Here is a 55,806-nt window from a genome sequence, read left to right on the forward strand (position 1 = left end):
CATGACGCCGATTTCCCGGGCCCGCGCGCGCACGGACGAGCTCAGCGCGTGGGCGATGTTCACCGCCGCGAGCACGCAGATGAGGATGGACAAGAGCGCCAGGGCAGACGTGACGAGCGTCACCGCCGCGCCCACGTTCTCCGCGAGCCGCCGCTCCTGGTCGTCGATCTCCAGGCCCATGTCCCGCACCGCCGCCATCAGCTCCGACACCCGGCCAGGGCTCGTGGCCACCAGGGTGACGCCGGAGTACGTCTCCGTGTCCTGGCCCAGCTCGCGGTTGAGGCGCACGGCCACCTCCAGCGGCAGGGTGATGCCCGCGAGCAGCGCCCGGTCCGAGGTGCCCACCACCTGCGCCTGGGCGGAGATGACGGGCACGTTGGGCAGCGGCGCGGTGACGTAGGAGCGGTTGAAGTCCACCGGCAGTTGGAAGCCCTGGAGCATCTGCGACGAGAGCCTCGGCAGGCCGCGGGCCGGGGCGAAGGTGTTGTTGTAGATCTCCAGCAGGCGCGAGGAGATGAGCACCGGCAGCGGCTGGCCCGGCCCCGCGTCCACGAACTTCTCGCGCGGCACGTCGCCCTCGACGAGCCCGGGATCCACCCCCACCACGAGCAGATCCATGCCCATGCGCAGCCGGCGGCCGAAGAAGTCCCCGTTGTAGAGGCTCGCCGCGGGGGCGCGCACGTTCATCTTCCGGTAGACCTTCTCCACGCCGGGCAGCGCCTGGAGCCGCTCCACCATCACCGTGTCCAGCCGGCCCCCACCCAAGAGCGAGCCCAGCGACACCGTGGGCGGCACCACGTCCACCAGCCGCGCATCGGAGGGGAAGACGCGCTCGCGGATGACGCGGCCCACGCCCAGGCCCAGCCCCACGAAGAAGACGAGCGCCCCCACGCCCATGGCCACGCCGAAGGCCGAGAAGAACGCGCCCCGCCGCTCGCGCGCCAGGCTCAACCGCACCAGTCTCGACAGCGCCGCGAGCCTCATGACTGCCCTCCCGCCAGCAGGGGCCGGGCTTCCTCCACCAGCCGGCCCTCCTTGAGCCGCAGCACGCGCCGCGCCGCCGAGCTCATCCGATCCTCGTGCGTGACGGCGAGCAGCGTGAGGCCCTCGTGGTGCAACTCCTGGAAGAGCGAGATGACGCCCGCGCCCGTGGCGGCGTCGAGGTTGCCGGTGGGCTCGTCACACAGCAGCAGCTTCGGGCCCGTGAAGAGCGCCCGGGCGATGGCCACGCGCTGCCGCTCGCCTCCGGACAGCCGCACCGGCGCGCGATCCTTCTTCGCCAGCAGGCCCACCCGGTCGAGCAGTGCCTCGGCGCGCTTGCGCGCGTCGACGGGCGCGGCGCCGAAGTGCGAGGGCAGGAGCACGTTCTCCACCGCGGACAGGTTGGGGATGAGGTGGAAGGACTGGAAGACGAAGCCCACGTGCTCGTTGCGGAAGCGCGCGAGCGCCGGCTCCTTCAAGCCGGTCAGCTTCACGCCCGCCACCTCCACCTCGCCCTGGTAGTCCACGTCCAGGCCGCCGAGCAGGTGCAGCAGCGTGGACTTGCCACTGCCGGACGGGCCCACCACGGCCACGAAGTCCCCCTGCTCCATGTCCAGTGACAAGCCATCGAGCACGCGCACCTCGCTGCCCTCGCCGTCCTGGTAGCGTTTGACGATGTCGCGCGCGCGGATCACGGGCGGGCCGCCAGCCAGAGGGTGAGTTCCGCCTGCAGGGCCTTGTCCTTGCCGGACACGGCCAGCGTCACCGCGCGCAGGTCATCCGTGGCGTCCAGGAAGCGCACCGTGGTCGCCTTGATGGCGAAGCCGCCAATCCCCCACGCCTCGGAGGGCAGCGCCTTCACCGCCTCGGCGAGCTTCCGCAGGTCCAACACCGCGCCCAACGCCGGCTCCTGGAGCACCCCACGCAGTTGCTCCGCCACGGGAGGCGCGCCCGGAGCCGCCGCGAGCCGGGGCAGCATCGACTCCAGCCGGGCCCGCGGCGCCGCGACCACCACCTTGTCCCCCACCGAGGCCAGGTGCGCGCCCTCGCCCCGCGCGTACGTGGTGAGGTAGACGCGCTGGCCATTCACGTCGGTGGGTTGGATGTCGGCGCCGAAGCGCTTGGCGACGGGGGGCAGCTTCTCCAGCAGCGAGGCGACACCCGCCGCGTCCTTGCCATCCCCCACCGCCACCAGCTGCACGTAGCGGAAGGGGTTGGTGCGCCGGGGATCCAACGAGGGCAGGCCCGCGCCCAGTTGCACCGTGGGCGACAGGGACACGCCCGCCACGCTGCCGGGCTCGAGCCGATCCAGCAGCTCGCCCTTCACGTCGAAGCCGCTTTCCTGCACCGCCCGGGTGACGAAGGAGCCCGCCAGGTAGGGCCAGAAATCGTTGAGCCGCGCGGGGTCGCCCTGGTAGCGCAGCACGAGGAAGCTGTCCTCGGGCAGGTAGCCGAGCAGTTCCGCCCCCTTCTGGGGAGAGAACGCGGCGAGCGTGTCCTGGGCCCCGGGCCACGGCGTGTCCATGCGCACGGTGAGGGCACGATCGCCGAGCGAGCCCACCAGCGTCACCCCCTGGGTGGTGCCCGCCGGAACGAGGAACCCCACCCCGCCGGGAAGGAAGGCGTAGAAGTCGCGCTCGGTGGGCAGCCGCTTGAGGGAATCGGCCAGGAGCGGCTCCCCCTCGAGCGACTTTTCGAGGGGAAGCGTGGCGAAGCCGGAGAGCCGGGGCACCACCTCACCCGGTCCCACCAGGGCGTAGCCGTCGGTGAGCAGCAGGCCCAGCGAGGGCGCGCTCGCGGTGGGACGGCTGAAGGTGAGCAGCGTGCCGCCGGGGACCTTCTGCTCCGCGCGCTCGGAGGCGCCCAGCCTGTCCCGGGCCAGCCGGGCGAAGGTCTCCGTCAACAGCTTCTCGTCCTTCATCCCCAGCACGGAGAAGGCCTGCTGGCCGCCGAGCAGGGCCACGCCCACGCCGCGCGAGGGCTCGATGCCCGCGGCCTCCATGGCCTGGCGGTTGCGCAGGTCCACGCCCACCTGACGCATGATGCTGGAGACGAGCGCCTCGGCGGACTGGGCGTTCTGGAGCTGCGCGGCGAAGTTGGCCAGCTTGAGGTTCTGCAAGCGCGCGAGCTTCTCGCCGAGCACGCCGACGTCCGGCACGACGAGCGACACCTGGGCGTCGCGGGGCAGGAAGCGGGCGGGGTTGAACGTCTTCACGCCCTCCTGCTTGTCACCGCAGCGGGAGCAACCGGCGAAGACGAGCAGCACGAGCAGGAGCCAGGGTGAGGCGCGGCGGAGCATAGAAGGGAGAGTGCAGACGGCCTCGGCCCCGGAGTCAAATTCTTCGTGCGGGCTTCCGGGGCCCCCGTCCAGGAACCAACCGGTCAGCGGGTACGCCGACACCTCGCCCGGCCTAGCGGACGCGCGTGCCGTGGGGCAGCGGCGCCGAGGTCTCCTCGCTGAACTCCATGAAGCGCTCCATCTCCCGCACCGTCTCGTCCGTGGCGCTCGCCCCGGCGCTCAGCACGTCGAGCTGCCGCGACACGCTCTCCGGATCCCGGATGGCGATGGACTGCTCGTGCGTGAGCCGCATCAGGTCCTCGATGCTCGCGAGCTGGTGGCTCACCACCTCGCGGCTCTCTCCCGCCAGCTCGAAGCGCGCGAGCCGGCGCTTGAGGATCTCCAGGCGCTTCTCCTTCACGTCCTTGATGCGCGCGTTGGTCTCCTGCGCCAGCTCCGCCTCCAGCGAGCGCACGTCCTTCTCCAGCGACTGCCGCTCCGCCGGGTTGAGGTACGCGCGGTACTGGTTGAGCGCGGCGATGAGCCGCAGGAAGGAGGTGAGCAGCGCATCCAGCCGCTCCTCGCTGCTGGTGGCCAGCACGCGGCCTCCCGGCAGCCGCGCGTAGTTGGCGAGGATCTTCTCCTTGAGCCCCACCAACTGCTGGTAGTGCTCGCGCTGCGAGGGCGCCAGGTCCTTGAGCAGCGCCTCCACCTGCTGCCGCGCGGCCTCCGTGTCCTGCGCGTCGGGCCCGCGCGAGCGCACCGCCCGCTTGAAGCGCGAGGAGGAGAGAGCCCCCACGAGGTACACCCCCTCGACGCCGAGCGCCACCAGCGCGGGCAGCGGCTCGCCGGTGAGCGCCGCCGACGCCCCGGCGGTCAACAAGCCCACCAGGTTGGCGGGCATCAGGAAGGCGGCCTTCAGGAAGTTCGGAGTGCGGGCCACGTCAGTTCTCGCCAGCGAGGCGCCTCGCGGACAGGGGCCTCATGGCCCTCGCGCCTCCGACACGTATTTCAGCGCGCCGAGATCGCGAGTGTCCTCGGCTGGCGGTGCCTTCGCCGTGCGCCTGATCTTCTGGTAGAGCGCCGAGGCGCTCTGGAAGAGTTCGTCATAGGTGACGGGCGCCTCGCCGGAAAGCCCGAAGAAGGCCCGATTGTCCGCCAGTGTCGCCGGGGGAGCGCTGCGGATGGCCTCGGACGGGTCTCCCAGGTAGGGGGCCACCTCGCCGAGCAGCCGCGCCGCGGGCCCTGGATCCTTCGCCACGCTCTGCCCCGCGTCCAGCAGGCCGCGGATGATGCGCCGCATGGCGTCCGGGTAGCGCGCGGCGTAGTCGCCCCGGGCCACCAGCACCGTGGCTACCAGGTGCGGCGCGTCCGCCGTGGTGGCCAGCACCTGACCGCCCCTGTCCCTCGCGGCCAGCTCCACGTCGCCCCACAGGCCCGCCACCGCGTCCGCCCGGCCCTCGCGCAGCGCCCGGCCCGCGTCCAGCGTGGAGGGCAGGTCCACCCACCGCACGTCCGACATGCGCAGGCCCGCGCGCGAGAGCACCCACAGCGCGAAATAGGAGGAGGAGCCCGCGGGGTACACGCCCAGGCGCTTGCCGCGCAGCTGCGCGAGCTCCGTCACGCCCACCGCCGCCAGCGCCTCCTGCCCGCGGCTGCGGCCCACGAGCAACACCGTGCGCGGCGCCGCGTCCCGGAGCGCGGGCAGCCATGCCGCCAGCCGGTCCACCGAGAGCACCGCCAGGTCCACCCCGCCGTGCTCCGCGCCCACCGAGAGCGCCTGCCGCAGCTCGTCCTCGTTGGCGAAAACGACGGCGCGCGCGTCCATGGCATAGGCCGTCTTGAGCACGCCCTGCGCCGCGCCCGGGGCAGGCGCGGGGTTGTCCAGCGTCGAGGCGCCCCCCGTGGCCAGGAGCAGCGCCGCCGCCGAGCCGCGCGCGGTGAAGCCGATGAGGGTGGGCCGCAGGGGCACCGAGGCCAGGTCCGCCATGGGCGCCGTCACGCCCGCGGGGAAGTCTCCCGGCGACAGGCGCACGGCGTCCTTGGCGGCCGGGAAGAAGCGCGCCTGGAGCCGGTCCAGGTACCCCAGGGGCGAGGCCAGGAGCCACGCGGCCCCCAGGGCGCACAGAATCAGGAACGGAATGAGGCCGGGTCCGCGTCGCAACGCCATCAGAGCGGCCTCCCTCGTCCCACGGCTACTTGATCTCCACCTTCTTGCCGATGGTCTTCTCCGGACCGGCGCTCACGTCGGACACCGGCGCGGGGCTGTCCAGGCCCATCTCCATCTTCATCTGCTTCACGAGGTCCATCGCCTGCAGGTGCTCGGCGTCCTCCTCGATCTGCACGGCCTGGTGGTCCACCGAGTCGAGCGCCATCTGCATGCGCGCCTCGTTGACGGCCGCCTTCTCCTGCACCTTGCGCAGCATCTCGCCGTGCGTCTGGTCGATGCCCGCGACGGTGAAGGACTCCATGGCGTCGGCCACCTTGGACTGCCACTGGGCGCGGCGCGCGTCGCGGATGGCCGTCATGGCCTCCTGCGTCTTGCGCTCCTTCTCACGCATGAAGGACTTCTTCAGGCTGAGCGACTTCTCGTACGCCTGCTTGGCCGTGTCCAGCTGCTGCTGGTTGCGCTCCAGGGCGCCCTTCTCGATCTGCAGCTTGCTCGCGTACTGGGCCGCCAGGTCGTCACGCCCCGCCTGGATGGCCGCCTTCACCTTGGCCGTCAGGTCGCGGATGTCCTGCTGGTACTTGGCGTTCTCCTTCTCCAGGAGCGTCAGGTTCGCCCGCACCATGGCGATGGACTCGTTCATCTTCGGTACCTGATCGTTCAGGTCCCGGATGTTCTGCTCGAGGATGAGCTCCGGATCCTCGATGGAGGAGACGAAGAAGCCAGCGAAGCTGCGCATTGCCCTCTTGAACCGTTGCCACATGGCGGGTGTCGACCTCCTCCACTGCGAGTCCTTGGGGGACTACCTTACACCAGCCCACCCAGCTTACCACGCGTGCCGAATCTCCTGCGTTTCTACGCTTCGCGCACGGGGTTCATTGCCAGCGGGCCCTCGGGGCCCTGGTGGGTCCGCCCGGAGTGCGAGCGGACCCGACCTCCGGGAAGCGGGGCGCCGTCAGCGGGCGCGGGCGGCGGAGCGGGCACGGGAGGGGGGCCGGGCGCGCGCGGTGAGGCGGGCGGAGTGGTGGCGGGCATTGGCGGCCACGGCGGCGGCGTCCAGGGTGAGCAGTGCCCTGTCCTTGAGGACGAGCCGCCCATCGATGACCACGTGCACCACGTCGGAAGCGCGCGCGGCGTAGACGAGCGGAGAGAGCACGTCGGCCGGGTCGGACGGCTGGGCGTGCAGGCCGGACAGGTCCACCACGGTGACGTCGGCGCGCTTGCCCATCTCCAGCGAGCCCAGCTCGGCCTCCAGGCCCAGGGCGCGGGCGCCCCCGAGCGTGGCCATCTCCAGGACGCGCTCGGCGGGCATGCCCCGGGGGCCCACCCGTGGCTTGTGCAGCAGCGCCGCCAGCCGCATCTCCCCGAACATGTCCAGGTTGTTGTTGCACGCGGCGCCGTCCGCGCCGAGGCAGACGGTCACGCCCTCGTCGAGCAGCTCCGGCACCGGGGCGATGCCCGAGGCGAGCTTGAGGTTGGAGCCCGGGCAGTGGCACACCACCGTGCCCGTGTCCCGGAGCAGACGGCGCTCGGCGTCGGACAGCCACACACAGTGGGCGAGCGTCACGTGAGGCCCGGTGAGGCCCACCTCGTGGAACCACTCCACGTTGTCCCGGCCGGTGAGCTGGCGCACCCCGTCGCACTCGGCGCGGTTCTCGCTCGCGTGGGTGTGGATGCGCACGCCCTTCTCGCGCGCCAGCCGTCCCACCTCGCGCAAGAGCTTCTCCGTGCAGGACAGGACGAAGCGCGGGGTGAGGGCGTAGCGCAGCCGTCCGCCGTGGGTGCCGTGCCAGCGCTCCAGCAGCGTGAGGCTCTCGGCCAGCGAGTCCTCGGTGGACTCGGCGAGGCCCGGAGGCACGTCGGGCGCGTCCATCATCGCCTTGCCGCCGGTGAGCCGGAAGCCGCAGTCCCGGGCGGACTCGAAGACGGCGTCGTAGTGGCGCACCGTCCCCATGTCGAGCGCGGCCGTGGAGCCCGAGCGGATGAGCTCCGCGAAGGTGAGATCCGCCGAGGCGCGCATGGAGTCCGGGTCGTGCGCGGCCTCGAAGGGCCAGATGCGCTCACGCAGCCAGTCGAGCAGCTCCAGCCCATCCGCCCGGTTGCGGAAGAGCGTCTGACAGGCATGCAGGTGGCCGTGGACGAAGCCGGGCAGCACCACCTGGCCCCTCACGTCCAGCACCCGGAGCCCCGCGCCCCGCGGGCGCAAGCCGCGGCCCACGCGAGCGATGCGGCCCTCCTGGATGAGGATGTCGGCCTCCGCGAGCACCTCGCGCTCGCGGTTCATCGTCACGACGGTGCCGTTGGTGAGGAGGAGGTCCACGGTCCGAGGGGTATTACCACGGTTCATGGCCGCTCCAGCCAAAGACACTCGTCCTCAGCAGGATTGGCCACACACCCGGGTCGTCCCGTTGGGGCACACCGTGGCGTTGGTGCCCTGCTCCCGGCAGGTGACGTTGCAGTTGCCAGTGCCCTGGCAGTCCACCCGGCAGGAGCCCGTGCAGGTGACATTGCAATTGCCCACGCGCTCGCAACTCACCGTGCTGGCGGGCCCCACGGTGAACGCGCAGTTGGACGCATCCGAGCAGCGCTGCCGGCAGTTGGCCCCACACCGGGACTCGCAGGAGCCGACCCGGCCACATTCCAGGTCGCAATCCGTCTCACAGGTGGTGGTGCAGTTGTTGCCCCCGGTGCAGCGGTGCTGGCAGCCATCGCCGCAGCGCACGTCGCAATCCGGGCCATCCGCGCACGCCAGGGAGCAGCCCGGCTCCATGCACTCGCCCGTGCACCGGGGCTCGGGCTTGCACGTGCAGGTATCTCCCACGCATTCCACCTGGCCGCCCTCGAAGATCCGGGCACAGCCAGGAGCCAGTGACAGCAGCAGGAGGACGGGAACGAGGTGTTTGATCATGGCCGCGCATCCTAGGGAGGTGCACCCCACCCCGCGATGGGCTCCGTCCAGTACCCAACGCCCCGCGACCTCTGCTCAGCGCGGGACGGCGGGAGACGCGCGCCCCACGGCCCGCTGGCGTCCCTGCACGAGCATCGCGAGTCCGAGCAGGCCCAGCGTCACCAGGGTGATGATCGCCCCGAGCCGCTGGCCGGGAGCGCGGAACGAGAAGGTGACCTGGTGGGTGCCCGCCGTCAGCCGCACGCCCCGCACCGCCACGTTGGCCGGCAGGATGGAGGCGGGCCGCCCATCCACCGTCGCGCTCCAGCCCGAGTAATAGGCGTCGTTGAGGACCAGCGTGGCGGGCTGGGTGGCCTCCACCTCCAGCACGACCTCCTCTGGCGCGTAGCGCACGAAACGCACCTGGCCGAGCGCTCCGGCGCTCTGGGGGGCCTCGACATGCTCCGGGCCGGGAGGACACTCCAGGACCACTTGCTGGCCGGGCGTGAAGGAGCGGGAGAGGAGCAGGGCCCTGGCCGCGCCTTCATCCGGCACGCACACCGGCGTGGCCAGGTAGGCACGCGGCAGCGTCAGGGGATTGCGCAACAGCAACTCGTTGAAGCGCGGAACCTCGGTGAGGATGACGTCGGGCTCGCCGTTGAGCCGCCGGTACTCCCGCGCGACCACCGTGACGTACTTCACGCCGAAGAGATCCAGGACCCGGCTCGGAGGAAGATCGAGGGGCGCCTGCTGTATTCCCAGCAGGCTCGCGGCCCGCCAGGAGGCGACGGGAAGGTAGGGCCTGGCGCTCTCCAGGTGCCAGAGCGCGGGGGTGCCCGGCCAGAGGGAGTCGAGCATGTTGATGGACTGGATGTCGATGGCGGCGATGCCCTCGATGGCCTCGTGCTCCTGGAGTTCCGGCGCCACGCCATAGACGCGGGGCCGGACGGCGCCGCTGTCCTGCTCGGCCTCCAGAATGGTCCCCACCACATGGGAGGGACTCTCCAGCAGTTCCGGAATGGTCACCTGGTACACGTCCCCGTTGGCCAGGTAGAGGATGACGAGTTGGAGCGAGACGAGGGCCCAGCCCAGGGGGGCGGGCGCTCGCACCCGGAGCAGCACGGCCCCCATCACCCCGAGCGTCACCCCCGCGACCACGGACGCGAGCAGGACGTTGCCGTGGAGGATGTCCTGGATGTCGGGCCGCGGCGTCTTCCAGAGGGCACCGATCACCCCGTGGGAGAACACCCGCCCGCGCCACTCCGCCAGCGCGAACAGGCCACAGAGCGACGCGAGCACGAACGCGGCCCGGCCCAACCCGCGCGACAGGACGGGCTCGCGCAGCACGGCCTGCAGCCCCGCGCCCGCGCCCAGGGCACAGGCGAACATGAAGTAGGGCAGCAACTTCTCCGGATAGCGGAAGACGTTCCAGACGGGCATCCACCGGTACAGCCAGCCATACAGGGGCAGGTGCCGTCCCATCGACAGCGCCAGCACGAGCAGCGCCAGGGCCGCCACCGTCCACGCCAGGGCCCGACGGCGGTGGGCCCAGAGCGCCGCGCCCACCAGGAGCAGAGCGGGCGCGCCCACGTGCACCGAGTTGACCCAGAAGGAATGCATCCCGGTCTGGAACAGCTCATCGGCCATCGCGAACGAGGCCACCGCGTCCGTCTCGGGATTGAGGAAGATGGGGCCGAGCACGAACTCGAGCATCCGCAGGGGATGGAACGAGAAAGAGGTGGCCAGCTCCAAGGTCGACGCGGAGGGCCTCGAATCCCCGAGAATGCCGAGCACGGGAGCAATCTGCACCGCGGCCAGCAGGGCGGCGAGCACGATGAGCAGCACGGCCCGGGACGCCGCGCGCGGCAGGGAGGCACGCTCCGGACGCAGCAGCACGAGCACGAGCACCAGGGCACAGCACAACGCGAAGCTCTGCGGCTCGCCGCTCAGGAGGATCAGACCCAGCGGGAGCGCGGCGGCGGCGGCGCGGCGGGCGGACGGCTGGTGCAGGAAGCGCTCGGCACCCCACAGGGCCCAGGGGAAGGTGGCGGCGGCCATGAGGTAGAGCAGGTTGTTGCTGATGCCCACCAGGTAGCCACCCAGCGCGTAGGTGATGCCCGAGAGCAACGCGGACCCGCGCTCCAGACCCCACTGCCGGGCGAAGCGGTAGGTGCCTCCCAGCGCCGACACATAGGAGCCGAGCGCGATGACCTTGAGCGCCACCCCGAGCGGCAACAGCAGGTACAGCACGTTGGTGGGGTGGAAGACCCCGGAGATGAGCATGCCCGCCAGGGGCTGACCCAACCCGTCGTAGGGATACCAGGCCGGGAACTCCCCCTGGGACACGCGCTCGGCCCAGTACTGCTTGAGCGGGTAGTAGACGAGCAGGATGTCGCGCGCGATGAAGACGTCCGAACTGAACGTCGCCCGGTGGAAGTAGAGCAGCGGCAGGGCGAGGGTGGCCGCCACCATCGCCAGCCGGGACGGACCACGTGACATCAGAGGAAGTCGCTGGTGAACGCGTGGGGCAGCAGCTCCCCGAGCGAGTAGCGCGCCTCGTCTCCCTTGAGGTTGCGGCTGCGCACGGGCAGCTCCCTGGGAGCGAACTCCAACATCACCTGCCGGCACATGCCGCACGGCGGACACGGCGTGGGCGTGTCCACCACGATGGCCACCGCCACCGGACGGCCGCGACCCTGGGCCACCCCCGTCGCCAGCGCGCTGCGCTCGGCGCAGGCGGACAGGCCATAGGAGGAGTTCTCCACGTTGCAGCCCGTCACCACCTCACCATCCGCGTACAGCACCGCCGCGCCCACCGGGAAGCGGGAATAGGGAGCATGCGCGCGCTCGCGCACCTTCGCCGCCGCCTCGAAGAGACTGTCCCAGGGTATGTCCGTGCTCATGAGCCACCTCGTTGGTTGGACTCCGCCTGCTCCACTTCCTCCAGATACTGGGCGATGCGCCGCTCCAACTCGTCCGGCAGGTCCAGGAAGCGCACGTGCGCGGAGGTGCCGCGCGCGCCATAGCTCACGTTGAGCACCTGACCCCGGACCTGGAGCTCCTCGCTCGTGCCGGGCAACTTGAAGCGCGCCTCCACTTCGGTCCCCACCGACAGGGCCGCGCCGTGCCAGGCGAAGCCCCCCAGCGAGATGTTACCCTCTCGGGAGTCGAACGGGTCCGAACTCCCCGCCCTTCGGATCCGAAAGCGCATCGACACCCGGAGCGAGGCCCGCCGCTCATCTCCGGACGATGCACTCATCCTAATCGCTCCAGGATCAACGGCTGGGGCTCGGGTGCCCGAGGCCCACAGGTATAGGCCGCCAACAGTCGCGCCCGCACATCCTCCACCGGCGCCGGGTCATTATAGTGGATGCGTACCAACGGGTCTCCCTTCTTCACCGGCTCACCCACCTTGCGCAGCAGGGTGAAGCCCACGGCGGGATCGATGCGGCTGTCCACCCGCTGACGTCCTGCCCCCAGCGCCACCGCCGCCAGGCCCACCGCCTCCGTCTGGATGCCGGTGACGAAGCCCTCCTCGGTCGCCAGCACGTCCACCTGCGCGCGCGCCTGGGGCAGACGGGAATAGTCGTCGATGGCGCGCGGGTCTCCCCCCTGCGCCTGGACGATCTCCTGGAGCTTGCGCACCGCGCTGCCATCCGCCACCGCCCGCTCCAGCTTTTGACGCGCCTCGGCGAGCGAGGCCGCCCGGCCCCCCAGCACCAGCATCTCCGCGGTGAGCGCCAGCGTCACCTCGGTGTAGTCGGCCGGGGCGCGGCCGCGCAGCATCTCCACGGCCTCCACCACCTCCAGCGCGTTGCCCACCGCGCGCCCGAGCGGCTGGTTCATGTCCGTGAGCAGCGCCGTCACCTTGCGGCCCATCTCCGCGCCCACGCCAATCATCGTCCGGGCCAGGAGCCGCGCGTCCTCCACGGTCTTCATGAAGGCGCCACTGCCCACCTTCACGTCCAGCACCAGCGCGTCGATGCCCTCCGCGAGCTTCTTGCTCATGATGGAACTGCAGATGAGCGGGATGCAGTCCACCGTGGCCGTCACATCACGCAGTGCGTAGAGCTTCTTGTCCGCGGGCGCCACCGAGGCCGTCTGGCCGATGAGGCAGCAGCCCACCTCGCGCACCAGACGCCGGTAGTCGCTCACCGGAAGGTCCACCTTGAAGCCGGGAATGGACTCCAGCTTGTCCAGCGTCCCTCCCGTATGCCCCAGGCCTCGCCCGGAGATCATCGGCACGGGCACCCCGCAGGCGGCCGCCAGGGGCGCCAGGCTCAACGACACCTTGTCCCCGACCCCGCCCGTGGAGTGCTTGTCCACCTTCACTCCGGGCACGTCCCCGAGGTCCAGCACCTCACCGGACTCGAGCATCGCCCGCGTCCAGGCGCCCAGTTCCACCGCGTCCAGTCCCCGGAAGAAGACCGCCATGCACAGGGCGGACATCTGGTAGTCCGCGACGTCCCCCGAGGTATACGCCTCGATGAACGCCCGGATGTCGCCGGGTTCCAACCGATTCCCGTCCCGCTTGGCCTTGATGAGCTCGTAGGGTCTCACGCGCCAAGGCCATAGCAGGAAGGAGCGCGGGCATGCACCCGGAAGAAAAGCCCGCAGTCCCCCATCCACCAACCGGGACCCCTCCGCCATCTGATGATAAAGGGGGGAGGTCTTGATCTCCCTCCGGCACATCCACAAGCGCTTTGGCGCCGTGACCGCCCTGGACGACGTGTCCCTGGACATCGGCACCGGGGAAGTGCTCGCCCTGGTGGGCGAGAACGGCGCGGGCAAGTCCACCCTCATGAACGTCCTCTATGGGCTCTACCACGCGGATGCGGGGGAGGTGCTCGTGGGAGGCCAGCCCGTGCGCCTGAAGAGCCCCCGGGACGCCATCGCCCGGGGCATCGGCATGGTGCACCAGCACTTCATGCTCGTGCCCACCCTCACGGTGGCGGAGAACGTGGTGCTCGGCCGCGAGCCCACGCGCTTCGGTCGCCTGGACCAGGAGCGGGCGTGCCAGGAAGTGGCCGCCACGTGCGAGCGCTTCGGCTTCAAGTTGGACCCCCGCGCCCGCGTGGACACGCTCAGCGTCGGCTCGCAGCAGAAGGTGGAGATCGTCAAGGCGCTGCACCGCGGCGCGCAGGTGCTCATCCTCGACGAGCCCACCGCCGTGCTCACCCCCCAGGAGTCGGATGACCTGTTCCGGGTGGCGCGGGGGCTGGCGGCGGGAGGGCGCACGGTCGTCTTCATCAGCCACAAGCTGCGCGAGGTGCTCAGCGTGGCCGAGCGCGTGGTGGTGATGCGGCGCGGCCGGCGCGTGGCCGAGGTGCGCGCCGCGGAGACGAGTGCCCAGGAGCTGGCGGCGCTGATGGTGGGCGACGCGCGTGCCCTCACCTCCGAGGCCCAGGCGTACCACCCCCCGACGGGCGAGCGGCTGCTGGAGACGCGCGAGCTGACGGCCCGGGGCGAGGACGACCGGCCCGTGCTCCGGGGCGTGTCGCTGGAGGTCCACGCGGGGGAGATCGTCGGCATCGCCGGGGTGGACGGCAACGGGCAGCGCGAGTTCGCCGAGGTGCTCACCGGCCTGCGGAAGGTGAACTCGGGGAGCGGCACGATTCTGGGCGGACCGCTCGAGGGGCTGACGCCCGCGGAGGCGCGGCGCCGGGGCGTGGGCCACGTGCCGGAGGATCGGCTGTGGCGCGCGGTGGTGAAGGCCATGAGCGTGGAGGAGAACGTGGCGCTGGGGCGGCAGGACCAGGCGCCCTTCGCGCGGGGGCCCCGGGTGGACTTCGAGGGACGCCGCGAGCGCACCGAGACGTTGCTGAAGGCCTATGACGTGCGTCCGCCGGATCCGCGGCTGGCCCTGCAGGCGCTCTCCGGCGGCAACCAACAGAAGGTGGTGGTGGCGCGCGAGCTGGATGCCTCGCCCCGGCTGCTCGTGGTGGTGCAGCCCACGCGCGGCCTGGACATCGGCGCGGTGGCGCAGGTGCAGGCGAAGCTGCGCGAGGCGAGAGACAGAGGCGCCGGCGTGGTGCTCGTCTCGTTGGATCTGGAAGAGGTGCTCGCCCTGGCGGATCGTGTCTACGTCTTCTTCGAGGGCCGCGTGAGCGGCACCTTCACCCGGCCCGAGTTCGACGAGCGGGAGATCGGCCGGCGGATGCTGGGAACCGGACAGGAGGTGGCCCATGGGTGAGCGGCTGCGCGCGGTGCTGCCCTCGGTCTTCTCCGTGCTCCTCGCGCTCGCGGTGTGCTGGTGCTTCATCGCCCTCACGCGCGATGCGCGGACCGCCACCGACGCCTACTTCCAGATGCTGCGCGGGGGTCTCGGTGACTGGCCGGCCTTCCTCGACGGGGGACGCGTGGCGCTGCTCACCCGGCCCCTGGGCGAGGCGGCCATCAAGGCGTCCATCCTGTTGCTCACCGGCCTGTCGGTGGCGGTGGCCTTCAAGGTGGGCCTGTTCAACATCGGCGCCCAGGGGCAGATGCTCGTGGGCGCGCTGGTGGCGGCGCTGGTGGGCGCGTGGTGGGAGCTGCCCGGGCCGCTGCACGTGCTCGCGGCGCTGCTCATGGCGGGGCTCGCCGGGGGCACGTGGGCGCTCATCGCCGCCTGGCTCAAGCTCGCCCGGGGCGTGCACGAGGTCATCTCCACCATCATGCTCAACTGGGTGGCGGTGAGCCTGGTGGACAACTGGCTCGTGGTGGGCCCGTTGCGCGCCGGAGCCGGCACCACCCTGTCCACCACGGGCACCCCGGAGATCCTCCCCAGCGCGCACCTGCCGCGGCTGCTCGGGGAGCTTTCGCGGCTGAACCTGGGCTTCCCCCTGGCGCTGGCGGTGGCGCTGGCGCTCTGGGTGTGGCTGTCCTGGCTGCGCACGGGTTTCGAGACGCGCGTGGTGGGACTGGGCGCGGAGGCGGCGCGGGCGGCGGGCATTCCCGTCGCCCGGCGCACCGCGCAGGCCATGGGGCTGGCCGGAGGACTCGCGGGACTGGCGGGCGCGGGGCTCGTGCTGGGCACCGAGCTGCGCTACCCCGGCACGCTGGGCGCCCCCTACGGCTTCGACGGCATCGCCATCTCCCTCATCGGCAACAGCCACCCGCTCGGGGTGACGCTCTCGGCGCTCTTCTTCGGGGCGCTGCGCGCGGGCGGCACGCGCATGCAGCTGCTCGGCGTGCACAAGAGCTACCCCGAGCTCATCCAGGGCCTGGCCCTGCTCTTTGTCGCGGGCCGGCAGGTGTGGCTCGCCCTGCTGCGCCCCCGGCGGCGCGCGCCCCAGGCGTCCGCCCAGGCGACGCCCGCCCCGGGTCCGGAGGTGCCACGTGCTTGAGGTGTTGGAAGCGCTCCTGTCCTCCACGCTGGAGTACTTCCCGGCGCTGGTCTTCGCCACCCTGGGGGCCACGCTGTGCGAGCGCTCGGGCGTCATCAACGTGGGCATCGAGGGGATGATGCGCGCGGGGGCCTTCTGCGCCGCGGTGGCCTCCCTCTCCATGCCCACCCCCGTGGGGGTGATGATGGGCATGCTCGCGGGCGCGGGCATCGCGGCCGTGCATGGCGCCCTGTGCATCCACTGGCGCTCGGACCAGGTGGTGTCCGGCATGGCCCTCAACCTCGTGGCGACCGCCGGCGGCACCTACCTGCTGGAGTCGCTCTACGGGCCCAACGGCACGCCCCCCATCCAGCAGCTCACGCGCTGGCACGTGCCGGGACTGGACGCGGTGCCGCTCTTGCGCGTCTTCTCCGGGCACTCGGCGCTCACCTGGCTCGCCCTGGTGCTGCCCTTCGCCTTCCACGCCCTCTTCTACCGCACCCCCTTCGGCCTGCGGCTGCGCGCCGTGGGAGACAAGCCCCACGCCGTGGCCACGCTCGGCCTGTCCGTGCCCGGCCTGCGCTGGCTCGCCGTGCTCGGCTGCGGGCTGTTCGCGGGCCTCGGTGGGGCCACGCTGTCCACCGCCGTGCTCGACCGCTTCGAGCAGCACACCCCCGCGGGGCTCGGCTTCATGGCCCTGGCCGCCATGGTGTTCGGCCGGTGGACCCCCCTGGGCGCCCTGCTCGCCGCGCTCTTCTTCTCCGCCGGCAACGCGCTGCGCATCGGCCTGGCCTCCAGCGCCCCCGGCCTCCTGAACGTCATCCCCCAGGGCTTCCTCCTCGCCCTGCCCTACCTGCTGACGCTCGCCCTGCTCGGCTTCCAGGGCCGCCGCACCCACGCCCCCGCCGCCCTGGGCACCCCGTACGAGCAGGAATCCCGCTGAAGCCAGGGGAGGCCACGCTCCCCCCGCGGCCTGGAGTTCGTTCCGGACCGTGGGGGCGGTTTTTTACAATATGGGTCCGGGCAGCCCTGGGTCATTTCCGACCAGGAATCAGTCTGGACCCTCCCATCTGACAGAATGGCCCGTGGAAGCGGAACACGCCATCGTCTGGAGAACGCGACAAAGTCCCGTTTTTCCAGGATGCGGTGATTGGCTGTCTCTGTCCAGACAGAGTGGAAAAGACGAAAAGGCAGCGGCACGGAGATGGCATCTAATAGGCGATGCCTGCACTCGGGCATGTTCGCGGAGGAGTGGGGGGGCCGCGAAGGCCAGGGTGCGCAGGCTGGTACCGGACGTAGGGGCAGTATGGGGCGGGATGGGGAAAGGAAGGGGGCCGGCGTCCTGGGGCATTCGAGGGGGGGCCGACGTGAACGACGAACAAAAGATGATGGGTGGGGTGACGTGATGAGCGCGGTGGCGATGGCCTGTTGGCCGCAACAAATGCTCGTGACGGGTGGGGAAGGTCGAGGCCGACTGGCGAGCGTGAACGCCCGCGAGGACGGCGACGAGCAGCACCTGGACCTGTGCACGCTGGCACGCGAGGCGGTCTCGCTGCTGCGCACCGCCGGACACGTGGAGCCCACCGAGGTGCAGTTGGAGCTGCCGGACGAGCCGGTGTTCGCGCGGGTGAATCCGTGGCGCATGGCGCAGGTGCTGCTCCACCTCATCGCGGATGCCGTGGGCGCGCGCCGGAGCGCGCAGAGCGCCAGCAGCACGCGGGCCGTGCGCTTGAGCGTGGAGCCGCAGGACGACTTCGGGGACTACGGCCCCACCATCCAGATGCGCTACATGGGGCGCGGCGTCCCGGCACAGCCCTCGCGCGAGGCGAGCAGCCCGGAGGGACTCGAGGCGGCGCGCGAGCTCGTGGAGGCCCAGGGCGGACACCTCGCGGTGCAGCACCACGGGAACACGGGCACCACGGTCACCGTCACCGTGGAGTTGCCGGACCAGGGCACCGCGAGCTGGTAGCCACGAGGGGCCCCCTGGGTCCGCCGTGAGCCGGGGGCGAGCCCCCGGGCTCCGGGCGCCGGACTACAGGTGGAAGGCGACGCCGAACGTGGCGTCCAGCGTGAAGCGCGCGCCACCCCGGTAGTAGCCGTAGTAGCTGCCGATGGACGGCCCCATGCGCACGTTGAAGTTGATGGCGAGGTTGCGGGCCACGAAGTACTCCAGCCCGCCGCCCACCAGCAGCGGGAAGACGGGGCCGCCGCCCGGACCGAAGATGACGTAGAAGGGCACGTCCACGCCGATGTTGAGCATCAGCGCGCTGCCCACCGGCAGACCCAGCGTGAGGGACAACGGCAGGGACAGGCCCACGTCGGTGTAGTTGTCGTCGTAGAAGTAGAAGAGGGGCCCGGGCGCGAAGCTCAGTCCCACGTTCACCTGCGACGTCTGCAGCAGCATCAACCGCATCCAGGCCTGGAGCTTGATGCCCGGCACCACGCTGGTGACGATGCCCTCGCGGCCGTAGTTGAAGCTGAACTTGCCGCCGATGTCGAAGCGCGACGTGGCCCCGTGCAGCAGGCCCAACGAGATACCCGGCCAGCCGAGCTGGCCATTCAACACGGTGGCACCCTGCCCCACCGTCTGTCCCGAGAGCACGGACCACCCCTGACCCCGGCCGTAGCCCTCCTGCGCCATGGCGGCTCCCGACACGAGGAGCATGCCCACCACGAAACCACTCACGATGCCGCGTTTCACGCTGTGACCTCCGGCTGCCCCCGCTCGCGCGCCAGCGCGAGGAAGGCGTCGATGAACTGTTGGAGCTGGGCCTCCGCCCGGGCGCGCGCGGCGGACACCGGCTCGCCCGGACGGGGCGTCTCCTTCAGCTCGAAGTAGTATTTGATCTTCGGCTCCGTCCCCGAGGGCCGTGCCGTCACCCGTCCCCCCCCCTCCAGCTCGAAGGCGAGCACGTTGGAGGGCGGCAGCTTCTCGCCCTTCTTGTAGTCCGTCACCGCCCGCACCGTGCGCGAGCCCACGCGGGAGAGGGGCGAGGCGCGCAGGCCCTCCATGATGCGCGCGATGACCTGCGCGCCCTGGGCGCCCGGGAAGGTGAAGTTGCGCTGGGCGCTCACGTAGAGGCCGAAGCGGCGCTGGATCTCCTCCAGGTAGCCGGCCACCGTGGTGCCCCGTGCCTCGCACCAGGCGGCCAGGTCCGCGAACACGAGCGCCGCGCCCACCCCGTCCTTGTCCCGCGTCACCGTGCCCACGCAGTAGCCGAGCGCCTCCTCGTAGCCGAAGACGAAGCGGGTGCCCTCGGCGCGCTCGCGCTCGAGGGAGCGGTTGGCGATCCACTTGAAGCCGGTGAGCACCTCGTCGTACGCGGCGCCCAGCTCGCGCGCCATGTCGCCGAGCTGCGTGGAGGACACGATGGTGGTGACCACGTGCGGCGTGGCACCAGCGGCCTGCCTGGCCCCCTGCGCGAGCACGTAGTGGCCCAGCAGCACGCCCACCTCGTTGCCGGTGAGCATGCGCAGCGCGCCGTCCTCCCCGCGCACCATCACCGCGAGGCGATCCGCGTCCGGGTCATTGGCGAGAACCAGGTCCGCGTTCACGCGCCCCGCGGTGGCGAGCGACAAGTCCATGGCCCCCGGCTCCTCGGGGTTGGGAAAGCGCACGGTGGGAAAGGTGCCATCCGGCTGGTGCTGCTCGGCCACCACGTGGACGTGGCGGAAGCCCGCGCGCGCCAGGGCCCGCTCCATCCACACGCCGCCCACCCCGTGCATCGCGGTGTAGACGATGCGCAGCGAGTCCGAACCGCGCCCATGCACGCGCAGCCGGAGGATGGCCGCCAGGTACTCCTCGCCGAGCGAGTCCGGCAGCTCGTGCCACAGGCCGCGGGCACGCGCCTCGTCCACCGCGAGCAGCCGCACCTGGTTGGCGGGCTCCACGCGGGAAATCTCCGCGGCGATCCCCTTGTCGTGGGGAGGGATGATCTGCGCGCCGTTGCCCCAGTAGACCTTGAAGCCGTTGTACTCGGGCGGGTTGTGGCTCGCGGTGACCATGACGCCCGCGGCGGCATTCAGGTGCAGGGTGGCGAAGGCGACGAGCGGCGTGGGCACCAGGGAGGGGAAGACGTGGGCGGGGATGCCCTCGGCGGCGAGCACGCGCGCGGTGTCTTCGGCGAGCTCCGCGCTCAAGCGCCGGCCATCGCGCCCCACCACCACGCCGCGGCGGACGACGTCCGGCACGGTGGCCTTGAGGTAGCGCGCCAGGCCCGCGGTGGTCCGGCGCACCACCGCGCGGTTCATCCGGTTGGGCCCCGCGCCCATGACGCCCCGCAGGCCCGCGGTGCCGAACTCCAGGTCGCCCGCGAACCGGTCCGCCAGGTCCGCCGCGTCCCCGCGCACGAGCACCTCGCGCAGCTCCGCCACGGTGGCCGGGTCCGGATCCGCCCGCAGCCATGCCTCCGCCTTGTCCTTCAGCTCTATCGCGTCCATCTCCACCCCTCCTTAAGCGGTTGCCGCGTCGCCCACGTGGCCGGCCTTCTGCGTCTGTTCAGCGATGGTCACCCGGCGCCCTCGTGCTGTCAGGTGTAGTCGGTGAGCTTCTTGCGGGTCGGCCCACCCTTGGGCGCGTCCCTCTGCCCCTGGCAGTTCACGCAGAACTCCACGTAGGGCACGGCCTCCAGGCGGGCGGGGGAAATCTCATCCCCACACTCCTCGCACTCGCCGAAGGAGTCCGGATCCTGGCGCAGCTTGCCCAGCGCCTTGAGCACGCGCTTCAACACGGCCTCCGAGTTGCGGTTGCGGTTGGAGGCGATGGCCTGGAGCATCTCGTTGAGCGGCTGCTCGTCCTCGTCGCCCCCCACACGCCCCTCGTCGGTGCGGTTGGGCTCGATGCGCGCGGGCGTCTTGCCCGTCAGCTCCGCGTGCAACTCCAGCAGCTTCTGCTTGAACTTCTCGCGCTGTGCGTCGGTCACGGCCTCTCTCCCTCGGTGGGCCAGGTGGTGGGCCAGGTGGGGGCTAGTACTTCGCGGCGGAGGACTGGCCGGAGACGATGGCCACGGAAGCCGAGGCCCCCAGCCGGTTGGCCCCTGCCTGAAGCATGCGCAGGGCGTCGTCGGCGGAGCGGATGCCGCCGGAGGCCTTCACGCCCACCTGGTCGCCCACCACGCGGCGCATGAGGGCCACGTCCTCCACGGTGGCGCCCCCGGGACCGAAGCCCGTGGACGTCTTCACGAACGCGGCGCCCGCGGCCCGGGCCAGCACACAGGCGGCGATCTTCTCGTCGCTGGTGAGCAGCCCCGTCTCCAGGATGACCTTCACCGGGAAGGGCCGGCTCGCCTCCACCACCTGGGCGATGTCCTGGAGCACGAGCGCGTAGTCACGCGACTTGAGCGCGCCCACGTTGAGCACCATGTCGATTTCCCGGGCCCCCTCACGCACGGCCTCGCGCGCCTCGTGGGCCTTGGCGCTCGTGAGCGCCGCGCCCAGGGGAAAGCCCACCACGGCGATGGGCACCGAGGAGGAGCCCGCCAGGATGCCGGCCACCGTGGCCACGTGGCTCGAGTTCACGCACACCGTGGCGAAGCCATGACGCACCGCCTCGTGGGCCACGCGGGTGATGTCGTCGCGCGTGGCCTCCGGCTTGAGCAGCGTATGGTCGATGAACGGGGCCAGATCCGCGGGGCCCTGCACCGTCCCGGGAGGCACGGGCGCGGTGCCCACGACACGGGGCGTGCTGGCGGACGCGGGGGACGCCGACGGACCGTTGCCCGCCGGGACTCCAGGCGAGCTCTTGCGGATGAAGTCGGCGAGCTCCTCGACGACGCGCTGGATGTGCTGGGCCTCGGTCATGGCGCGCGGTCTAGCCCAAGTCCGGGCCACTCGGGAAGCGTCGGCACATGGGATAGAGTCCTGCGGGACATGGCATTCGCGCGGCACCTCTTCGCACTGCTCCTCCTGCTCGCCGCCTCCTCGGGCCGGGCCGCCCCCCTCAAACCCCTCTCCGTCTACTTCTTCGACGTGGGCCAGGGGGACGCGGCGCTCATCGTCTCGCCCACCGGGAAGACGGTCCTCATCGACGCGGGCCCCCCCGAGGCCGATGAGCGGCTGGTGCCCCGAGTGCGCGAGCTCGTCCAGGGGCCGTTGGATCTCGTCATCCTCACCCACCCCCACCTGGACCACCTGGGCGGCATGGTGCGGGTCCTCCAGACGGTGAGGGCCCGGCGCTTCATGGATCCGGGCTTCGACCACCCGAGCGAGGCCTACCGCGAGCTGCTGAAGGTGATGGAGCCGAGGAAGGAGCAGCAGAGGCAGGAAGTGGTGGACCAGGTGATGAATCCCGAACCCAATCCGAGCAACCCCGAGGCGCCGCTGACCATCGGGCTGGGCGAGGGCGCGTCGCTCAGCATCTACTGGCCGCGCGCACCCCAGCAGCCCTTCCTGAAGGGCACCCGCTCGGACGCCAACTCCAACTCCATCGTCGCCCGGTTGACCTATGGCGGCACGTCGTTCCTGTTCATGGGGGACGCCGAGGCGGAGACCGAGGCGGCCCTGCTGGCCAGGCCGGTGGACCTGCGCGCCACGGTGCTGAAGGTGGCGCACCACGGGGGCCGCTACTCCTCCACCGCGCCCTTCCTCGCGGCGGTGCGGCCCCAGGCGGCCGTCATCTCCTGTGGCGTGGGCAATGAGTATGGGCACCCCACCGCGGAGGTCCTCCAACGACTCGGGGCCCAGGGAGCGCGCGTGCTGCGCACGGACCGCGACGGAGAGGTGCTCGCGGTGAGCGACGGCGACCGGGTGACCTTCACGACCCGCGAGGGCAATGCCCCGCCCCTCGTCGTCTCCGGTGGACCGGCGGGCCCCTCCGCTCCCCTCGCCCCGCCCGTGGACGTCCCCCCGCGCGCGGACTCCCCGAAGACGCAGCACGCGGCCCCCTCGCCCGGCACGGGCCCGACTCGCTACGTGGGCCTCAAGGGCAGCAAGGTCTTCCACCGTGAGGACTGCGCCACCCTGCGGCGGTCGAAAACGCAGGGGCGCACGATATACACGGATCGCGACGCCGCCCTGCGCGAGCGCCGGCCCTCCGAGGATTGCAAGCCATGAGCCGTCCGCTACGGACCTTCATCACCCTGTTGGGCCTGTGGCTCCTCGGAGCCTGCGAGAAGCCCACCGCGCCCCCGCCCCCCGCGGCGGCCAAGGCCGCCCAGGCCACCCCGTTGCGCTACTTCGGCCGGCCGGCCGATGGAAAGCTGCACGTCTACTTCCTCGACGTGGACCAGGGAGACGCCACGCTCATCGTCTCGCCCACCGGGCGCACGGTGCTCGTCGACGCGGGCCCCCCCTCCGCGGGAGCCCACCTGGCCAACCGGCTGCCCGAGCTGCTCACCGGAAAGCTCGATCTGGTCATCCTCACCCACCCCCACGTGGACCATTACGGGGGACTGTCGGCGGCCCTGGGCGCGGTGGGCGCGCGGCGACTGCTCGAGCCGCAACTGCCGGGCACGCCCGCGGACTACGACGCGCTGCTGGGCGCGATCGGCACCAGCGGCATGGAGGTGTTCTCCCCCGCGCCCCCGGCCAACGCCGAGCCGCTGCGCCTGCCCCTGGGCGGAGGCGCGGAGCTGACCGTGCTCTGGCCGCGCGCGCCCACCGAGAAGCTGTTGACCGGAGACAACCCCCAGGAGCTCAACTCCATCGTCCTGCGGCTCACCTACCAGGACACCAGCGTGCTGCTGCCGGGCGACGCCCTGGAGAAGACGGAGCAGTACCTGCTGGCCCGTGGGGCGCCGCTCCCCTCCACGTTGCTCAAGGTGGGAGCCCATGGCGCCGCCACGGCCAACAGTGCCGCGTTCCTCGACGCGGTCCGGCCCCGGGCGGCCCTGGTGTCCACCGGCGCGGGCAGCCCGGAGCTCGCTCCGTCCCGGAACGTGCTCGGACGGCTGGAGGCGATGAAGGCGCGCGTCTTCCGTACCGACCGGGATGGCGAGGTGCACGCCGTGAGCGACGGTCAGCACTTCACCCTCACCCCCCAGCGGCACAGCGCGGGCAGCGGGCCGGGGGAGTCCGAGAGCTTCGAGGGAAAGCTGGACCCGGCCGTGGCGGAGCGGGGTGATGCCGGCACGCCCGCGAGGGACGCGGCAACGGCCGCACCGGGCAAGACCGAGGTGGCGGCCGCCTCCAGAGCACAGCCCCGAGGGGGCCCGGCGAGCGGCCAGGGCGTGGACATCGATCTGGACAAGGCCCCCCCCCCCACGCCGAAGACGGTCCGGGAGGAGCGCGCTCCCTCCCCGGCCGACGGCCGGACGCGCTACGTCGCCAGCCGCAAGAGCGATGTCTACCACCTGCCCGACTGCCCCGCCGTCAAACGCATCAAGGACGAGAACCGGCTCAACTTCACCACCCGCGAGCAGGCGGCCAGCGGCAACACCCGACGGCCCGCCAGGGACTGCCACCCATGAAGCGACGAGCACCGCCCAAGTCCAAGGTCACCGTGGATCGCATCGAGGAGGACGTGGCCGTGCTCGTGGTGGACGGGCGCGAGGTGCGCCGTGCGCGCGCGGAGCTGCCCCCCGGCGTGCGCGAGGGCGACGTGCTGGACCTGGAGACGATGACGGTGGACACCGCCGCCACCGAGCGCCTGCGCGACGAGGTGCGCCAGGCCCGGGAGCGCGCCCTGAAGAAGGCGCCCCCTCCCGGGGACTTCGACCTGTAGGGCTAGCCGGACCTCGAGAGCACGAGCTGGATCTCCACCTCGACGTCCCCCCCCGAGAACTTGGGGAACACCATGCGCTGGGCGCGCTCGATGAAGCACTCGCCCGAGGGCGAGCCGCCGATGTCGGGGCGATCCATGGCCACCTTGGTCACCTCGCCCGAGTGGGTCACCGTGGTGGTGAGCAGCAGCTTGCCATTGCGCAGCCGGGGGTTCTTGCGCAGCGCCTGGGCGATGCACGTCTTGAACGAGGAGCGCGAGCGCTCCACCACGCGATCGATTTCCTCCTTGGGAGGACCGGATGCGGGCGCGGGCGCGGGCGTGGGCGTGGCCGGCTGGAGCGGAGCCACCTCGATGTCATCCGTCCCCTCGGCGGCGGGGGCGGCCTGGGTCTCGCTCCCAGCGAGGGCGGTGCCCGCGTCCGCGAGCGCCGCACCCGGGGCCTGCTCCCCCGGGGCCTGCTCACCCGGAGCCTGGGCGGTGCCGTCCGGCTCCGCGGGCGCCGGCACCGCTTCACCCCCCGCGGACGGCTCGGCGGAAGGGGACTCGGCGGCGGGAGTCTCGTTGGTGGGCGCCTCGGGCGACTCGCCGGAGGGCGCCTCGGCCTGGGGCTCCGCAGCGGGCCGTGGGGCGGGAGGCTGGCTGGGGTTGCCCATCAGGACGTTGCGCAGCTCCTCGAGCCCCTCGGGTGTGAAGACGGACACGGTCCGCGGCACCGTGTTGCCCTCGGCGTCCGTGCCGTAGACGCGCAGTGGCACCACCTGTAGCTCGGTGAGGGCGATCACCGCCCCCACGGGGAGCAACACCAGCAGCAGCAGGACGAGGGCCACCTTCGCGCCCACCCCGCGACCCCCGGCCTTCCCCGCCCGCGCCTTCTTCTTCACGGGCCCGCTCGGAGGCTCTTCCGCCACCTGGTTGACCGGGGTGTGTTCGTCATCGAGCCCGGCGAAGCCCCCGCGCGCGTCATACCCCGCGGCGCGCTGCTGCTCGGCGGCGGGAAGGTCCAGGTCGGAAAACAGCTCCCCGAGGGGCGCGGCGGCGGCCTGGGCGTCGGCGACGGCCATGGGCCCGGTGTCATCGGCCTCCGGCTCCCACGGCGTGGAGTGCTTGACGCGGGAGGCGGGGGCCGGAGCCGGTTCGGGCTCGGGCTCGGGTTCCGCCTCGGGTTCGGGTTCGGTACGCCAGCTCGTCTGCGAGTCGGGAGGCGGCTCGGGTTGCCACGAGGTGGAGGAGCGCGCCATGGCGGGCTCGGGCGGAGGGATGGGCTCGGCGGGGGGCGGAGGCTCCTCGGGCAGGAAGAGCCCCTCGAGCGCGGGCAGGTCCTGGCCCCGCTTCCAGTCCGCCATGCCCTGCTGCCAGAAGTAGCTCCGGGCGGTGACGGTACCTTGCGCCACCATCTCGCGCAGGGCCCCATCCTCCAGCGGCCCCTCCTGCTTGCCCTTGACCATCACGAACCAGGGCGCGGCCGCGTCGCCCACCGGCATGGCGCGCGTGGGCTCGTCCTCCCAGGACGTCGCCGACACGGCCTGGGCCTGGGCTTGGGCCTGGGCCGCCTCTTCCTCGGCGAGCGTGCGGTCCTGCTCGCGCAGCCGCTCCACGTCCGCCAGCGACACGACGCGCGTGCTCTCCTCCATCTCGGCGGGAGGGCCCTCCACCGAGATGACGTTCTGGCAGTTCTTGCACCGCACCTTGACGGTCTTGCCGCGAACCTTGTCGTCCGCGATGGAGTACCGCCGCTCACACTTGTTACAAGAGAAGTTCAAAGGGGATGTCCCGCGCACGCACACCGGGGCGAGCGTGGGGAATGCTAACCCCATGGCGGTGGAGTGCAAACCACCGGGTTGACTCCGCCTGTCAGCCCAACTAAGAGCCGCCTCCCCTACCCTCTTGACACAGATAGAAGGTGGCGCATGCCCGCGAAGGACCTCGGGAACAAGCACGTCTGCTTCAAATGCAGCACGAAGTTCTACGACATGAAGAAGCCGGACCCCCTGTGCCCGAAGTGCGGCGCGGATCAACGCGAGAGCCCCGCCCTCAAGGCTCCCGCCGAGGGGGGACGCCGGGGCCGACTGGCCGCGGCGCCCAAGATCATCGAGCCCGCCGAGCCCGAAGAAGCCGAGGTGGGCGACGAGGAGGAAGTGGCGGAATTCGAGGACGAGGACGCCGAGGTCGCGGCGGACGACGAAGAAGAGATCTGAACGGTTGGCGGGGTTCCCTCGAGAGCAATCCCGAGGGGCCCCACGGCCTCACGCCGGATCGCGCTGCTGGGCGACGGCCATCTGATGGAGGGTCTGGCGCAGCTGCTCGTAGCGCAGCGGCCCCAGTGTCTGCACGCCCACGGGACGGCGTGGACCCTTCCCGGCGACCCGTGGCCGGGACCGCGGTGTACGGCGGGGAGTGGGTCGCTTCTTGGGCTGCATGGGTGTCGTCCCCCAAATGGTCTGCGCTCCCTGTAGCAGGTTTTTCATCTCCACCACAACTTTCTGATGAGGGTGCGCCAACCCGCTCGCTTGTCCGGCCGGCGAGGTGTCCGGGGCAGCGCGGACGTGATGGGTGCGTCTTGCGAATGTGCCCGCGCGGAGGGATGAGGAAGGGACGATTTGGGCGTTGGACCCTTCAAACCCTTGTTGGTAGAAGGGGCCGGGCCCCGGGGTAGGGTCCCCATCGTTGGAGGCAGGGAATTTGCGGGAGAAACTGAAGGCTCTGGCGGAGCTGCAGAAGGTGGACCTCGAGGTCGCCTCGCTCCGGAAGGCCGCGGACGTGCATCCCCGGCAGCTGGCGGAGTTGGAGCGCGAGTTGGGCACCGCGCGCAGCGCCATCGAGGCGGAGCGCAACCGGGTGACGGACATCGAGCGGCAGAAGACCACGCTCGAGCAGAACATCACGGACGAGAAGGACAAGGTGAAGAAGTGGGAGGCGCGGCTGGCCGAGCAGCGCTCCACCCGCGAGTACTCCGCCCTCGCCCGTGAAATCGACATCGCCAAGAAGGCCAACCAGACGATGGCCGACGAGCTCGTGGAGCTGAGCAAGACGCTCGGCGCGGCGCGCGAGGCGGTCAAGGCCAAGGAAGCCGAGTTCGCCGCCCGCCAGGAGCAGCTGTCGGCCCGCATGGCCGAGCTGCGCTCAAAGCAGAGCCAGGCCGAGGGCCAGGTGAAGGAACTCGAGGGCAAGCGCGCCTCGGTGTCCTCGGGAGTGGACGCCACCCTGTTGCGCCGCTACGAGGCCATCCGCAAGAAGCGCATGCCGGCGCTGGTGGGCGTGGTGCTCGGGGGCACGTGCCTGGGCTGCCGGATGAACGTGCCGCCGCAGCTCTACAACAACCTGCGCGTGTCGCTGGGCACCGACGTGTGCCCCTCCTGCAACCGCATCATCTACGCCGTCGAGGCGCTCGAAACGCCGGCCGAGAAGTAGCGTTGAGCCGGCCGGTCCCCCCCACCCTCGTCGACATCCTCCGCCACATCGCGCGCGAGGAACCGCTCACGGGGACGGTGCGGGCCTTTCCCGGGATGACCCGCGAGGACATGGGCCGCCTGCTCGAAGCCGCGGCCGAGCACCTCACAGCGCTTTCCCTCGAGCCCCCGCCGCCTCCTCCCCCGCCCGGGGTCCGGCGTCACCGGCGGCCGCCGCGCTGAGCCCACGCGACGCCAGGTGCCGCGCCGCCCCGCTTCCGTGTTATGAGACTCGGGCCGGAGTGGTCCGGGTGAACGCTGGTCACCGCGGGACTGGGTGACGGGAGGAAAGTCCGAGCTCCACAGGGCAGGGTGCTGGCTAACGGCCAGTCGAGGCGACTCGCAGGAAAGTGCCACAGAAAACAAACCGCCGGTTCCGCGAGGGGCCGGTAAGGGTGAAACGGTGCGGTAAGAGCGCACCGCGTCCGGGGTGACTCGGACGGCACGGAAAACCCCACCTGGAGCAAGAGCCAATAGGAGCGCGTCCCTCTCGGGGGACACGGGTTGCCCGCCCCATGCGCTCGGGTTGCTCGCTGATGAGGCCCCTGGGCAACCAGGGCCCTAGATGAATGTTCACCGCCCATCCCGAAAGGGGTGGGGACAGGACTCGGCTTACAGGGCCACTCCGGTTTTTTTCCCACCCGCGCGTGGCATCAGCGCGCCACGGGAATCTGCATGAGCAGGATGCGGCTGCGCCCGTCGTTGCGCACCGCCTCCGGGTTGTTGAGCTGCAGGCGCCCGTCCGTCTTCGGCTCCCAGAAGCCCATCCACACGTTGATGGTCCGCGCGGACGCGCCGGGCGGAAGCGCGATCATGAACTCGTCCTTCACCGTCTCGCCCACCTTCCACTGGGTGGTGGGGTAGAGCCCGCCCGCGGGCTTGTGGTCCACGTTGAGCCGCTCCATGCGGCCCTCGGCGTCCTCCACGTGGACGAAGATGGTGTAGTCCTCGTCCAGGGGCTTGAGCACCTTGAAGTAGGCGGTGACGCGCGCGGAGTCGCCCGGGGCGAGGCGGCCCGGCTGGAGGTTGGCGCCCACCAGCTCCACCTTGTCCTCGAAGTTGGCGCCGCCCTTCGTGGAGAGCGTGGGCACCTGGGTCACCACGGACTGGCGCCGCTCGTTGGGGCTGGCCCCTCCAGGTGCCTCGACGATGCAGGCACCGAGCAGGAACACGGGAACGAGGAGGGCGGGGAGCGCGAGGCGTCGCATGACGGGAGCGGTTCTAGCGGCTTCCCCGCACGGCATCCACCTGCCCGTGGTGGACAGTGGGCGGCGCGCGCCGAAGACAGGGTAGGACTCCCAGCACGTCTTGCGATATGCGGTGCGCGCCATGCAGACGCCCACCGCCCTTCCCTTCCTCCTCGCGCAGGCGCCCTCCCCCCAGCCCCCGGCCACGCAGCCCGGCGTGCCGGAGACGGGCACGCCCCCACCTCCGCCCGGCGGCGGCCCCGTGGACACCGTGGTGGGCGTCGGCGTCGCGGTGCTGTTCGTGGCCCTCCTGGTGGCCGCGGCGCGCAAGCTCTTCTTCAAGCGCCGCCCCGAGCTGCCCGGCAAGCCAGCCGCGCCCGCGGGCAAGCCCGAGCTGCCCGCGGAGAGCCCGGAGCTGCGCATCGAGCTGCCGCCCACCGAGGCGGAGCTCGCCCGGCGCCGCGAGGCGGAGGAGATTCATGCCCGGGCCGAGGCCCTCACCCGTCAGCGCGAGGAGACCGCGCGCGCCGCCAGGGCCGCCACCAGCGCCGAGGAGCGCGCCCGGCTGGAGGCCGAGGTGCGCGCCCTCAAGGAGCGCGAGGAGGAGGAGAAGCGCGCCGAGTACCGCGCGAAGAAGGCGGTGGAGGACGAGGCGCGCGAGCGCCGCAAGCGTGAGCGCGAGGAAGCCGAGCGGCTCGTGCGCGAGGAGAAGGAGCGCGCCCAGGCGGCCATCGAAGAGGCCCGGCGCGCCGAGGAGGCGGCGGCCCGCGCCAAGGTGGAGGCCGAGGCGGGCCGCACGCTCGCGCAAGGGTTGGATCGCACGCGCAACCAGGGCTTCATGGCGCGGCTCAATGGCCTGTTCGGCGCCAACCGCCAGGTGGACGAGTCGGTGCTCGCGGAGATGGAGGAGATCCTCTTCACGGCGGACATCGGCGTGCGCACGGCGTCCAACCTCGTGGAGGTGGCGCGCGAAAAGCTCAAGCGCAACGAGCTGAGCGACGCGAGCCGCATCAAGTCGCTCATCCGCGAGGAGGTGACGCGCATCGTGGACCTGCCGGTGCCGCGCACGCTGGAGGGCGGCGGCCCGCCGCACGTGGTGATGGTGGTGGGCGTCAACGGCGCGGGGAAGACGACCACCATCGGCAAGCTGTCCGCGCAGCTCACCGGACAGGGCAAGAAGGTGGTGCTGGCCGCGGGCGACACGTTCCGCGCCGCCGCCGCCGAGCAGCTCGACGTGTGGGCGGACCGGGCCAAGGCCGAGCTCATCAAGGGCAACGAGGGCGCGGACCCGGGCTCCGTCATCTTCGAGGCCATCAAGAAGGCGCAGGCCTCGGGCGCGGACGTGGTCATCGCGGACACGGCGGGCCGGCTGCACACCAAGGTGAACCTCATGGACGAGCTGAAGAAGGTCAAGCGCGTCATCGACAAGGCGCTCCCCGGGGCGCCCCACGAGGTGCTGCTGGTGCTCGACTCCACCAACGGCCAGAACGCCATCCAGCAGGCGCGGCAGTTCCACGACGCGGTGGGCGTCACGGCGCTCGCGCTCACCAAGCTGGATGGAACCGCCAAGGGCGGCGTCATCATCGGCATCTGCGACGAGCTGAAGCTGCCCGTGGTGTGGGTGGGCGTCGGCGAGAAGGTCGCCGACCTGCGCCGCTTCGAGCCTCGCGAGTTCGTCCAGGCACTGTTCGACTGATGCTCGACTGACGCTCGACTGACGCCTACGGCTGCAACCCCTTCATCAGGCCCGGCAGCAGTTCCTCCATGAGCTTGAGCGTCTCCGGGTCCATCTGGCCCCCGCCGCCCAGCAGCGCCCCCAGGTTGGGCTCGCCGAGGTCCTCGTCCCCGTGGGCCTCCTTCCACCAACGCACGCGCAGCCGCTCCAGCTCCTTGGCATTCGAGGGGCTCGCCTTGGCGAGCTCCTGGGTGAAGCACTCCCCGCACGTCCACTTGAAGCGGTACGTGTCCACGTAGGAGCGCATGCCCTTGAAGAAGGCCTCGTCCCCGATGAGCTTGCGCGAGGCGTGGTGCAAGAGCGGCGCCTTGCCGTACACCAGCGCGCCGTACTGCAGCGAGTCCTCGAAGCCCGAGGTGGGCCGGTCCGCCGGAGCGTCCTTGCCGCCGGACATGCGCATCATGTGGTAGGCCGACACGAGCGCCTCCTGCCGCATCTGCTCGGCCACCGCGCGCCCGTGCTTCCACTCCATGTAGAGCAGCGCCGTGTACTGGGCGAGCGACTCGTCCACCACCGGCGCGTTGATGGGATCCGAGCCCACCAGCCCCGCGAAATACTGGTGCGCCACCTCGTGGGCCACAGTGAACTCGAGCGTGCGCTCCAGCGCCTTGCCCAGCAGCCCGAGCGGCGCCGTGTCCCCGCCCATGGCCTGCAAGAGGCCCTGCATCTGCCCCATCCCCGGCAGCCCCTCGAGCGCGCCCGCCGGATCCGCCGCCCCGCGGTAGAGCGACGTGCCCACCGTGACGAGGCCGGGAAACTCCATGCCGCCCGCGCCCCCCGACAACGGCGCCTCCACCACCCGGAAGTTCTTGAAGGGCAGGGGCCCCAGGCGCCGCTCGAACTCGGTGAGCGCGTCGCTCGCGTACTTGAGCACGCGCTTGCCCACCTCGGCGTCCCGGGTCGCGAAGTGACTCTCCACGCTGACGCCATTCACCGTGGCCGTGGCGCTCTGGTAGCCGCGCGAGGCGAACACGGGAAAGTCGCGCACCGCGCCCGCCGCGAAGCTGTAGCGCACATGACCATTCTTCTGGGGCACCTCGCCCATCGCCACGCCCGTGACGTGCGCCTTCCAGCCCGAGGGAACGATGACGTTGGCGAGCACGTTGGCGGGCTCGTACAGCGCCAGGTCGCCCACGCCGGTGGGACCGCCCCAGGGCGTGCCGCTCGCGTCGAGCGGAGGCACCCGGGGCACCACGCCCACCAGGCTCATGAAGTCCTCCGTCGCGGAGAAGGCCCCATAGTCACCCGCCTCTCCACTGCCTCCGCCGAGCGACCCCAACAGCGACGCCGTGCCCGGCTGCGCCCGAGGCACCCGCCCCTCCAAATCCAACTCCACCACCACCGTGCTCCCCGGGGCGAGGGGCTCGGCCAGTGGCAGCAGGTAGAGGCCGTCCTCGGGGCGCTGCGGCTTCACGGGCTTGCCGTTCACCGTCACCTCGGAGAGGGACATCCGGGGCGAGAAGGCGTTGGGGGTGAGGCGCAGGGGAATGGCGTCGAGCGCACGGCCGCGCACGCTCCACTCCACCCGGAGGTGACCCTTCACCGCGCGCGCGGTCGGATCCACCTCGAGCTGCACCTGGTAGCGGGGAAGCGCCTCCAGGGGCCCGAGCGCACGCGCCGCGCGTGCCCGCTCCTCGGTCTTGAGGTGCTGCAGGGAGAACTGCACCTCGGGCGGGACGAAGTCGCCGGCGGCGGCGATCCCAGGAGCGAACAACAGGGCGAGCAACGGCCAGTGACGCGGATGGGCGGGCATGGGGGACATGGTACATCCCAGGCACACCCACTTCCCGCGTCCCCGCCCCCTTCGCCTCCCCTAATGAGCACCGGATGACCTCTCCCACCGATCCCCACGGCGCCCCACCCTCCTCCGGGACCGAGCAACGACCCCCGCCTCCCCCGTTCTTCCCGCGCGCTCGCGCGCCCCGCCCCCCTCCGGTGTGCGCGGCCGTCATCGGCGGCTCGGTGGCCCTGTTCGTCGTGGATGCCGTGCTGAGCCAGGGCGAGACCCTGCGCGGGGGCCTGGGGCCCGTCTTCCAGTGGCTCGCCCTCTATGGGCCCCTCGTCCAGGACGGCCAATACTGGCGGGTGCTCGGCTGCATCCTCACCCACGGAGGCCCGCTCCACCTGGCCTTCAACATGTGGGTGGCGTACTCGCTCGGCACGCCCTTCGAGCGCGCCATCGGCAGCGGCCGCTTCCTGCTGCTGTCCCTCATCGCCGCGCTGGGCTCGTCCGCCTTCGCCCTGCTGTTCAACTTCAAGGTGGTCACCGTCGGGGCCTCGGGGATGATCCTCGGCTACGGAGGCGCCATGCTCGTCACCGCCACGCGCGAGTTCCGCCGCGGCATCATCTTCTGGCTGGCGCAGGTGGCGGTGCTCAGCCTGATTCCCGGCGTGAGCTGGGCGGGGCACCTCGGCGGCTTCCTCTTCGGCCTGCCCGTGGGCATCGCCCTGCGCGCCGGGCCCCGCGTCTTCGTTCGCGCCGCGCCCCTGCTGCTCATCATCGCGGGGGCGGTGGTCTACATCACCGCGCACCCGGAGCGCTTCCGGGGCTAGACGCCCCGGGCGGGAACGTCAGAAGCGCAATCCCCCGGCCGAGGCACCCTGGGGACCGTTGATGACGCCATCGCACACGCCGCCGCAGACGGCGTCCGCGCTGAGCGGCTGCGAGGTCGCCACCACCGTGCCCACGGCGGCGGCGGCCACCACCGCGCCCACGCCCGCCCAGAAGTACCAGCGCTGGGTGAGGGGCTTGCTCACGGCGACCTCCGCCGGCGGCTGGGTGAACGGCGAGGGCTCGGCCACGGCGCTGGGCGTGAGCACCGGCGCCCGCGGCTCGTCCGTCTTCGCGAGCGCACCCGGGCGCAGGTTGAAGTTGACGGTGTACTCCTTGCCGGCGCGCACCGCGATGCGCTGCGACTCGGGGCGGAAGCCCTCCTGCTCGACGACGATCTCGTGCGAGCCGGCCGACAGCAACAAGTCCTCGAGCGGGGTGCGGCCCCGCTCCTCGCCATCCACCAGCACCCGGGCGCCCGCGATGTCCGCCTTCACCGACACGAAGCCCGCCGTGGCCTCGAGCGACACGGCCACCTCGGTGCGCTCCCCGGCCTTGAAGGTGAGGCGCTTGGAGAAGTCCCGGTAGCCCGGCTTGCGCACGACCACGGTGTGCTCGCCCTCGTCCACCTCGACGGGGTTCTTGGACACCGGCCCCAGGTCCTTCTCATCCACCAGCAGGCGCGTGCCCCGGGTGCCGCCGTTGAACTTCACGAGCAGCTCGGTCTTCTTCACCAGGGGCGCGAGCAGATCAGCCTCGTCGTCCTGCTCCGCCTCGGCCGCCTTGCCGGGCTTCTTGCCCTTGGCGGCCTTGGTGGGCTTCTTGGCCTTGGTCGTCTTGCCCTTGGTGGCCGGAGCCGAGGGCGTCAACGGCGCGAGGAGATCATCGTCCCCCTGGGCGAGGGCGCGGGGCGCGATGAGACAAAAAACCAACGCGATCAAGTGGACGCGGCGCGAGAGCATTCGCCGGAGAGGTTAGAGAGTCGCGCGGGAGGAATCAAACATGAGTGAAGGTTGTCGCCGAATGTCACGCACACGCCTGTGGATCGCCGCCGGGGGCCTCGCCACCGCCCTCACGGCCTGTCCGGCCCGAACCCCCGCCCCGCCCCCAACCGTCCCCTCCAACCAGGTGCCCCCCGGGTGCGAGCGGAACCAGATGGGGGAGTACCAGCACGCGGACAATCCGAGCTTCCGCTACCAGGGCGCGGATGATGGGAGCACGCTCACACTTTCCGTGACACGCGCCCAGCAGGAAGCACCCGCCCCCGCGGACGCGGGCACGGCGGTGAGCATCGTCCTGGAGCGCACGCCCGAGGGCTTCGTGGGGGAGACGCGGGCCACGGTCTTCACCGCGGCGGGCACCGCCTGTCCGGTGAGCTTCCCCACGCGGGTGGTGGGCTGTGATGACCAGGGCCTCACGCTGCGCTCGGTGAGCGCGATGGCGCTGGACGAGGACTGCCGCCCGGCGGCCCATGGGACCCAGCCCGAGTGGAAGGAACAGCGGCTGCTCAAGCGCGAGGCCCCTGCTCAGCCCGCGCCGGATGCCGGGACTCCCTCGGGGGACGCGGGGGACTGAAGAGCCCGTCCCCACCCCGCCCGCGCGAGCCCTCAAGCCGCGCGGCGGGTCTGCTCCTCGGCGACCACGGCCGCCGGAGCCGACTCACTGAAGCGCAGGCGGCCCTGCAGCAGGCTGGACACGCCCACGTAGAGGAAGCCGAGCTGGAACAGCAGGATGAAGGGCACCGAGGTGTAGATGCGCTTCTCGAAGGCGAACCAGAGCGCGCCGGTGAAGTAGAGCGCGAAGGAGAGCTCCAGGATGGGCATCAGCGTCTTGTCGCCGCGGTAGCTCTTCTTGATGGCGGTGACCTTCTTGCCCTCGGCGCCCGTCTTCGGCGTGCGGGTGAAGCCGGACTGCTGACCCAGCAGCGCCTCGAGCACCGCCCGGGCGTTGTTGATGGCCAGGCCAATGCCCAGGCTCATCAGGAAGGGCAGGTACTTGATGCGCTCCCAGCCCGTGGCCCCGCGCTCGCGCTGGGCGGCCACGTAGAAGACGCACACGCTGGCGGTGGCGCTGATGAAGAAGGGCAGATCCAGGAAGAGCGTGCCGTAGAGCCCGTGCTGGAAGCGCACCACCATGGACAGCGGCATGAGCGCGCTGAGCACCACCATCAACAGGTAGGCCATGTTGTTGGTGAGGTGGAAGAAGGCCTCGCGCTTGACGATGAAGGGCAGGTCGCTCTTGAGGATCATCGGCAGCAGCTTGCGCGCCGTCTGGATGGAGCCCTTGGCCCAGCGGTGCTGCTGGCTCTTGAAGGCGTTCATGTCCACCGGCACCTCGGCCGGGGAGATGACGTCGGGCAGGAAGATGAACTGCCAGCCCTTCACCTGCGCGCGGTAGCTCAGGTCCAGGTCCTCGGTGAGCGTGTCGTGCTGCCAGCCGCCCGCGTCCGAGATCGTCACGCGCCGCCAGATGCCAGCCGTGCCGTTGAAGTTGAAGAAGCAGCCCGAGCGGTTGCGCGCGGTGTGCTCGATGATGAAGTGCCCGTCCAGGAAGATGCTCTGCGCCTGGGTGAGGATGGAGAAGTCGCGGTTGAGGTGGCCCCAGCGCACCTGCACCATGCCCACCTGGCTGTCGGCGAAGAACGGCACCGTGCGGTGCAGGAAGTCCGGCCCCGGCACGAAGTCCGCGTCGAACACCGCGATGAACTCGCCCTTGGCCGTCAACAGGCCGTTCTCCAGCGCGCCCGCCTTGTAGCCCTGGCGGTTGGTGCGGTGCACGTAGACGATGTCGTGCCCCTTCTGCCGCTGGCGCTCCACGCACGCCCGGGCAATCGCGCACGTCTCGTCCGTGGAGTCATCCAGGACCTGGATCTCCAACAGCTCGCGCGGGTAGTCGATGCGGCACACCGCCTCCACCAGCCGCTCCACCACGTACATCTCATTGAAGATGGGCAGCTGGATGGTGACGCGCGGCAACTCCGCCAACACGCCCCGGGGCGTCGGCAGCTTGAACTTGTGACGGTAGTACAGGTACGCCATCCGGTAGCGGTGCGACCCGTACACCGCAAGCACACAGAGGACGCTGAAGTACACGCCCAAGAAGAGGATCTCGACGGTGGTCATCTGACCTGGCCCCTCCCGCGGGTGAAGTCGCCGCGGTCATCAACCCTGCACGGCGGAGTGAAAGACCAACCCACACCGACCGCCGCACTCGGTCGAGCGGAGGCCCCCCGCCTCGTATGTGCCCGGAATGACAAGGGTTTGTCATTCCCAGGCCGTCACGAGCGCCGGACAATAGGGACGCGTCAGGTGGCTGTCAAATGCTTGTCGGGATGGGAAGGTTTTCCAGGGACATCAACCCGCCACCCGCCTGACCTCTGACGTAGGCTCCGCCGGGGACAGCGCCGACATTCCGCTCACCTCCACCTCGTCGCGCGCGGCGAGCTCCAGGATGCGCTCCATCAGCGCGGGGAAGTCGAGCCCCCGGGCGGCGGCGATCTTCGGCAACAGGCTCGTGGGCGTCATCCCCGGCAGGGTGTTCACCTCGAGGATGACGTCGTTCTCCTCGTCCGAGCAGATGAGGTCCACCCGGCCATAGCCGCGGCAGCCCAGGGCCCGGTAGGCCGCGAGCGCCAGCGACTCCACGTTCTTCAGGCGCGTGGGCGACAGGCGCGCGGGGAGGAAGTAGCTCGAGCCGCCCTTGTATTTGGCGTCGTAGTCGAAGCCCTCGCGCGGGGTGGCGATCTCACACGTGCCCAGCGCCTCGTCGCCGAGGATGCCCACCGTCACCTCGCGGCCGAGCACCCGGCGCTCCACCAGGGCCTCGCCCCCAAAGCGGCACGCCAGCGCCACCGCGGCCGTGAGCGCCTCGGCGTCACGCACCAGGGAGAGCCCCACCGACGAGCCCCCGAACGCGGGCTTCACCACGCAGGGAAACCCCAGGTCCCCATGCAGCTCCGCCGCCCGGTGCGCGTCCGCGCGGCTCACGCGGTAGCCCGAGGGCGTGGGCAGGTTGTGCAACCTGAAGAGTTGCTTGGCCATGGGCTTGTTCATGGCCAGCGCGGAGGCCAACACCCCCGAGCCCGTATAAGGCAAACCCATCAGCTCCAGCAGTCCCTGCACCTTGCCGTCCTCGCCCATGCGCCCGTGCAGGGCCAGCACCGCCACATCCAGCTCGGCCTGGCGCAGCGCCCGATCCAACCCCGGGCCGGCGAAGACGCGGACCACCTCGTGGCCACGGGACTCGAGGGCCGCCACCATCGCCTCCCCCGTCTTCAAGGAAATCTCCCGCTCCTCGCCCCAGCCCCCCATCAGGACACCCACGCGCTTGCTCATGACTTTGGAAACCCTCCTTGAACACCGGGCCAGAGCACACAGGATGCCAGCGCATGCGCGGCTCGCCAGATTCTGGATCCCGAGGGGGATTCACGAGGTGTGGCGCGCGGACCCACACGGCGCGAGCGTGTCCCGCGGGCCACGCCGTGTCCGACCGGCCACGTCCGTCCCCTCCCCCTTCATCCGAACCAGCGCCCCGTCTCGGGAGCGAAGATGCGCAGTCTGTCCCGCAGTCGCTCGGGCACCTGCGCCCGGAGGACGGCGTGCACCTCGGCGGGGCTGTAGGCCTGGCTGAAGTGCATCAACACCAGGGCCTCGTTCTGGAAGCGCTCGGCCCGCGCGCTTATCTCCTCGAAGTGGAGGTGCGAGCGCTCCTGGGCATCCGTCACCGTGCGCTTGCCGTCGAGGAACGTGCACTCGAGGATGAGCACCCGGCTGTCGAACAGCTCGGGGGATGTCTCCAGCACCCGCGAGAGCGTGTCGGTGGCGTAGGCCAGCTCCAGCCGCTCCACCTCGTCGAACAGGTCCGCCCCCGCCTTGCGCCCCCGGGCGATCTCCTCCGGGAGCAGGTGCTGGTGCTCGGGCTTGAGCTTCGAGACGCGGCGGAAGAACTGGTAGCCGAGCGAGGGCACCGGATGGTGCGTGCGGAAGGCGCGCACCCACAGGCCATGCCCCAGGGAATGCGTGTCCCCCGGCAGCATCGGCACGGTCTCGACATTCAGGGAGGCGCGCAGCAGCCGGCCCTGCACCGCGAGCGTCTCGCGCAGGGGCGCTTCGATCTCCGCGGGGAGGAACACGCGCGGAGGGGTGTCCTTGCCGATGAGACCGCGGATGCCGAGCAACGAGCCCAGGGCGCTCGCGTGGTCGGAGTGCCCATGGCTCAGGAAGATGCGATCCGTGCCCGCGAAGGAGCGGATGGGAACCCCCGCGTCGAGCACCACGCCCAGCTCCGGCACCTGCAGCGACGTGTACACGCCGCCCACGGAGATGCCTCGAATCGTGTACGGCCCCGCGCTGACCTCGGTGAGCATTCGCGGCAGGTTAGCGGATGGGGACTTGCCACGCTCATTTCTCGCTGTCGAGCCGCGCCATGCCCGACTCCGAGTAGCGCGTGCCAACGACCTGGCTGGCGGGTACCGCCGCCTCGAGCGCCGCGACCTCCGATGGCTCGAGCGAGACGTCGATGCCACCCATTGCGTTGGCGAGCTGCGTGCGCGTGCGAGAGCCGACCGTGGGAAGGATCGTCACGCCATGCGCCACGCCCTTCGCGCGGACCCACGCGATCGCGAGCTGCACGGGGGTCGTGCCCTTGTCCGCTGCCACGCGCGCCAGCGCGTCGACGAGCGACTGGTTCTTCTCGACGTTGCCCGCCACGAAGCGCGGAAAGGATGCCCGGACATCTCCCTCGCCCTTGGGTTTCGCGCCAGTGAGCATGCCGCGCGACAGCACACCGTACGCGGTCATCGCGATCCCAAGCTCGGCGAGCGCCGGGAGGATGCGCGCCTCCACGCCGCGGCTCACCAACGCGTACTCGAGTTGCACGTCGCAGACCGGATGCACTTTCGCGGCACGCTGGATGGTCTCGACGCCGACCTCGGACAAGCCGATGTGACGGACGTAGCCCGCCTTCACCAGGTCAGCGATCGCGCCCACGGTGTCTTCGATGGGCACGTTCGGATCGAGGCGCGCGGGCCGATAGATGTCGACGTACTCGACGCCGAGGCGCGACAAGCTGTACGCGAGGAAGTTCTTCACGGCCGATGGGCGCGCGTCGGCCCCCAAGAACGCTCCGTCAGGCCCCCGCAGCGTCCCGAACTTCAGGCTGATGATCGCCTTGTCGCGTCGACCTCGCAGCGCTTCGCCGACGAGGAGCTCGTTCCTCCCCATGCTGTAGAAGTCGCCCGTGTCGAGGACATTCACGCCGCGCTCGAGCGCCTCATGGATCGTCGCGATGTTCTCGGACTCGTCGCTGTGGCCGTACCAGCTCCCGGCGCCCATCCCCATGCAGCCCAGGGCGATGGGGAACACGGACGGGCCACTCCCGCCGAGCCTCACCTGGTTCTTCGTGGTCATGGAAGGCTCGGTTCACGCCGCGAAGTAGCGGCCCTGTTCCAGGTCCGCGAGGAGGCCGACCTGCTTCGGGTTCCACCCGAGTTGCTCGCGCGTTCGCGCGCTCGAGGCCGGGGCATCGAGCGCCGCGAAGTTCATGAAGCCACCGAAGTGCTGCGCGGCCTCGTCGCGAGGCTTACCGACACTCGGCACCCCGAGGCGACGGCCGATGGCGGTGGCGATGTCGCGGAACGGGATGCCCTCGTCGGCGACCGCGTGGTACCGCCCGCCGCCAGGCCGCTTCTCGAGCACGAGTCGATAGAGCCGCGCGGCATCGAGCCGATGCACGGAGGACCAGCGGTTGCCGCCGTCGCCGATGTACGCGGAGAGGCCCGTTCGCCGCGCCAGTTTGATCAGTGTCGGCACGAAGTGAGGATCGCCGTCGCCGTGGACCGACGGTGGCAGACGCACCACCGAGACGCGCACACCGCGCGCGGCGACGGCGTCGGCGGCCTCTTCGGTCGCCGCGCGAGGATGCGCCTCGACCCCGGACGCCGGCGCCGTCTCCTCTGTCCCGAGCACGCCCTTCGGCAGCACACCGAGGGCCGACGTGATGATCAGCGGGCGCGTCGTTCCGGCGAGCGCCGCACCCAGCGTCTCGATGACACGCCTGTCGAACTCGCAGCTCTCCTTGTACTTCGAGAAGTCGTGGTTGAACGCCGTGTGGATGACGGCATCCGACGTCGCCGCGCCGCGCTCGAGGCTGTCGAGTTCCTCGATCGATCCGCGCTGCACGAAGGCGCCGATGGCCGTGAGCGACGCGGCACCCGCGTCAGACCGAGCGAGGCCAAGCACCTCGTGCCCCGCGGCGAGAAGTTCCTGGACGACTGCCGAGCCAACGAAGCCCGTGGCTCCCGTGACGAAGACGCGCATGACGAGGTCCTCTGTGGTTTCGACCAATCTGCGCCGAGTCGAAGACCATCACAATCCGCACGCTCGACATGCTAAGCATGCGCGAAAGTATGTCTCGAAACTCCGACAGGCAGGTACTCGATGGCCTCGGCATTCTCCGCGCGGTGGTGGAAGCCGGGAGCTTCGTCGGCGCGGGCGAAGCACTCGGACTCACGCAGCCCGCCGTCAGCCGCGCGGTGGCACGCCTCGAGGAGCGCGTCGGCGTTCGCATGTTCCGGCGCACCGCGCGCGCCATCTCGCTCACCGAGGAGGGTCGGCGCTTCTATGAGTCGATCGCACCGCACCTGCGCGCCATCGAAGAGGCCACGAGCGAAGCGGGCGACTCGAAAGCCAAGGTGCGCGGGCGTCTGCGCGTCAACGCTGACCCCGGCACGGCGCAGCTCGTGCTCACGCCGCACCTTCAGCCGTTTTTCGAGCAGCACCCCGACTTGTTCGTCGAGCTCGTCGCGCGCGACCGCATGGGCGACCTCGTCCGCGAGGGTTTCGACGTCGCCGTCCGCCTCGGCGACCCGGAGCCCTCCGCGCTCAAGGCGCGACTCCTCATGCGCTCGCACGTCGTCACGTGCGCATCCCCGGAGTACGTCGCCCGGCACGGAGCACCACGCCATCCCCGCGACATCGAGAAGCACCGCTGCATCTTGATGCGCGATCCCTCGACCGGCAGCCCCTTCGGCTGGGAGTTCGTGCGCGGACGGAAGGTCGTGCCCGTCAACGTGAGCGGCCCGCTGATGGTCAACCAGTTCGGTCCGATGCTGGCGGCATGTCTCGCGGGGCAAGGCATCACGCAGGTGCTCGAGTTCCACGCGCGCGAGTTCTTCGCCGACGGCAGGCTCGTGCAGGTGCTGCCCGAGTGGGCCGACGAGACATACCCGCTCTACGCGTACCACCACTCAGCGCAGCTCATGTCGGCCAAGGTCCGGGCATTCCTCGACTTCGTGGTCGGCGTGACACGAGGTGGGGGCACCTGAGGTGTCCACCTGAGGTGTCAGACGACTCGCACCTGAGGTGTCAGACGACTCGTAGGAGGCCCACCTGAGGTGTCAGACGATTCGTAGGAGGCAGGTGTCGAACGAGTCCTTTGACACCTTCCCCCGGACACCTTCCCCCGGACACCTTCCCCCGCCTTTCCCCCTTCCCCGCGCGTCAGCGGAAGAGCTTGATGAACTCGGCGGTGTTGACCTGCTTTGGCCGCGGCAGCCACACCGGCTGATCCGCGCCGCGCGGTGACAGCACGTTCATGTAGTGGTGGGGCGTGCGCGACAGGGTCACGTTCTCCGTCACGCCCTGGTAGATGCCGAGCGGCGTGAGCGACGTGAAGAGCTGCGGGTCGATCAGCGTGTGCTCCCCGCCCGAGCGGACCGCGGACTCGACATAGCGGGGATCGAAGAGCCCGAGTGTCACCGCCCACATCGCGGCGCGCGTGAGCGAGACGTGGACGCGGTAGCTGCCCCCCTCGACCGCGCGCCTCGCCAGCGCCGCCATGGCGCCAGTCGCGCCGAGCCACGCGACGAGATAGTCGTTGATGATGGACGTGGGCGGCAACCGGGGCGCCGCGAGCGTCCCCTCGGCCGCGACCATGCCCGTGACCGTGCCCGCCACCTGATCGAAGCCGACGCGGCTCTTCCAGGGGCCGTCCTCGCCGTGCGTGCTGACCGTGACGTGGATGAGACCGGGGCGCACCGCCGTGGCGGCCTTCAGGTCCACGCCCAGCTCGGCGAGCAGGCCGGGCCGGCGGTTGGCGTAGAAGACGTCGGCGTCGCGCAGCAGCGCGTGCAACTGCCTTTGGCCGTCCTCGGACTTCACGTGCAACCGCGTGGAGCGCACCCCGACGTTCGCCGTCGCGAGCAGGGTGTCCTGCTCCCACTCCATCACGCGCCACACGTTGAGGCAGTCCGCGCCGAGCGACGCGAGCGACCGGCCGATGCCCGCTCCGGCGATCACATGTCCCATGCCCAGCGCGCGCACCCCGGAGAGCGGGTGGGTGCCGAACGACGGCAACGGCTCGGGAGCGGAGTCACCGACCTTCTCGATCTCGATGAGGGGCCGGCTGGCGAGGTACTCGAAGACCTCCGTCGCGACGAACTCGTCCACCGTGCGGACCTTCGCGAAGACGATGCCGTGCTGTTCCCCGAGCGCCTCGAGTTCGTCCGCGGTGTACCGGGCGATGGCTCGTCCAAGCGCCTTCGGGTTGTCGGCGCAGTCGAGCACCGCGAGCATCCGCGTCTTCAGGCCGGGGTAGATGTTGGCCGGCAGGATGTGGCGTCCGTCCTTCGTGGGATAGAAACCCAGGTACGAGAAGATGGTCCGGTCCGCCACGTCCGCCGGGTAGCCGTTGAGCGTCTCCCACTTCAGCTCCGAGGCGGGCGCGAGCCGGCGGATGGCCTGCCCGAGGTCCACGTGGATGTCCTGCCCGAGCCCGCCGCGCATCCGCCAGAGCTTCGCCGCGATGACGGACTGCTGCACGAGCGCGAGCGCCGCCGCGCCACCGAGGCGGAGGTTGCTCGGCATGAGCGGATCGCACTTGTCGAAGCGGATGGTTCCCCCGCAGTCCTCCGGGGTAAAACCGAGCGGCGCGAGCATGGCGCGCAGCGCTCCGTGCAGGTCGAAGGTATCGGTCGTCGCGCGCTCGTGTACGCCCTTCAGCATCGCCGCGCGCAACTGTTCCACGTTCGTCATGGTCTTCTCCCTCGTCTCCAGTCCTGAAGAGGCCCGGTGTCGCAAGCGTTGACTGGACCTGATCCACGTCACCGGTTCAAGCCCGGTCGGACTCCCCGCCGGCCGGCGAAAAGGCCGGGGAGCCTGGTGCGGGACTGGCACCCGGCCCCCCTCGCCGACACGTCAGCGAGAGCCCATGTGCCGGGCGATGAGCGCCTCCGCCTCGGCGGGGTGGCGCTTGCACTCGAGCAGCGCGCGGAGCACGAGCGGCACGACGATCGTCGCATCCGACTCGATGACGAACATGGGCGTGGTCTCGGTGAGCTTGTCCCAGGTGATCTTCTCGTTGGGCGTGGCGCCGGAGTACGAGCCGTACGAGGTCGTCGAGTCGCTGATCTGACAGAAGTACGCCCACGGCTTCACGGGCTGGGCGAGGTCGTACTTGATGGACGGCACGACACAGATGGGGAAGTCCCCGGCGATGCCACCGCCAATCTGGAAGAAACCAATCCCCTCGCCCGCGGAGAGTTCCTGGTAGCGGTCGTAGAAGTCCGCCATGTACTCGATGCCGGACTTGGCGATGCTGGCATTGCACTCACCCGAGCGCACGTACGAGGCGAAGATGTTGCCGAAGGTGGAGTCCTCGTAGCCCGGCACGACGATGGGCAGCTTCGCGCGCGCGGCCGCGAGCAGCCAGCACTCCTCGGGGTTTCCCTCGTGGGCCGAGGGCTCGATGGCCTGGATGACCTCGTAGAAGTACTCGTGCCAGAAGCGGCGCTCGCCGCCCTTGGTGGCGCGCTGCCACATGGGGACGATCGTCTTCTCCACCGCGCGGAACGCCTCATCCTCGGGGATGCTCGTGTCGGTGACGCGGCGCATCCGGTCGGCGAGGATCTGCGTGTCCTTCTCCTTGGTGAAGTAGCGGTAGTCCGGGAAGTCCTTGTAGCTGTGGTGCGCGACGAGCCGGAAGAGCGACTCCTCGAGGTTGGCGCCAGTGACGGAGAGGCCGTGGATGAGGCCGGCGCGGATGGCGGGAGCGAGGGTGATGCCGAGCTGGGCGGAGGACATGGCCCCGGCCACGGCCCAGAACATGCGGCCACCCGCGGAGATGTGGCGCCAGTAGGCGAGGAGCGCGTCGCGCGTGGCGCGGGCGTTGAAGTTCTTGTAGTTGCTCAGGACGAAGTCGAGGACGGGGAGCTGGGCGTCGGACATGAGGAGGCGTCTCCTGAAACGGCACGGGTGGGAACCCGGATGACGCCACTGCGACCAACGCCATCCGAGGACGCCCTACGGTCACGACGTCGCGTCGCGCCGCCATCGGAGCGTCGAATGGCTGGGTGGAGAGCTAGCACGAATCCCATGGGTAGAACAATGCGTCCCAAAACGGGCGCCTAGTTCACGAGGGGTCTCCCCCACATGATGTCTGTCAGACAAGGAGACACGACATCATGATGATCGTTCGGAATTCAGAAGCGCGCGGACATGCGAACCACGGGTGGTTGGATTCCCATCACACCTTCTCGTTCGGAGACTATTTCGACCCGTCCGCCATGGGCTTCCGCGCCCTGCGCGTCATCAACGAGGACCGGGTGGCCGCGCGCAGCGGCTTCGGCGCGCACCCCCACCGGGACATGGAGATCATCACCTACGTGCTCGACGGGCAGTTGGAGCACCGCGACAGCCTGGGCTCGGTGGGTGTGCTGCGCGCGGGAGAGATGCAGCGAATGACGGCGGGCACGGGTGTGCGGCACAGCGAGATGAACAACTCGGACGAGGAGGTGCACTTCCTGCAGATCTGGATCCTCCCGGAGCGCACGGGGCTGAAGCCCGGCTACGAGCAGAAGGAGTTCCCGCTCGCGGAGCGCCAGGGCAAGTTCCGGCTGGTGGTGTCCCCCGAGGGGCAGGAAGGCTCGCTGAAGGTGAACCAGGACCTGCGGCTGTACAGCACCGTGCTGGGCCAGGGAGAGAAGACGGACTACACCCTGGCGCCAGGGCGGCACGCGTGGCTGCAGGTGGCACGCGGCGCGGGCACGCTCAACGGCGTGGCGCTCAAGGCCGGTGACGGCGTGGCCGTGTCCGAGGAGTCTCGGCTGGAGCTCTCCGCGACCGAGCCGCTCGAGGTCCTGCTGTTCGATCTGGGCTGAGCCGGAGCCAACGACGTGCGGCGGGGGCTATGACGTGACGCGTGCGACAGGGTGACGAAGGGCACCCAGGAAAGGGACTGGCGCGGGATTCGTCCACCCCCTGCCGCGCGCGGTCGTCGTCCAAGGAGCACGGATGACACTCATTCGCCCCGGGCAGGCGCGGGAGAGGAGGCCTCCGTGCCCAGCCGTCTTTTCAGCTCCGCGAGCGCGGAGCTTCCCGGGCCATTGCACGCGAGCACGTCCACGAGGGTGGTCGCGGGAATGGCACGCGCGAGCAACACCCCGTTGGGTGCGCGGAAGATGCGCAGCCCCGAGGCCCGGAGGCGCGCGGGAGAGATGACCAGCAGCACATCCACACCGGCGCGCTTGCCCACCTTCGAGTCCACCGCGGCGGCCAGGTGGACATGGGTACGCGCCGCGGAATGGATGCCCTCCCCAGAGAGGATGGCGCGCGCGGCGGCCACGGACGTACCGTGGTAGAGGGGTGCGTCCGCGAGCACCTCGTCCCAGCTGCGCTCCAGCCCGTCGAGCGTCACGGGGGTACCCTCCAGGGAGTGGCCCTGCACGGCGCGCACCTGCTTGCCCCGCACCTCGTAGCGCGACTTGTTGTTCTCCGCGACCACCTCGTCGAGTTCCTCACGAGACAGCCCCGTCATCCGCAGCACCTCGCCGATGAGGGCAAAGCCCGCGGAGTCCATGGCGAGGCCCATCTCCCGGGCGCCATGGCGCAACAACCATGAGAGCTTCTTCGATTTCCTGGCGAGTGCCTGGAGTTCCTTCTCCGGGCGACGTGAACTGGCCATGACCGTCCTTCCTTTCTTCCGAGGAGGAACACTAGCCGACCCCCTTCCCGCTCACGAATCGGGACTTCCCACCAGCTATCGAAGAAACGGATAGTTCCACTCATGGAAACGGATGGGCTTCGCGCCCTGGTGGCGTTCGCGGAGGCTGGCTGCAATCTGACGCTCGCGGGGCGCGCCATCGGGCTGTCCCAGCCAGCGGTGCATGCACGACTGCAAGGAGTGGCGCGGGCGCTGGAGATCTCCCTCTACGAGCGGCGGGGCCGGCGCCTCCAGCTCACCCCGGATGGAACGCGCGTGCTCGCCTGGGCGCGTGACGTGCTCGAGCGGGAGCGCGCCCTGCGCGTGGAGCTGCGACAGGGACACGCGGAGGAGCGGGTGGTGCTCGCCTGCGGAGAGGGGGCCCTGGTGCATGTGGTGGCCGAGCGCGTCGCTCCGCTGCTTCGCGAGCGGACCGGAGTGCTCTCCTTCCTCGTGTTGGATGGCCCCGCCGCGGTCGCCGCCGTGGAGCGCGGCTCGGCGCACCTGGCGGTGGTGGCCGGGCCCGCGTCCAGTCCCCCGGGGCTTCGCTCGCAACCGCTCGTCACCGCCTCGATGCTGGCCGTGGCGTCCCGGCAGCATCCACTGGCGCGGGCGGGACGGGAAGTGGAGGTGCGGGCACTGCTCGAGCACCGGCTCCTGGTGCCCCCTCTCGGCCGCGCCCTGCGCGCCACCCTGGAGGACGCCGCCTCGGCCCATGGACGGCCCCTCGAGGTCGCCGCGGAGGTGACCGGCTGGGAGGCGGTCTGCCGACTCGCGTCGTTGGGGGTGGGAGTGGGAGTGATCAACGACGTGGTGGCCACCCCGGGCCTCGCACGCCTGTCCGTGCGCGGCCTTCCCCCGGTGACCTACCGGTTGCTGATGCGGCGTGGACGTGGCACGAGGCTCGCGGAGGAGGTGGTGCGGACCCTGCTCGGCTGACGACACGTCAAACGAGATAGGGTTCCACTGTCCGCCGTCAGGAATGGAGATTGAACGAGCATGTGGAAGAACTCGCCCCCCGACACCGCGGAAGTCATGGCGACGGTCAGAGCCGTGGCCGAACAGAAGTGGAAGGAGTCACTGGCTCCGAGGAACGCGAATCCGGCCGATGCCACATTCATCGGCTGGAGGAGCTACATCAGCGACCCTTTTCCGCTGACGTGGCCGTCCGTGGAGGGGACTCTCGTTTTCTACGCTCTCGCACGGGGCATGAATCCCCGAGCGCTGCGGGACGGGGAGTTCGTGGGTCCCACCTGGGCCAGGATGACCTACTCGGCCCAGGAGAAGAAGACCGAGCTCACGCTCCTGGACGTCCGACTCGAGTCTCGCGGAGTCCAGGGCGTACGCCCCCTGCGGCAAGAGGAGCTCGAGATTCTGGAGTTGAAACCGCTGGATGCTCTACTGGGTTCGCGGACGGCGGAAGCGGATCAGAAGCTCAAGTCTTATTACTGTCTTCAGCTCTCGCTCGGAAACATCCCGTCCGAAGCAGTCACGGCTCACGCGGCATTCTTCAAATGGCTCGACTGTAGAGTCTAGAGCACTTGGAGGCGCACACGCCTCGTTCACTGACCAGCGCAAGCTACAGCGTGGCGGCGCGGCGCTCGTCCTGGGGCACTCCCAGGCCCTTCTCGTAGTACTCGCCGAGGTTGAAGCACCCCAGCGCATCTCCACCCGTACAGGCCTGCTCCCAGCGCGAGCGGAGGTTGACGCTCTCCTTGGTCTCTCCCCCGTCATCGGCTGCTTGCGGCGTGTTGGGAGACAAGGCCGCGCGTCCCCCCGTGACACATCCGCTCAGCAGCCCGACAACGACACAAAATCCCACGCTCAGCCGCACTGCCGCTCCTTGCGATCCTGACATTCTCGAGAAGGCGCGAGGTGCTTCACCTGCCATGTCCGCCCGCCCTCCAGAGCCTACTTGAGAATGCTGACCGTCCCGGAGTCAACGTCAGTGTCGGAAACGGAGGCCGTTTGTCCAGAGGTGACGGGAGCGCAAACGTGTCTCAGCTCCGCTTCACCGCCCCCCGGTTTCCGGGCCACGCCGCGCGCATCGTGTCCGCGAGCGCCCGGAGCGCCCCGGCCCGGGGAAAGCCCGGCCGCCACACGAGGGCAAGGATGCGGCTCGGAGACGGCGCCAGGGGCCGCACCTCGAGCTGGCCAAACCGGTTCTCCAGGGGCACGGAGATCGCCGGCAGCAGCGTGATGCTCCCCTCGCCCGACATCACCATCTGCGCCAGCGTGGTGAGGCTCGTCGCGCGGAAGTCCACCTCGCGCGCGCCCACGCGGGTGCACAGCGCGAGCGCCTGGCTGCGAAAGCAGTGCCCATCCTCCAGCAGCAGCACGTTCTCCGCGTCCAGGTCGCGCAGCTGCACCTGCTTCTTCTTCGCCAGCGGATGACCCGGAGGCAGCGCCACGACAAAGGCATCCTCCGCGATGACGGTCTGCTCCACGTCCCCCAGCTCCGGATCCAGCGCCACCAGGGCCGCGTCCAGCCGTCCCTCCTCCAGCCCGCGCACGAGCAGCTCCGTCTTCTCCTCGCGCAGCCGCAGCCGCATCTGGGGGTACTGCTTCGTCACCGCCGGAATCACCTCGGGCAGCACGTAGGGCGCCACGGTGGGGATGACGCCCAATTGCAACGGGCCCGCGAAGGGATCCGACAGCCGCGAGGCGGCCGAGAGGATGTCCCCCGCCTCGGTGAGGACGCGGCGGGCCCGGGACACCAGCTCCTCACCCGCCTGGGTCAACAGGACGCGGCGCTTGTCGCGCTCGAAGATCTTCACCCCGAGCACGTCCTCCAACTGCTGGATCTGCGCGCTCAGGGCGGGTTGCGAGACATGACAGCGCTCGGCCGCCTTGCGGAAGCCGAGCACGTCGGCGACGGCGACGACATATTCCAACTGCCGCAGGGTCAGGTCGTTCAGGGAGGCCATGGCACCGGGAAGCTTGATAGGAACAGGCTATCAAGTCCATCGGAACGATGTCTTGGCCCGTTCAGGGCGAACTCTCTACCTTCAGGGACATCCACGGCGGACTTCCCGCCTACCCCAGGAGAGACGTCCATGAGCACCCGTCCCCAGCTGACCACGGAGTCCGGAGCCCCCGTCGCCGACAACCAGCACTCGCAGACCGCCGGGGCCGCGGGTCCGGTGCTGTTGCAGGATCACCACCTGCTCGAGAAGCTCGCCCGCTTCAACCGCGAGCGCATCCCCGAGCGCGTCGTGCACGCGGTGGGCTCGGGCGCCTACGGCACCTTCGTGGTGACCAACCCCAACATCGCGCGCTACACGCGCATGAAGCTCTTCAGCGAGCAGGGCAAGAGCACCGAGGTCTTCCTGCGCTTCTCCACGGTGGCTGGCTCCAAGGGCGCGCCCGACACCGCGCGCGACCCCCGGGGCTTCGCCGTGCGCTTCTACACCGAGGACGGCAACTGGGACCTGGTGGGCAACAACACCCCCATCTTCTTCCTGCGCGACGGCATCAAGTTCCCGGACTTCATCCACTCGCAGAAGTACGACCCGTACAGCAACCGCCAGGAGCCCGACAACGTCTGGGACTTCTTCTCCCACTCGCCCGAGGCCACGCACCAGTTCACCTGGCTCTTCGGTGACCGGGGCATCCCCGCGTCCTTGCGGCACATGGACGGGTTCGGCTCGCACACCTTCCAGTGGGTGAACGCGAACGACGAGCGCTTCTTCGTGAAGTTCCACTTCAAGACCAACCAGGGCATCCGCACCCTCTCCACCCAGGAGGCCGAGGCCATCGGTGGGAAGGATCCGCAGCACCACCAGAGCGACCTGTACGCGGCCATCGAGCGCGGCGAGTTCCCGTCCTGGACGCTCAAGGTCCAGGTGATGCCCGAGGCCGAGGCGGCCACCTACCGCTTCAACCCGTTCGATCTCACCAAGGTCTGGTCCCAGAAGGACTACCCGCTCATCGAGCTGGGCCGCATGGAGCTCAACCGCACGCCGGACAACTTCTTCGCCGAGGTGGAGCAGGCGGCGCTGGATCCCGCGCACTTCGTTCCGGGCATCGGCCCCTCGCCGGACCGCATGCTCCAGGCGCGCCTGTTCGCCTACGGGGACGCGGCCCGCTACCGGCTCGGTATCAACCACACCCAGTTGCCGGTGAACTCGCCCAAGGGCGTGAAGGGCGGCGCGCGCAACTACGGCCGTGACGGCGGCATGCGCTTCGATGGCAACGGCGGACGCGCGAAGAACTACGAGCCGAACAGCTTCAACGGCCCCGCGCAGTCCAACGAGGCCTCGGGCCTGGGCTTCTCCGTGAGCGGCACCACGGGCACCTACGTCAACCCGCGGCACGCCGAGGACAACGACTACGTGCAGGCGGGCGACCTGTACCGGCTGATGGACGAGCCGGCGCGCGAGCGTCTCGTGGCGAACATCGCGGGCAGCCTCGCGCAGGTGAGCCGCGAGGACATCATCACTCGGGCCATCTCCCACTTCCGTCAAGCGGATGAACAGTACGGCGCGCGCGTGGCCGCGGCCGTCCACAAGCTGCGTCAGTCGCGTTAGACCGTCACCCTTCCACCTCCAACTCCAACGACATGAGAGAGACAGCCATGAAGACCGGGACCCGGGAGTCGCAGTCCGCAGCAATCGACGCGGAAGTGTTGGAGGTGGCGCGCATGGCGTTCCAGTACGCGCGCAGTGGAGACGCCGCGGCGCTCGGCGCGATTCTCGACGCGGGGCTGCCCGTCAACCTGCGCAACGAGCGCGGCGACACGCTGCTGATGCTCGCGAGCTACCACGGCCACGTGGACGCCACCCGGGTGCTGCTCGAGCACAAGGCCGACCCCGAGCGCACCAATGACCGGGGGCAGACCCCCTTGGCCGGCTGCGCCTTCAAGGGCGACATCACCATGGCTCGGCTGCTGCTCGACCATGGCACCCAGGTCGACGGCGCCGGCCCGGATGGCAAGACGGCGCTCATGTTCGCGGCGATGTTCGACCGCGTGGAGATGATGGAGGAGTTGATCTCCCGCGGCGCGGTCCCCGAGCGCCGGGATGCCGAGAAGCGCACGGCGCTCGACTACGCCCGAGCCATGGGTGCCCAGCGCGCCGCCGAGCGGCTCGCGGCGTCGCAGCAGACCCCGGCTTGACAATTTTTTCCGCTCCACGCACCTTGTGGAGCGTGAGCTTCGTTCGCCCCACCACCACGACCACGACTACCGCCACTTCCCTCGGCGGGAGCGGACTCGTGCGTGTCGTGAGCTGACGAACGCACGGTCTCTTGCCCCGCCGTCTTCCGGCCGGGGCGTCCGTGCAAGCGCTCAGTGCTCCGACCGGAAACACCTCTTCATTCCGATTCGGAGTCACCCATGCTCGACGTTCATGATCACCGTTCCCTGGGCCAGCGCCTGGACCTCTTCCACCTGCAGGAGGAGGCCCCCGGCATGGTGTTCTGGCACCCCCGCGGCCACCTGCTCTACCGGCTCATCGAGGAGCGCGTCCGCGGGCAGATGCGACTCGAGGGCTACGACGAAGTGAGGACGCCTCAACTGCTCGCCCAGCCCATCTGGGAGCGCAGCGGCCACTGGGAGAACTTCCGCGAGAACATGTTCCAGCTCGCCGAGGAGGGCGGGCGGCACCTGGCGCTCAAGCCGGTGAGCTGCCCCGGTCACATCCAGCTCGTGCAGCGCATGGGGCCCAGCTACCGCGACCTGCCCTTGCGGCTGGGCGAGTTCGGACTCGTGCACCGCAGCGAGCCCAGTGGTTCGCTCCACGGGTTGTTCCGCCTGCGCCAGTTCACGCAGGACGACGGGCACATCTTCTGTGCCGAGGAGCAGATGAGGGACGAGGTCCTGCGCTTCTGCCGCTCGCTGCGTGCCTTCTATGCCGACTTCGGCTTCGAGGACGTGGAGGTGGCCTTCTCCAGCCGTCCGGCCCAGCGGGCCGGCAGCGATGAGGTCTGGGACATGGCCGAGTCCCTGTTGCTCGAGGCGGCCCGGCAGGCGGGGCTGAACTGCCGCATGCAGCCGGGACAGGGCGCGTTCTACGGGCCCAAGCTGGAGTTCGTGCTCAAGGACCGGCCCGGTCGCGACTGGCAATGCGGGACGATCCAGCTCGATCTCGTGCTCCCGGAGCGCTTCGATCTGCACTACGTGGATGCCTCGGGGCAGAAGCGCCGGCCGATGATGTTGCATCGCGCGATGCTCGGGAGTCTGGAGCGCTTCATCGCCATCCTCCTGGAACACCACGGGGGCGCGCTGCCCGCGTGGCTCTCACCGGAGCAGGTGGTGGTGGCCTCGATCGGGGAAGGAGCCGCGGGCTACGCCGAGCGCTTCGCCGCGAAGCTGCGCGAGGCGGGCTGCCGGGCGCACGCGGATGCACGGGCCGAGTCGCTCTCGCGGAAGATCGTCGACGCACATCAGGCCGGAGTGCCCTGGCTCGTCGTGGCGGGCGCTCGCGAGGTGGAGAAGAACATGGTCCGGCTGCGGCGACGGGATGGCGAGCAGCGTGACCTGCCCTGGGAGGAAGCACTGGCGGAGCTCGTCGCCGAGTGCCGCCCCTCGCCCTCGGTGTGACCACGAAGGGCGGAACGAAGGACCCCGTGCCAGGCCCACGCCCTGGCACGGGGTCTCACGTCGAGGACTGCCGCCACAACGGAGCCCGGAAGCTCACCGCGGCTTGATGAACTTCAGGGCGAAGCGGTCGCTGGTGCCGCGGCGCGCTCCGGCGGCGCCCGGGCTGGAGTCCCAGTCACGGGTGTCCTGGGGGTTGCGCCAGACGTCGCTGTCCTGCAGGAACTGGAAGCCCGCCGCGAGCACCTCGTCACGCACGGTCTGCTCGTCGATGCGGTGCAGCGTCTGGGCGTCGCGCACACCCGTGCCGGGCATCGCGCTCGAGTCGAGGATGACGTAGACCCCTCCGGGCTTGAGCGCGCGGAAGACGGCCGCGTTCATCTTCGCCCGGTCGGTGCCGAACCATACGGTGTCGTGATAGATGATGTTGCTCACCACCGCGTCCAGGTCGGTCACCTCGGGCGGAAGGGGATCGTCCAGCTCGCGATCCACCCGCACCACGTTCTGGTTGACCGGGCGGGCGAGCCGCTCGCTCCAGGGCTTCTCCGCGAAGCGCTCGAGGACGAACCGGGGGTTCTCGCCATAGACGACCCCGCGAGGACCCACGGCGCGCGCGAGCAGCTCGGTCGTGTAACCGCCCCCCGCCATCAGCTCGGCGACCTTCATGCCGGGCCGGACGCCCACGAACTCGAGCAGGGCGGCGGGATGACGGCCCGTATCGAGGGCGCGATCGGACTCGGGCCGGTCCGCGGCGGCGACGATGGCTCCGGCGGGAGAGATCACGTCCTCGGAAGCGGGGGCCGAGGGGGTGGCGGGTGTATGGGAACAACCCACGAGGGACAGGCAGGCAGCGGCGAGAAGGAATCGCATGGGGCGCGGAGCTTAGGCGCGCCGGGAGCGGGCCTCGCGGTATTTTGCCTTCCATGACGCACCGATTGTCCCTCTGTGCCCTCGTGCTCCTCGCGGCGGTCTCCTGCCGGAGTGAAGTGCACTCCCCATCGCCTCCCGCGAACGCGCCGGTGGAGGGATTCGAGATCGTTCGAAGCTGGCCCCATGATCCCTTCGCGTTCACCCAGGGACTCGTCTTCCGGCAGGGCAAGCTGTACGAGGGAACGGGCCTCCAGGGCCGCTCGAGTCTGCGGGAAGTGGAGCTCGAAACGGGCGTGGTGCTGCGCCAGTCCCGGCTCGAGCGACAGTACTTCGGCGAGGGGATCGCAATTCGAGGCAACCGGCTGTACCAGCTCACCTGGCGCTCCCAGGAGGGCTTCATCTACGACGCCGCGACGCTCGAGCGGGTGGGCCACTTCACCTACCCCACCGAGGGATGGGGACTCACCGAGGACGGGGAGTCGCTCATCATGAGCGATGGCAGCAGCACCCTGCGCTTCCTGGACCCCGACACGTTCGCGGTCCGGCGTACCGTCAAGGTGCAGGATGCTGGCCGGGAGATCTCCCAGCTCAACGAGCTGGAGTACGTCCGCGGCGAGGTCTACGCGAACGTGTGGATGACGGACCTCATCGCGCGCATCGATCCGGCCACGGGACGGGTGAAGGGCTGGATCAATCTCGCGGGGCTGCTGCCACGCGCGGAGCGCACGGGAGACGAGGACGTGCTCAATGGGATTGCCTATGACGCGGCCGGGGATCGGCTGTTCGTCACCGGGAAGTTCTGGCCGAAGCTGTTCCAGATCCGCGTCGTGGCCCGGTAACCCCAGGGCTCACGGAGTCGCGGAGCTGGCCTTCATCGGAGGGCGAGTGCCCCGAACCAGGCCATTGAGGTAGTTCAACGCCACCTGGAGCTGATGGTCCGTCAGCTTCGACGTCACGTCCCAGGCCCGCGGTTCCTCGGTGAAACGTTTGGCATTCACCACGGGAGCGTCCTCGGCCGCCGCCCCGGGCTCGGCCTTGAAGTGCCGCTCCAGATCCTTCTCCCGCGTCTCGTCCTTCGCCGCGCGTTCGCCCGTCGACTCCGCCACCTGGTAGTCCGGCGTGATGCCCTTCTCCTGGATGCTCCGCCCCTTGGGCGTGTAGTAGCGCGCCACGGTCAGCTTCAACCCGGAGCCGTCCTCCAGCTCGATGACGGTCTGGACGCTCCCCTTTCCGAACGTCTGGGTGCCCAGGATGGTGGCGCGACCATGGTCCTGGAGCGCGCCCGCGACGATCTCCGACGCCGAGGCGCTCCCCGCGTTCACCAGCACCACCAGGGGATAGTCGGGCTCCGTGTCCCGGTCCTTGCTGCGCTCCTCGGTCGTCTGGCTCGGGTTGCGCCCGCGCGTGCTCACGATGGTGAGGTTGCCCGGCAGCCACAGGTCGCTCACGGCCACCGCCTGCTCCAGCAGGCCGCCCGGGTTGTTGCGCAGGTCCAACACCACGCCCCGCAGCGGCTTGTCCCCATTCTGCGCGCGCAGCCGATCCAGCTCCTTGCGCAGGTAGAACGCCGTGCGGTCCTGGAAGCTCTTCACCTTCACGTGGGCGATGCCCCCGTACAGGGCGCCCTCCACCGAGATGATGCGGACATGGTCGCGGATGAGGGCCAGCTCTCGCGGCGCGCTGAAGCCCTCGCGCATGATGGTGAGCAGCACGCGCTTGCCCGCGGGACCGCGCATGCGCTGCATCAGCTCCGCGTGACTCAAGCCCCGCGTGCGCTCGCCGTCGATGGCGACCAGCTCGTCCCCCACGCGGATGCCCGCCCGGGACGCCGGCGTGTCCTCGATGGAGGCGGACACCCGGAAGCCATCCCCCGCGGGAGCCAGCTCGAGGCCCACCCCGCCGTACTCGCCCGAGGTGTCGATCTTCATCTCCTTGAAGACCTCGGGCGGCATGAAGACGGTGTGGGGATCCAACGTCCCCAACATGCCCTGGATGGCGCCCTGCATGAGCTGGCGCTCGTCCACGGGGTCCACGTAGTTGTTCTCCACGTAGGACAACACCCGGGCGAACACCTCGAGCTGCTCGTAGGACAGGGTGTTCGCGGAGGGCTCGCGCGCCTGGGCCGGGAACATGGGAGCCAGGAGCCACAGGCCGGCGGCGAGTGCCGCGCGCCAGGAGTGCAAGGAGCGCATGGAGGCGGACTCTACCATCCGGCCGCCTCCCGGTCC

At 70.4% G+C, this 55,806-nt stretch carries 53 protein-coding genes and 1 other RNA gene (1 of these 54 only partly in view); 22 read left to right on the forward strand and 32 right to left on the reverse strand.

What is annotated here, in order from left to right; genetic code table 11:
- The 12 genes from D187_RS11760 to D187_RS11815 all read right to left on the reverse strand — a co-directional run.
- Positions 1-984, reverse strand: partial view of an ABC transporter permease gene (locus D187_RS11760; RefSeq protein WP_002631940.1) — the 5' portion only. Its footprint begins 300 nt before the window's first position; 984 of the gene's 1,284 nt are visible here — the first part of the coding sequence; its start codon is at positions 982-984; its stop codon lies beyond the left edge, outside the window.
- Positions 981-1,676: an ABC transporter ATP-binding protein gene (locus tag D187_RS11765; protein WP_002631939.1), complete on the reverse strand. Its 696-nt coding sequence runs from the start codon at positions 1,674-1,676 to the stop codon at positions 981-983. The genes D187_RS11760 and D187_RS11765 overlap by 4 nt, the downstream gene beginning before the upstream one ends.
- On the reverse strand, positions 1,673-3,280 hold the full coding sequence (locus D187_RS11770) for an aspartate 1-decarboxylase (RefSeq protein ID WP_002631938.1): 1,608 nt from the start codon (positions 3,278-3,280) through the stop codon (positions 1,673-1,675). Before D187_RS11770 ends, D187_RS11765 begins: the two co-directional genes overlap by 4 nt.
- Positions 3,281-3,392: 112 nt before the next feature.
- Entirely contained in the window at positions 3,393-4,202 is an 810-nt protein-coding gene (locus D187_RS11775) for a hypothetical protein (RefSeq protein ID WP_002631937.1), read from the reverse strand.
- A gap of 39 nt (positions 4,203-4,241) precedes the next feature.
- Positions 4,242-5,429 (reverse strand): ABC transporter substrate-binding protein, encoded by a 1,188-nt coding sequence (locus tag D187_RS11780; RefSeq protein WP_002631936.1) that lies wholly within the window; start codon positions 5,427-5,429, stop codon positions 4,242-4,244.
- 25 nt (positions 5,430-5,454) lie between these two features.
- Complete coding sequence (locus D187_RS11785; RefSeq protein WP_002631935.1) at positions 5,455-6,189, reverse strand: PspA/IM30 family protein; 735 nt, start codon at positions 6,187-6,189, stop codon at positions 5,455-5,457.
- A gap of 192 nt (positions 6,190-6,381) precedes the next feature.
- Positions 6,382-7,773, reverse strand: a complete 1,392-nt coding sequence (locus D187_RS11790) for a 5'-deoxyadenosine deaminase (RefSeq protein WP_002631934.1) — start codon at positions 7,771-7,773, stop codon at positions 6,382-6,384.
- Between the two features lie 27 nt (positions 7,774-7,800).
- Positions 7,801-8,334 (reverse strand): hypothetical protein, encoded by a 534-nt coding sequence (locus D187_RS49790; RefSeq protein ID WP_002631933.1) that lies wholly within the window; start codon positions 8,332-8,334, stop codon positions 7,801-7,803.
- A 75-nt stretch (positions 8,335-8,409) separates the two neighbouring features.
- Positions 8,410-10,812 (reverse strand): YfhO family protein, encoded by a 2,403-nt coding sequence (locus D187_RS11800; protein WP_002631932.1) that lies wholly within the window; start codon positions 10,810-10,812, stop codon positions 8,410-8,412.
- Complete coding sequence (locus D187_RS11805) at positions 10,812-11,216, reverse strand: cytidine deaminase (protein WP_002631931.1); 405 nt, start codon at positions 11,214-11,216, stop codon at positions 10,812-10,814. Before D187_RS11805 ends, D187_RS11800 begins: the two co-directional genes overlap by 1 nt.
- The gene (locus D187_RS11810; protein ID WP_002631930.1) at positions 11,213-11,572 is read right to left on the reverse strand and encodes a PilZ domain-containing protein; all 360 of its coding nucleotides are present in this window, start codon (positions 11,570-11,572) and stop codon (positions 11,213-11,215) included. The genes D187_RS11805 and D187_RS11810 overlap by 4 nt, the downstream gene beginning before the upstream one ends.
- Positions 11,569-12,873 (reverse strand): thymidine phosphorylase, encoded by a 1,305-nt coding sequence (locus D187_RS11815; RefSeq protein WP_002631929.1) that lies wholly within the window; start codon positions 12,871-12,873, stop codon positions 11,569-11,571. Before D187_RS11815 ends, D187_RS11810 begins: the two co-directional genes overlap by 4 nt.
- A gap of 169 nt (positions 12,874-13,042) precedes the next feature.
- Between D187_RS11815 and D187_RS11820 the strand changes: the two genes are divergently transcribed.
- From D187_RS11820 to D187_RS11835, 4 genes are all read left to right on the forward strand, one after another.
- Positions 13,043-14,506 (forward strand): ABC transporter ATP-binding protein, encoded by a 1,464-nt coding sequence (locus D187_RS11820; RefSeq protein WP_081713664.1) that lies wholly within the window; start codon positions 13,043-13,045, stop codon positions 14,504-14,506.
- Positions 14,499-15,638 carry an ABC transporter permease gene (locus D187_RS11825; RefSeq protein WP_002631927.1) on the forward strand — a complete coding sequence of 380 codons (1,140 nt, stop codon included), beginning with the start codon at positions 14,499-14,501 and terminating at the stop codon, positions 15,636-15,638. The genes D187_RS11820 and D187_RS11825 overlap by 8 nt, the downstream gene beginning before the upstream one ends.
- The gene (locus tag D187_RS11830; protein WP_002631926.1) at positions 15,631-16,560 is read left to right on the forward strand and encodes an ABC transporter permease; all 930 of its coding nucleotides are present in this window, start codon (positions 15,631-15,633) and stop codon (positions 16,558-16,560) included. Before D187_RS11825 ends, D187_RS11830 begins: the two co-directional genes overlap by 8 nt.
- Before the next feature lie 540 nt (positions 16,561-17,100).
- Entirely contained in the window at positions 17,101-17,586 is a 486-nt protein-coding gene (locus D187_RS11835; protein WP_002631925.1) for an ATP-binding protein, read from the forward strand.
- Positions 17,587-17,649: 63 nt separating this feature from the next.
- Here D187_RS11835 and D187_RS11840 read toward each other — a convergent pair whose 3' ends face one another.
- From D187_RS11840 to deoC, 4 genes are all read right to left on the reverse strand, one after another.
- Positions 17,650-18,318, reverse strand: coding sequence for a hypothetical protein (locus D187_RS11840; protein WP_002631924.1), 669 nt, complete (start codon positions 18,316-18,318; stop codon positions 17,650-17,652).
- Positions 18,315-20,057, reverse strand: a complete 1,743-nt coding sequence (locus tag D187_RS11845; RefSeq protein ID WP_002631923.1) for a phospho-sugar mutase — start codon at positions 20,055-20,057, stop codon at positions 18,315-18,317. The genes D187_RS11840 and D187_RS11845 overlap by 4 nt, the downstream gene beginning before the upstream one ends.
- An 89-nt stretch (positions 20,058-20,146) precedes the next feature.
- A complete protein-coding gene (locus D187_RS11850; RefSeq protein ID WP_002631922.1) occupies positions 20,147-20,539 on the reverse strand; it encodes a TraR/DksA family transcriptional regulator in 393 nt (130 codons plus the stop codon).
- Between the two features lie 43 nt (positions 20,540-20,582).
- Entirely contained in the window at positions 20,583-21,416 is an 834-nt protein-coding gene (gene deoC, locus D187_RS11855; RefSeq protein WP_002631921.1) for a deoxyribose-phosphate aldolase, read from the reverse strand.
- A gap of 69 nt (positions 21,417-21,485) precedes the next feature.
- Here deoC and D187_RS11860 point away from each other — a divergent pair, with 69 nt between their 5' ends.
- From D187_RS11860 to D187_RS11870, 3 genes are read left to right on the forward strand one after another with little or no spacing between them, the layout of a single operon-like run.
- Entirely contained in the window at positions 21,486-22,667 is a 1,182-nt protein-coding gene (locus D187_RS11860) for a ComEC/Rec2 family competence protein (RefSeq protein ID WP_002631920.1), read from the forward strand.
- Positions 22,664-24,022, forward strand: a complete 1,359-nt coding sequence (locus tag D187_RS11865) for a ComEC/Rec2 family competence protein (RefSeq protein WP_002631919.1) — start codon at positions 22,664-22,666, stop codon at positions 24,020-24,022. The genes D187_RS11860 and D187_RS11865 overlap by 4 nt, the downstream gene beginning before the upstream one ends.
- A complete protein-coding gene (locus tag D187_RS11870; protein WP_002631918.1) occupies positions 24,019-24,276 on the forward strand; it encodes a DUF3006 domain-containing protein in 258 nt (85 codons plus the stop codon). The genes D187_RS11865 and D187_RS11870 overlap by 4 nt, the downstream gene beginning before the upstream one ends.
- 2 nt (positions 24,277-24,278) lie before the next feature.
- Here D187_RS11870 and D187_RS58700 read toward each other — a convergent pair whose 3' ends face one another.
- Positions 24,279-26,036 carry an AgmX/PglI C-terminal domain-containing protein gene (locus D187_RS58700; protein WP_002631917.1) on the reverse strand — a complete coding sequence of 586 codons (1,758 nt, stop codon included), beginning with the start codon at positions 26,034-26,036 and terminating at the stop codon, positions 24,279-24,281.
- Between the two features lie 147 nt (positions 26,037-26,183).
- On the opposite strand from D187_RS58700, the gene D187_RS11880 reads away from it, so the two are divergent.
- The 4 genes from D187_RS11880 to rnpB all read left to right on the forward strand — a co-directional run bounded on the left by D187_RS11880 (position 26,184) and on the right by rnpB (position 28,353).
- Entirely contained in the window at positions 26,184-26,471 is a 288-nt protein-coding gene (locus tag D187_RS11880; RefSeq protein WP_002631916.1) for an FYDLN acid domain-containing protein, read from the forward strand.
- Positions 26,472-26,955: 484 nt separating this feature from the next.
- Positions 26,956-27,684, forward strand: a complete 729-nt coding sequence (locus tag D187_RS11885) for a zinc ribbon domain-containing protein (protein WP_002631914.1) — start codon at positions 26,956-26,958, stop codon at positions 27,682-27,684.
- Between the two features lie 2 nt (positions 27,685-27,686).
- Positions 27,687-27,905, forward strand: coding sequence for a hypothetical protein (locus D187_RS11890; protein ID WP_002631913.1), 219 nt, complete (start codon positions 27,687-27,689; stop codon positions 27,903-27,905).
- Between the two features lie 56 nt (positions 27,906-27,961).
- Positions 27,962-28,353, forward strand: an RNA gene (gene rnpB / locus D187_RS49795) — RNase P RNA component class A.
- Positions 28,354-28,375: 22 nt separating this feature from the next.
- Here rnpB and D187_RS11895 read toward each other — a convergent pair.
- Positions 28,376-28,930 carry a hypothetical protein gene (locus D187_RS11895; protein ID WP_002631912.1) on the reverse strand — a complete coding sequence of 185 codons (555 nt, stop codon included), beginning with the start codon at positions 28,928-28,930 and terminating at the stop codon, positions 28,376-28,378.
- A 100-nt stretch (positions 28,931-29,030) separates the two neighbouring features.
- On the opposite strand from D187_RS11895, the gene ftsY reads away from it, so the two are divergent.
- Positions 29,031-30,605, forward strand: a complete 1,575-nt coding sequence (gene ftsY, locus D187_RS11900; RefSeq protein WP_281171773.1) for a signal recognition particle-docking protein FtsY — start codon at positions 29,031-29,033, stop codon at positions 30,603-30,605.
- Between the two features lie 25 nt (positions 30,606-30,630).
- Here the strand turns inward: ftsY and D187_RS11905 are convergent, their stop codons facing one another.
- Positions 30,631-32,406 carry a M1 family aminopeptidase gene (locus D187_RS11905; protein ID WP_002631910.1) on the reverse strand — a complete coding sequence of 592 codons (1,776 nt, stop codon included), beginning with the start codon at positions 32,404-32,406 and terminating at the stop codon, positions 30,631-30,633.
- Positions 32,407-32,471: 65 nt separating this feature from the next.
- Here D187_RS11905 and D187_RS11910 point away from each other — a divergent pair, with 65 nt between their 5' ends.
- Positions 32,472-33,197 (forward strand): rhomboid family intramembrane serine protease, encoded by a 726-nt coding sequence (locus tag D187_RS11910; protein WP_081713659.1) that lies wholly within the window; start codon positions 32,472-32,474, stop codon positions 33,195-33,197.
- An 18-nt stretch (positions 33,198-33,215) separates the two neighbouring features.
- On the opposite strand, the gene D187_RS11915 is transcribed toward D187_RS11910, so the two are convergent.
- Positions 33,216-34,136, reverse strand: coding sequence for a PEGA domain-containing protein (locus tag D187_RS11915; RefSeq protein WP_245591682.1), 921 nt, complete (start codon positions 34,134-34,136; stop codon positions 33,216-33,218).
- A gap of 82 nt (positions 34,137-34,218) precedes the next feature.
- On the opposite strand from D187_RS11915, the gene D187_RS11920 reads away from it, so the two are divergent.
- Entirely contained in the window at positions 34,219-34,770 is a 552-nt protein-coding gene (locus D187_RS11920; RefSeq protein ID WP_002631907.1) for a hypothetical protein, read from the forward strand.
- 32 nt (positions 34,771-34,802) lie between these two features.
- Here D187_RS11920 and D187_RS11925 read toward each other — a convergent pair whose 3' ends face one another.
- The 5 genes from D187_RS11925 to D187_RS11945 all read right to left on the reverse strand — a co-directional run bounded on the left by D187_RS11925 (position 34,803) and on the right by D187_RS11945 (position 40,511).
- The gene (locus D187_RS11925) at positions 34,803-36,317 is read right to left on the reverse strand and encodes a cellulose synthase family protein (RefSeq protein WP_002631906.1); all 1,515 of its coding nucleotides are present in this window, start codon (positions 36,315-36,317) and stop codon (positions 34,803-34,805) included.
- Between the two features lie 231 nt (positions 36,318-36,548).
- Positions 36,549-37,529, reverse strand: coding sequence for a D-alanine--D-alanine ligase family protein (locus tag D187_RS11930; RefSeq protein WP_002631904.1), 981 nt, complete (start codon positions 37,527-37,529; stop codon positions 36,549-36,551).
- Positions 37,530-37,708: 179 nt separating this feature from the next.
- The gene (locus D187_RS11935; protein ID WP_002631903.1) at positions 37,709-38,560 is read right to left on the reverse strand and encodes an MBL fold metallo-hydrolase; all 852 of its coding nucleotides are present in this window, start codon (positions 38,558-38,560) and stop codon (positions 37,709-37,711) included.
- Between the two features lie 34 nt (positions 38,561-38,594).
- Entirely contained in the window at positions 38,595-39,602 is a 1,008-nt protein-coding gene (locus tag D187_RS11940; protein ID WP_002631902.1) for an aldo/keto reductase, read from the reverse strand.
- Positions 39,603-39,614: 12 nt separating this feature from the next.
- Entirely contained in the window at positions 39,615-40,511 is an 897-nt protein-coding gene (locus tag D187_RS11945; protein ID WP_002631901.1) for an SDR family oxidoreductase, read from the reverse strand.
- An 89-nt stretch (positions 40,512-40,600) separates the two neighbouring features.
- Between D187_RS11945 and D187_RS11950 the strand changes: the two genes are divergently transcribed.
- Positions 40,601-41,518, forward strand: coding sequence for a LysR family transcriptional regulator (locus D187_RS11950; protein ID WP_002631900.1), 918 nt, complete (start codon positions 40,601-40,603; stop codon positions 41,516-41,518).
- Positions 41,519-41,693: 175 nt separating this feature from the next.
- Here the strand turns inward: D187_RS11950 and D187_RS11955 are convergent, their stop codons facing one another.
- Both D187_RS11955 and D187_RS11960 read right to left on the reverse strand, forming a co-directional pair.
- A complete protein-coding gene (locus tag D187_RS11955; RefSeq protein ID WP_002631899.1) occupies positions 41,694-43,226 on the reverse strand; it encodes a CoA transferase in 1,533 nt (510 codons plus the stop codon).
- Positions 43,227-43,388: 162 nt separating this feature from the next.
- Entirely contained in the window at positions 43,389-44,417 is a 1,029-nt protein-coding gene (locus D187_RS11960; protein ID WP_002631898.1) for a deoxyhypusine synthase family protein, read from the reverse strand.
- 236 nt (positions 44,418-44,653) lie between these two features.
- Between D187_RS11960 and D187_RS11965 the strand changes: the two genes are divergently transcribed.
- Complete coding sequence (locus D187_RS11965) at positions 44,654-45,349, forward strand: pirin family protein (protein WP_002631897.1); 696 nt, start codon at positions 44,654-44,656, stop codon at positions 45,347-45,349.
- A 140-nt stretch (positions 45,350-45,489) separates the two neighbouring features.
- Here D187_RS11965 and D187_RS11970 read toward each other — a convergent pair whose 3' ends face one another.
- The gene (locus D187_RS11970; RefSeq protein ID WP_002631896.1) at positions 45,490-46,152 is read right to left on the reverse strand and encodes an RNA 2'-phosphotransferase; all 663 of its coding nucleotides are present in this window, start codon (positions 46,150-46,152) and stop codon (positions 45,490-45,492) included.
- A 102-nt stretch (positions 46,153-46,254) separates the two neighbouring features.
- Here D187_RS11970 and D187_RS11975 point away from each other — a divergent pair, with 102 nt between their 5' ends.
- Entirely contained in the window at positions 46,255-47,109 is an 855-nt protein-coding gene (locus D187_RS11975) for a LysR family transcriptional regulator (RefSeq protein WP_002631895.1), read from the forward strand.
- A gap of 60 nt (positions 47,110-47,169) precedes the next feature.
- A complete protein-coding gene (locus tag D187_RS11980) occupies positions 47,170-47,706 on the forward strand; it encodes a hypothetical protein (protein WP_002631893.1) in 537 nt (178 codons plus the stop codon).
- 43 nt (positions 47,707-47,749) lie between these two features.
- On the opposite strand, the gene D187_RS11985 is transcribed toward D187_RS11980, so the two are convergent.
- On the reverse strand, positions 47,750-47,932 hold the full coding sequence (locus tag D187_RS11985) for an SEL1-like repeat protein (RefSeq protein WP_043429347.1): 183 nt from the start codon (positions 47,930-47,932) through the stop codon (positions 47,750-47,752).
- Between the two features lie 238 nt (positions 47,933-48,170).
- Positions 48,171-49,097, reverse strand: coding sequence for a LysR substrate-binding domain-containing protein (locus D187_RS11990; protein ID WP_002631890.1), 927 nt, complete (start codon positions 49,095-49,097; stop codon positions 48,171-48,173).
- A 129-nt stretch (positions 49,098-49,226) separates the two neighbouring features.
- On the opposite strand from D187_RS11990, the gene D187_RS11995 reads away from it, so the two are divergent.
- From D187_RS11995 to thrS, 3 genes are all read left to right on the forward strand, one after another.
- On the forward strand, positions 49,227-50,699 hold the full coding sequence (locus D187_RS11995; RefSeq protein ID WP_002631889.1) for a catalase: 1,473 nt from the start codon (positions 49,227-49,229) through the stop codon (positions 50,697-50,699).
- 47 nt (positions 50,700-50,746) lie between these two features.
- A complete protein-coding gene (locus tag D187_RS12000) occupies positions 50,747-51,286 on the forward strand; it encodes an ankyrin repeat domain-containing protein (protein ID WP_002631888.1) in 540 nt (179 codons plus the stop codon).
- A 219-nt stretch (positions 51,287-51,505) separates the two neighbouring features.
- On the forward strand, positions 51,506-52,711 hold the full coding sequence (thrS, locus tag D187_RS12005) for a threonine--tRNA ligase (protein WP_002631887.1): 1,206 nt from the start codon (positions 51,506-51,508) through the stop codon (positions 52,709-52,711).
- A gap of 93 nt (positions 52,712-52,804) precedes the next feature.
- On the opposite strand, the gene D187_RS12010 is transcribed toward thrS, so the two are convergent.
- The gene (locus D187_RS12010; RefSeq protein ID WP_002631886.1) at positions 52,805-53,578 is read right to left on the reverse strand and encodes a class I SAM-dependent methyltransferase; all 774 of its coding nucleotides are present in this window, start codon (positions 53,576-53,578) and stop codon (positions 52,805-52,807) included.
- A gap of 53 nt (positions 53,579-53,631) precedes the next feature.
- Between D187_RS12010 and D187_RS12015 the strand changes: the two genes are divergently transcribed.
- The gene (locus tag D187_RS12015) at positions 53,632-54,417 is read left to right on the forward strand and encodes a glutaminyl-peptide cyclotransferase (protein ID WP_043429349.1); all 786 of its coding nucleotides are present in this window, start codon (positions 53,632-53,634) and stop codon (positions 54,415-54,417) included.
- Positions 54,418-54,426: 9 nt separating this feature from the next.
- Here D187_RS12015 and D187_RS12020 read toward each other — a convergent pair whose 3' ends face one another.
- Complete coding sequence (locus D187_RS12020; RefSeq protein WP_043429504.1) at positions 54,427-55,770, reverse strand: S41 family peptidase; 1,344 nt, start codon at positions 55,768-55,770, stop codon at positions 54,427-54,429.
- Positions 55,771-55,806 lie beyond the last annotated feature (36 nt).

It is taken from the genome of Cystobacter fuscus DSM 2262 (assembly GCF_000335475.2).
Lineage (GTDB): Bacteria > Myxococcota > Myxococcia > Myxococcales > Myxococcaceae > Cystobacter > Cystobacter fuscus.

Coding starts and splice junctions, on each gene's coding strand:
- D187_RS11770 (WP_002631938.1), bottom strand. CDS start 3,280: ATGCTCCGCCGCGCCTCACCCTGGCTCCTGCTCGTGCTGCTCGTCTTC.
- D187_RS11780 (WP_002631936.1), bottom strand. CDS start 5,429: ATGGCGTTGCGACGCGGACCCGGCCTCATTCCGTTCCTGATTCTGTGC.
- D187_RS11785 (WP_002631935.1), bottom strand. CDS start 6,189: ATGTGGCAACGGTTCAAGAGGGCAATGCGCAGCTTCGCTGGCTTCTTC.
- D187_RS11790 (WP_002631934.1), bottom strand. CDS start 7,773: ATGAACCGTGGTAATACCCCTCGGACCGTGGACCTCCTCCTCACCAAC.
- D187_RS49790 (WP_002631933.1), bottom strand. CDS start 8,334: ATGATCAAACACCTCGTTCCCGTCCTCCTGCTGCTGTCACTGGCTCCT.
- D187_RS11800 (WP_002631932.1), bottom strand. CDS start 10,812: ATGTCACGTGGTCCGTCCCGGCTGGCGATGGTGGCGGCCACCCTCGCC.
- D187_RS11805 (WP_002631931.1), bottom strand. CDS start 11,216: ATGAGCACGGACATACCCTGGGACAGTCTCTTCGAGGCGGCGGCGAAG.
- D187_RS11810 (WP_002631930.1), bottom strand. CDS start 11,572: ATGAGTGCATCGTCCGGAGATGAGCGGCGGGCCTCGCTCCGGGTGTCG.
- D187_RS11825 (WP_002631927.1), top strand. CDS start 14,499: ATGGGTGAGCGGCTGCGCGCGGTGCTGCCCTCGGTCTTCTCCGTGCTC.
- D187_RS11845 (WP_002631923.1), bottom strand. CDS start 20,057: ATGGACGCGATAGAGCTGAAGGACAAGGCGGAGGCATGGCTGCGGGCG.
- deoC (WP_002631921.1), bottom strand. CDS start 21,416: ATGACCGAGGCCCAGCACATCCAGCGCGTCGTCGAGGAGCTCGCCGAC.
- D187_RS11860 (WP_002631920.1), top strand. CDS start 21,486: ATGGCATTCGCGCGGCACCTCTTCGCACTGCTCCTCCTGCTCGCCGCC.
- D187_RS11865 (WP_002631919.1), top strand. CDS start 22,664: ATGAGCCGTCCGCTACGGACCTTCATCACCCTGTTGGGCCTGTGGCTC.
- D187_RS11870 (WP_002631918.1), top strand. CDS start 24,019: ATGAAGCGACGAGCACCGCCCAAGTCCAAGGTCACCGTGGATCGCATC.
- D187_RS11880 (WP_002631916.1), top strand. CDS start 26,184: ATGCCCGCGAAGGACCTCGGGAACAAGCACGTCTGCTTCAAATGCAGC.
- D187_RS11895 (WP_002631912.1), bottom strand. CDS start 28,930: ATGCGACGCCTCGCGCTCCCCGCCCTCCTCGTTCCCGTGTTCCTGCTC.
- D187_RS11905 (WP_002631910.1), bottom strand. CDS start 32,406: ATGTCCCCCATGCCCGCCCATCCGCGTCACTGGCCGTTGCTCGCCCTG.
- D187_RS11910 (WP_081713659.1), top strand. CDS start 32,472: ATGACCTCTCCCACCGATCCCCACGGCGCCCCACCCTCCTCCGGGACC.
- D187_RS11920 (WP_002631907.1), top strand. CDS start 34,219: ATGTCACGCACACGCCTGTGGATCGCCGCCGGGGGCCTCGCCACCGCC.
- D187_RS11925 (WP_002631906.1), bottom strand. CDS start 36,317: ATGACCACCGTCGAGATCCTCTTCTTGGGCGTGTACTTCAGCGTCCTC.
- D187_RS11930 (WP_002631904.1), bottom strand. CDS start 37,529: ATGAGCAAGCGCGTGGGTGTCCTGATGGGGGGCTGGGGCGAGGAGCGG.
- D187_RS11935 (WP_002631903.1), bottom strand. CDS start 38,560: ATGCTCACCGAGGTCAGCGCGGGGCCGTACACGATTCGAGGCATCTCC.
- D187_RS11940 (WP_002631902.1), bottom strand. CDS start 39,602: ATGACCACGAAGAACCAGGTGAGGCTCGGCGGGAGTGGCCCGTCCGTG.
- D187_RS11945 (WP_002631901.1), bottom strand. CDS start 40,511: ATGCGCGTCTTCGTCACGGGAGCCACGGGCTTCGTTGGCTCGGCAGTC.
- D187_RS11950 (WP_002631900.1), top strand. CDS start 40,601: ATGTCTCGAAACTCCGACAGGCAGGTACTCGATGGCCTCGGCATTCTC.
- D187_RS11955 (WP_002631899.1), bottom strand. CDS start 43,226: ATGACGAACGTGGAACAGTTGCGCGCGGCGATGCTGAAGGGCGTACAC.
- D187_RS11960 (WP_002631898.1), bottom strand. CDS start 44,417: ATGTCCGACGCCCAGCTCCCCGTCCTCGACTTCGTCCTGAGCAACTAC.
- D187_RS11965 (WP_002631897.1), top strand. CDS start 44,654: ATGATGATCGTTCGGAATTCAGAAGCGCGCGGACATGCGAACCACGGG.
- D187_RS11970 (WP_002631896.1), bottom strand. CDS start 46,152: ATGGCCAGTTCACGTCGCCCGGAGAAGGAACTCCAGGCACTCGCCAGG.
- D187_RS11975 (WP_002631895.1), top strand. CDS start 46,255: ATGGAAACGGATGGGCTTCGCGCCCTGGTGGCGTTCGCGGAGGCTGGC.
- D187_RS11980 (WP_002631893.1), top strand. CDS start 47,170: ATGTGGAAGAACTCGCCCCCCGACACCGCGGAAGTCATGGCGACGGTC.
- D187_RS11990 (WP_002631890.1), bottom strand. CDS start 49,097: ATGGCCTCCCTGAACGACCTGACCCTGCGGCAGTTGGAATATGTCGTC.
- D187_RS11995 (WP_002631889.1), top strand. CDS start 49,227: ATGAGCACCCGTCCCCAGCTGACCACGGAGTCCGGAGCCCCCGTCGCC.
- D187_RS12000 (WP_002631888.1), top strand. CDS start 50,747: ATGAAGACCGGGACCCGGGAGTCGCAGTCCGCAGCAATCGACGCGGAA.
- thrS (WP_002631887.1), top strand. CDS start 51,506: ATGCTCGACGTTCATGATCACCGTTCCCTGGGCCAGCGCCTGGACCTC.
- D187_RS12010 (WP_002631886.1), bottom strand. CDS start 53,578: ATGCGATTCCTTCTCGCCGCTGCCTGCCTGTCCCTCGTGGGTTGTTCC.
- D187_RS12015 (WP_043429349.1), top strand. CDS start 53,632: ATGACGCACCGATTGTCCCTCTGTGCCCTCGTGCTCCTCGCGGCGGTC.
- D187_RS12020 (WP_043429504.1), bottom strand. CDS start 55,770: ATGCGCTCCTTGCACTCCTGGCGCGCGGCACTCGCCGCCGGCCTGTGG.